Origin of the sequence: Streptomyces sp. NPDC051636, from assembly GCF_044453765.1 — a bacterium.
Lineage (GTDB): Bacteria > Actinomycetota > Actinomycetes > Streptomycetales > Streptomycetaceae > Streptomyces.
The window spans coordinates 80915-138585 of the sequence record NZ_JBITDA010000018.1 but is presented as its reverse complement, the minus strand read 5'-3'; the positions used below and the strand labels follow the sequence as shown (position 1 = coordinate 138585).

45 protein-coding genes, 2 pseudogenes and 1 riboswitch are annotated in these 57671 nt (G+C 70.8%); of the genes and pseudogenes, 15 read left to right on the top strand and 32 right to left on the bottom strand.

The window, feature by feature from the left end:
• Positions 1-201 precede the first annotated feature (201 nt).
• From ACIBBH_RS27910 to ACIBBH_RS27900, 3 genes are all read right to left on the bottom strand, one after another.
• Positions 202-954 carry a M23 family metallopeptidase gene (locus ACIBBH_RS27910; protein WP_399409188.1) on the bottom strand — a complete coding sequence of 251 codons (753 nt, stop codon included), beginning with the start codon at positions 952-954 and terminating at the stop codon, positions 202-204.
• A gap of 13 nt (positions 955-967) precedes the next feature.
• A riboswitch (cyclic di-AMP (ydaO/yuaA leader) is annotated at positions 968-1127 on the bottom strand.
• Between the two features lie 210 nt (positions 1128-1337).
• Positions 1338-2726 carry a M16 family metallopeptidase gene (locus ACIBBH_RS27905; RefSeq protein ID WP_399409186.1) on the bottom strand — a complete coding sequence of 463 codons (1389 nt, stop codon included), beginning with the start codon at positions 2724-2726 and terminating at the stop codon, positions 1338-1340.
• Complete coding sequence (locus ACIBBH_RS27900; RefSeq protein ID WP_399409184.1) at positions 2723-4126, bottom strand: M16 family metallopeptidase; 1404 nt, start codon at positions 4124-4126, stop codon at positions 2723-2725. The genes ACIBBH_RS27905 and ACIBBH_RS27900 overlap by 4 nt, the downstream gene beginning before the upstream one ends.
• 278 nt (positions 4127-4404) lie before the next feature.
• On the opposite strand from ACIBBH_RS27900, the gene ACIBBH_RS27895 reads away from it, so the two are divergent.
• Complete coding sequence (locus ACIBBH_RS27895) at positions 4405-6864, top strand: DNA topoisomerase (ATP-hydrolyzing) subunit A (RefSeq protein WP_399409182.1); 2460 nt, start codon at positions 4405-4407, stop codon at positions 6862-6864.
• A gap of 134 nt (positions 6865-6998) precedes the next feature.
• On the opposite strand, the gene ACIBBH_RS27890 is transcribed toward ACIBBH_RS27895, so the two are convergent.
• On the bottom strand, positions 6999-8072 hold the full coding sequence (locus ACIBBH_RS27890) for a CobW family GTP-binding protein (RefSeq protein ID WP_399409180.1): 1074 nt from the start codon (positions 8070-8072) through the stop codon (positions 6999-7001).
• Between the two features lie 388 nt (positions 8073-8460).
• Between ACIBBH_RS27890 and ACIBBH_RS27885 the strand changes: the two genes are divergently transcribed.
• Positions 8461-8649 carry a hypothetical protein gene (locus tag ACIBBH_RS27885; RefSeq protein WP_399409178.1) on the top strand — a complete coding sequence of 63 codons (189 nt, stop codon included), beginning with the start codon at positions 8461-8463 and terminating at the stop codon, positions 8647-8649.
• Positions 8650-8811: 162 nt separating this feature from the next.
• On the top strand, positions 8812-9339 hold the full coding sequence (locus tag ACIBBH_RS27880; RefSeq protein WP_399409176.1) for a DUF6082 family protein: 528 nt from the start codon (positions 8812-8814) through the stop codon (positions 9337-9339).
• Positions 9340-9365: 26 nt separating this feature from the next.
• On the opposite strand, the gene ACIBBH_RS27875 is transcribed toward ACIBBH_RS27880, so the two are convergent.
• Positions 9366-10532 carry a citrate synthase/methylcitrate synthase gene (locus tag ACIBBH_RS27875; protein ID WP_399409174.1) on the bottom strand — a complete coding sequence of 389 codons (1167 nt, stop codon included), beginning with the start codon at positions 10530-10532 and terminating at the stop codon, positions 9366-9368.
• A 100-nt stretch (positions 10533-10632) separates the two neighbouring features.
• On the opposite strand from ACIBBH_RS27875, the gene ACIBBH_RS27870 reads away from it, so the two are divergent.
• The 4 genes from ACIBBH_RS27870 (at position 10633) to ACIBBH_RS27855 (ending at position 15332) form a co-directional block, all read left to right on the top strand.
• Positions 10633-11889 carry a citrate/2-methylcitrate synthase gene (locus ACIBBH_RS27870; protein WP_399409172.1) on the top strand — a complete coding sequence of 419 codons (1257 nt, stop codon included), beginning with the start codon at positions 10633-10635 and terminating at the stop codon, positions 11887-11889.
• 54 nt (positions 11890-11943) lie between these two features.
• The gene (locus ACIBBH_RS27865) at positions 11944-12885 is read left to right on the top strand and encodes a sucrase ferredoxin (protein ID WP_399409170.1); all 942 of its coding nucleotides are present in this window, start codon (positions 11944-11946) and stop codon (positions 12883-12885) included.
• A 99-nt stretch (positions 12886-12984) separates the two neighbouring features.
• Positions 12985-14655, top strand: a complete 1671-nt coding sequence (locus tag ACIBBH_RS27860; protein WP_399409167.1) for an ATP-binding protein — start codon at positions 12985-12987, stop codon at positions 14653-14655.
• Entirely contained in the window at positions 14652-15332 is a 681-nt protein-coding gene (locus ACIBBH_RS27855) for a response regulator (RefSeq protein ID WP_399409166.1), read from the top strand. Before ACIBBH_RS27860 ends, ACIBBH_RS27855 begins: the two co-directional genes overlap by 4 nt.
• A gap of 18 nt (positions 15333-15350) precedes the next feature.
• Here the strand turns inward: ACIBBH_RS27855 and ACIBBH_RS27850 are convergent, their stop codons facing one another.
• From ACIBBH_RS27850 to ACIBBH_RS27840, 3 genes are all read right to left on the bottom strand, one after another.
• Positions 15351-16421: an ABC transporter substrate-binding protein gene (locus tag ACIBBH_RS27850; protein ID WP_399409164.1), complete on the bottom strand. Its 1071-nt coding sequence runs from the start codon at positions 16419-16421 to the stop codon at positions 15351-15353.
• Positions 16422-16511: 90 nt separating this feature from the next.
• On the bottom strand, positions 16512-17375 hold the full coding sequence (locus ACIBBH_RS27845; RefSeq protein WP_399409163.1) for an ABC transporter permease: 864 nt from the start codon (positions 17373-17375) through the stop codon (positions 16512-16514).
• Positions 17365-18180: an ABC transporter ATP-binding protein gene (locus tag ACIBBH_RS27840; RefSeq protein WP_399409161.1), complete on the bottom strand. Its 816-nt coding sequence runs from the start codon at positions 18178-18180 to the stop codon at positions 17365-17367. The genes ACIBBH_RS27845 and ACIBBH_RS27840 overlap by 11 nt, the downstream gene beginning before the upstream one ends.
• Before the next feature lie 158 nt (positions 18181-18338).
• Here ACIBBH_RS27840 and ACIBBH_RS27835 point away from each other — a divergent pair, with 158 nt between their 5' ends.
• Positions 18339-19031, top strand: coding sequence for a response regulator (locus tag ACIBBH_RS27835; RefSeq protein WP_399409159.1), 693 nt, complete (start codon positions 18339-18341; stop codon positions 19029-19031).
• 45 nt (positions 19032-19076) lie between these two features.
• Here ACIBBH_RS27835 and ACIBBH_RS27830 read toward each other — a convergent pair whose 3' ends face one another.
• The 6 genes from ACIBBH_RS27830 to ACIBBH_RS27805 all read right to left on the bottom strand — a co-directional run bounded on the left by ACIBBH_RS27830 (position 19077) and on the right by ACIBBH_RS27805 (position 26252).
• Positions 19077-20669: a cation acetate symporter gene (locus tag ACIBBH_RS27830; RefSeq protein WP_399409157.1), complete on the bottom strand. Its 1593-nt coding sequence runs from the start codon at positions 20667-20669 to the stop codon at positions 19077-19079.
• Entirely contained in the window at positions 20666-21217 is a 552-nt protein-coding gene (locus tag ACIBBH_RS27825) for a DUF485 domain-containing protein (RefSeq protein ID WP_399409155.1), read from the bottom strand. Before ACIBBH_RS27825 ends, ACIBBH_RS27830 begins: the two co-directional genes overlap by 4 nt.
• A gap of 69 nt (positions 21218-21286) precedes the next feature.
• Complete coding sequence (locus ACIBBH_RS27820) at positions 21287-21967, bottom strand: response regulator (protein ID WP_399409153.1); 681 nt, start codon at positions 21965-21967, stop codon at positions 21287-21289.
• Positions 21964-23115, bottom strand: a complete 1152-nt coding sequence (locus tag ACIBBH_RS27815; RefSeq protein WP_399409151.1) for a sensor histidine kinase — start codon at positions 23113-23115, stop codon at positions 21964-21966. The genes ACIBBH_RS27820 and ACIBBH_RS27815 overlap by 4 nt, the downstream gene beginning before the upstream one ends.
• Positions 23112-23648 carry a DUF1453 domain-containing protein gene (locus tag ACIBBH_RS27810; protein WP_399409148.1) on the bottom strand — a complete coding sequence of 179 codons (537 nt, stop codon included), beginning with the start codon at positions 23646-23648 and terminating at the stop codon, positions 23112-23114. Before ACIBBH_RS27810 ends, ACIBBH_RS27815 begins: the two co-directional genes overlap by 4 nt.
• A 480-nt stretch (positions 23649-24128) precedes the next feature.
• Positions 24129-26252 carry a type IIA DNA topoisomerase subunit B gene (locus ACIBBH_RS27805; RefSeq protein WP_399409146.1) on the bottom strand — a complete coding sequence of 708 codons (2124 nt, stop codon included), beginning with the start codon at positions 26250-26252 and terminating at the stop codon, positions 24129-24131.
• Positions 26253-26696: 444 nt separating this feature from the next.
• Here ACIBBH_RS27805 and ACIBBH_RS27800 point away from each other — a divergent pair, with 444 nt between their 5' ends.
• Positions 26697-26927, top strand: coding sequence for a hypothetical protein (locus ACIBBH_RS27800; RefSeq protein ID WP_399409144.1), 231 nt, complete (start codon positions 26697-26699; stop codon positions 26925-26927).
• A 132-nt stretch (positions 26928-27059) separates the two neighbouring features.
• Here the strand turns inward: ACIBBH_RS27800 and ACIBBH_RS27795 are convergent, their stop codons facing one another.
• Complete coding sequence (locus tag ACIBBH_RS27795; protein WP_399409142.1) at positions 27060-27920, bottom strand: serine protease; 861 nt, start codon at positions 27918-27920, stop codon at positions 27060-27062.
• A gap of 406 nt (positions 27921-28326) precedes the next feature.
• On the opposite strand from ACIBBH_RS27795, the pseudogene ACIBBH_RS27790 reads away from it, so the two are divergent.
• Positions 28327-28943 (top strand): annotated as a pseudogene (locus tag ACIBBH_RS27790) (IS30 family transposase); the annotation flags it as partial.
• Positions 28944-29049: 106 nt separating this feature from the next.
• On the opposite strand, the gene ACIBBH_RS27785 reads toward ACIBBH_RS27790, so the two are convergent.
• From ACIBBH_RS27785 to ACIBBH_RS27750, 8 genes and pseudogenes are all read right to left on the bottom strand, one after another.
• Complete coding sequence (locus ACIBBH_RS27785; RefSeq protein ID WP_399409140.1) at positions 29050-30591, bottom strand: RNA polymerase sigma factor; 1542 nt, start codon at positions 30589-30591, stop codon at positions 29050-29052.
• Between the two features lie 389 nt (positions 30592-30980).
• The gene (locus ACIBBH_RS27780) at positions 30981-31868 is read right to left on the bottom strand and encodes a FadR/GntR family transcriptional regulator (RefSeq protein ID WP_399409138.1); all 888 of its coding nucleotides are present in this window, start codon (positions 31866-31868) and stop codon (positions 30981-30983) included.
• A 162-nt stretch (positions 31869-32030) separates the two neighbouring features.
• Positions 32031-34325: an ATP-binding cassette domain-containing protein gene (locus tag ACIBBH_RS27775; protein ID WP_399409136.1), complete on the bottom strand. Its 2295-nt coding sequence runs from the start codon at positions 34323-34325 to the stop codon at positions 32031-32033.
• Positions 34326-34396: 71 nt separating this feature from the next.
• Complete coding sequence (locus tag ACIBBH_RS27770) at positions 34397-35155, bottom strand: NUDIX domain-containing protein (protein WP_399409134.1); 759 nt, start codon at positions 35153-35155, stop codon at positions 34397-34399.
• Between the two features lie 130 nt (positions 35156-35285).
• A pseudogene (locus tag ACIBBH_RS27765) lies at positions 35286-36492 on the bottom strand (glycogen debranching protein); the annotation flags it as partial.
• Between the two features lie 240 nt (positions 36493-36732).
• On the bottom strand, positions 36733-38226 hold the full coding sequence (locus tag ACIBBH_RS27760) for a DUF4192 domain-containing protein (protein WP_399409132.1): 1494 nt from the start codon (positions 38224-38226) through the stop codon (positions 36733-36735).
• Positions 38223-38621, bottom strand: coding sequence for a hypothetical protein (locus tag ACIBBH_RS27755; protein ID WP_399409130.1), 399 nt, complete (start codon positions 38619-38621; stop codon positions 38223-38225). The genes ACIBBH_RS27760 and ACIBBH_RS27755 overlap by 4 nt, the downstream gene beginning before the upstream one ends.
• Before the next feature lie 330 nt (positions 38622-38951).
• The gene (locus tag ACIBBH_RS27750; protein WP_399409128.1) at positions 38952-39437 is read right to left on the bottom strand and encodes a MarR family winged helix-turn-helix transcriptional regulator; all 486 of its coding nucleotides are present in this window, start codon (positions 39435-39437) and stop codon (positions 38952-38954) included.
• A gap of 97 nt (positions 39438-39534) precedes the next feature.
• Here ACIBBH_RS27750 and ACIBBH_RS27745 point away from each other — a divergent pair, with 97 nt between their 5' ends.
• Complete coding sequence (locus tag ACIBBH_RS27745) at positions 39535-40392, top strand: SDR family oxidoreductase (protein WP_399409126.1); 858 nt, start codon at positions 39535-39537, stop codon at positions 40390-40392.
• A 1244-nt stretch (positions 40393-41636) separates the two neighbouring features.
• On the opposite strand, the gene ACIBBH_RS27740 is transcribed toward ACIBBH_RS27745, so the two are convergent.
• Complete coding sequence (locus tag ACIBBH_RS27740; protein ID WP_399409124.1) at positions 41637-43796, bottom strand: DEAD/DEAH box helicase; 2160 nt, start codon at positions 43794-43796, stop codon at positions 41637-41639.
• A gap of 340 nt (positions 43797-44136) precedes the next feature.
• Here ACIBBH_RS27740 and ACIBBH_RS27735 point away from each other — a divergent pair, with 340 nt between their 5' ends.
• Entirely contained in the window at positions 44137-44757 is a 621-nt protein-coding gene (locus tag ACIBBH_RS27735; RefSeq protein WP_399409122.1) for a hypothetical protein, read from the top strand.
• A 294-nt stretch (positions 44758-45051) separates the two neighbouring features.
• Here the strand turns inward: ACIBBH_RS27735 and ACIBBH_RS27730 are convergent, their stop codons facing one another.
• The 3 genes from ACIBBH_RS27730 to ACIBBH_RS27720 all read right to left on the bottom strand — a co-directional run bounded on the left by ACIBBH_RS27730 (position 45052) and on the right by ACIBBH_RS27720 (position 47159).
• Positions 45052-45684 carry a hypothetical protein gene (locus tag ACIBBH_RS27730; RefSeq protein WP_399409121.1) on the bottom strand — a complete coding sequence of 211 codons (633 nt, stop codon included), beginning with the start codon at positions 45682-45684 and terminating at the stop codon, positions 45052-45054.
• Positions 45685-45752: 68 nt separating this feature from the next.
• Positions 45753-46454, bottom strand: a complete 702-nt coding sequence (locus ACIBBH_RS27725; protein ID WP_399409119.1) for a ribonuclease HII — start codon at positions 46452-46454, stop codon at positions 45753-45755.
• Between the two features lie 81 nt (positions 46455-46535).
• On the bottom strand, positions 46536-47159 hold the full coding sequence (locus tag ACIBBH_RS27720; RefSeq protein ID WP_399409118.1) for a TetR/AcrR family transcriptional regulator: 624 nt from the start codon (positions 47157-47159) through the stop codon (positions 46536-46538).
• A gap of 185 nt (positions 47160-47344) precedes the next feature.
• Between ACIBBH_RS27720 and ACIBBH_RS27715 the strand changes: the two genes are divergently transcribed.
• Entirely contained in the window at positions 47345-48892 is a 1548-nt protein-coding gene (locus tag ACIBBH_RS27715; protein WP_399409116.1) for an MFS transporter, read from the top strand.
• A 327-nt stretch (positions 48893-49219) separates the two neighbouring features.
• Here ACIBBH_RS27715 and ACIBBH_RS27710 read toward each other — a convergent pair whose 3' ends face one another.
• From ACIBBH_RS27710 to ACIBBH_RS27700, 3 genes are all read right to left on the bottom strand, one after another.
• Positions 49220-50125, bottom strand: coding sequence for an ADP-ribosylglycohydrolase family protein (locus tag ACIBBH_RS27710; protein WP_399409114.1), 906 nt, complete (start codon positions 50123-50125; stop codon positions 49220-49222).
• Positions 50126-50400: 275 nt separating this feature from the next.
• Entirely contained in the window at positions 50401-51060 is a 660-nt protein-coding gene (locus ACIBBH_RS27705; RefSeq protein WP_399409112.1) for a histidine phosphatase family protein, read from the bottom strand.
• 119 nt (positions 51061-51179) lie between these two features.
• Positions 51180-51785 (bottom strand): YdbC family protein, encoded by a 606-nt coding sequence (locus tag ACIBBH_RS27700; protein ID WP_399409110.1) that lies wholly within the window; start codon positions 51783-51785, stop codon positions 51180-51182.
• 118 nt (positions 51786-51903) lie between these two features.
• Here ACIBBH_RS27700 and ACIBBH_RS27695 point away from each other — a divergent pair, with 118 nt between their 5' ends.
• Positions 51904-52470: a TerD family protein gene (locus ACIBBH_RS27695; RefSeq protein ID WP_399409108.1), complete on the top strand. Its 567-nt coding sequence runs from the start codon at positions 51904-51906 to the stop codon at positions 52468-52470.
• Positions 52471-52531: 61 nt separating this feature from the next.
• On the opposite strand, the gene ACIBBH_RS27690 is transcribed toward ACIBBH_RS27695, so the two are convergent.
• Positions 52532-55426 (bottom strand): vitamin B12-dependent ribonucleotide reductase, encoded by a 2895-nt coding sequence (locus ACIBBH_RS27690; protein WP_399409106.1) that lies wholly within the window; start codon positions 55424-55426, stop codon positions 52532-52534.
• A 168-nt stretch (positions 55427-55594) separates the two neighbouring features.
• Positions 55595-56146 (bottom strand): transcriptional regulator NrdR, encoded by a 552-nt coding sequence (gene nrdR, locus ACIBBH_RS27685; protein ID WP_399409104.1) that lies wholly within the window; start codon positions 56144-56146, stop codon positions 55595-55597.
• A gap of 505 nt (positions 56147-56651) precedes the next feature.
• Between nrdR and lexA the strand changes: the two genes are divergently transcribed.
• Positions 56652-57431, top strand: coding sequence for a transcriptional repressor LexA (lexA, locus tag ACIBBH_RS27680; protein WP_399409102.1), 780 nt, complete (start codon positions 56652-56654; stop codon positions 57429-57431).
• The last annotated feature ends 240 nt before the right edge of the window (positions 57432-57671 follow it).

Sequence of the window (57671 nt, the reverse complement as noted above, 5' to 3'; positions counted from 1 at the left end):
CGTCTTAATCCCCGTGAAACGTCGCTGATTGACGTGTGTTCCGTGACTCTATTGCAATGAGCGGGAATTTCCGATGGCAGGCCGGAATCCATGGATATTTTTTGGACAGCGGGGGTCCGAAACCACGAAAGCCCCGGCTGGTGGGCCGGGGCTTCGGGTGGTTGCGTGGTGGTTCGTCAGACGTTCACACCGCCGTGTGCGTCAGACGTTCACGCCGTGCTTGCGGAGGTAGGCGACCGGGTCGACGTCGGAGCCGTACTCCGGGGTGGTGCGGGCCTCGAAGTGGAGGTGCGGCCCGGTGACGTTGCCGGTCGCGCCGGACAGGCCGATCTGCTGGCCGGGGGTGACCTTCTGCCCCACCGAGACGCCGATGGACGACAGGTGGCCGTACTGGGTGTACATGCCGTCGGCCATCTTGATCACGATCTGGTTGCCGTACGCCCCGCCCCAGCCGGTGGAGACCACGGTGCCGGAGCCGACCGCGTGGACGGCGGTGCCGCTGGCGGCGTGGAAGTCGATGCCGGTGTGGGAGCCGGAGGACCACAGGGAGCTGCTGGCCTGGTAGCCGGTGGAGACGTAGGAGTGCGCGATCGGCGCCACGAACGCGTTGAGCCGCTTGCGCTCGGCCTCGCGGGCCGCCCGCTCCTCGGCCTCCCGGGCCTTCTTCGCCTGCTCGGCGGCCTCCTTGCGCGCCGCCTCCTCGGCCGCCTTCAGCTCTGCGGCCTCCTTCTGGGCGGTGGCCTGGGCGTCGATCTGCTCGGGGACCGAGTCGCTGATGGTGATGACCGGGGTGAGGCCGGTCTGCTCGACCGCGGGCTCGGCGGCGAGCGCCGGGGCGGCGAGAGTACCGATGGCGCCGGTGGTGGCGAGGGCCGCGACGCCCGCCGCGCGGGCGGTGGTGCGGTGCATCCGGCTGGGACGACGGTGCTTCCCGGTGGCGCGGGTGAACGCCATGAAGTGGCTGGTCCTTTCCTTCCTTCTCGCCTACCGGGTTAGCTGACGGGTTCGGAGCAGGAAGGTCTCCTACGGGCCCCCTCGCTGCGCGCGGGCGTCCGATTCACCCCAAGGGACGGTGGGTCCCCGGTTCCCCTGGCTCGCGCCGTACGGGGATTCGGCGATGGCTGTCCGGTGCCGCGGGTGCGGCGCACTGCCTGACGGACAGCCCGGAAGAAGCTAAGGCGCGCGGCTTCCAATCCTCAAACGGATCAGGGTCTTTGTAGCGCATCCCACAGGGCAGACAGGCAACCTCCGTCTCAATTCGGACATGCAGCGGGCCACATGGGGAACAAAGGGGCCCCGGTGATCCCGTCGGTCACCAGGGCCCCACGCGCGTGCCGCTACTCGGCGGACACGACGGACACTTCACCGAGACCGAGTGCCTCGACCGGCTCCTTGATCTGCGCCGCGTCCCCGACCAGGACCGTCACCAGACGGTCCACCGGGAAGGCGTTCACGACCGCCGCGGTGGCCTCCACGGTGCCGGTCGCGGCCAGCTGCCGGTACAGCGTCGCCTGGAAGTCGTCGGGCAGGTGCTGCTCGACCTGGTCGGCCAGCGTGCTCGCCACTGCCGCCGCCGTCTCGTACTTCAGCGGCGCCACCCCGACGAGGTTCTGCACGGCCACGTCACGCTCGGCGTCGGTGAGCCCCTCCGCGGCGAGCGTGCGCAGGACCGTCCACAGGTCGTGCAGCGCCGGGCCGGTGTTCGGGGTGTCCACGGAGCCGCTGATGGCGAGCATCGAGGCGCCGTTGCCCTCGGGGCCGGACCTGAGGACCTGCCCGAACGCGCGGACGCCGTAGGTGTAGCCCTTCTCCTCGCGCAGGACGCGGTCCAGGCGGGAGGTGAGGGTGCCGCCGAGGCAGTACGTGCCGAGCACCTGGGCGGGCCACACGCGGTCGTGCCGGTCGGGACCGACGCGGCCGATGAGCAGCTGCGTCTGGACGGCGCCGGGGCGGTCGACGATGACGACGCGGCCGGTGTCGTCGGCGGTCACCGGCGGCACGGGACGCGGCTGGGCCGCGGAGCCGCTCCACGCGCCCAGGGTGTCGCCGAGCAGCCCGTCCAGGTCGATGCCGGTGAGGTCGCCGACCACCACGGCGGTGGCGGTGACGGGCCGCACGTGCCGCTCGTAGAAGGCCCGCACGGTTGCCGAGTCGATCTTGGCGACCGTGTCCTCGGTGCCCTGGCGCGGCCGGGACATGCGCGAGGTCGCCGGGAATAGCTGCCGGGACAGCTCCTTGGCGGCCCGGCGGGAGGGGTTGGCCAGCTCGTGCGGGATCTCGTCGAGGCGGTTGCGCACCAGCCGCTCGACCTCGCTGTCGGCGAACGCGGGCGCCCTGAGGGCGTCGGAGAGCAGGTCGAGCGCCTTGCCGAGCCGGGAGGCCGGGACCTCCAGGCTGAGGCGCACTCCGGGGTGGTCGGCGTGCGCGTCGAGGGTGGCGCCGCAGCGCTCCAGCTCGGCGGCGAACTCCTCGGCGGAGTGCTTGTCGGTGCCCTCGGAGAAGGCGCGCGCCATGATCGTGGCGACGCCGTCGAAGCCGGCCGGCTCGGCGTCCAGGGGCGCGTCCAGGAGCACCTCCACGGCGACGACCTGCTGACCCGGGCGGTGGCAGCGCAGCACGGTCAGGCCGTTGTCGAGCGCGCCGCGCTCGGGGGCCGGGAACGCCCAGGGCCTGGCCTCGCCCGCCTGGGGCTGCGGGTGGAACTCCATAGCGGCGAGCTCGCTCACTTGGCCGCCTCCTCGTTCTCGTCGCCGGCTTCCACGGTTGCCTCGGCCTCGGGGTCTTCGGGGGGATCCGCGTCCTCGGTGTGTTCGGCGGCCTCGGCGGAGACCGGCTCGTACACCAGCACCGCGCGGTTGTCGGGGCGCAGGCGGGCCTTGGCGACCTCCTGGACCTCCTCGGGGGTCACCTCCAGGACGCGCTGGACGGCGGTGAGGGCGAGCTTCGGGTCGCCGAACAGGACCGCGTACCGGCACAGTTCGTCGGCGCGGCCCGCGACCGTGCCGAGCCGGTCCAGCCACTCGCGCTCCAACTGGGCCTGGGCGCGCTCCATCTCCTCGGGCGTGGGGCCCTCCTCGGCGAACCGGGCGAGCTCCTCGTCGATCGCGGTCTCGATGACCGGCACCTCGACGTCGCCGGAGGTCTTCACGTCCAGCCACCCCAGGGAGGGCGCCCCGGCCAGCCGCAGCAGACCGAACCCGGCCGTCACCGCCGTACGGTCGCGTCGAACCAGCCGGTTGTAGAGACGGGAGGACTCACCGCCGCCGAGGACGGTCAGCGCCAGGTCGGCCGCGTCGCACGCGCGCGTGCCGTCGTGCGGGAGCCGGTAGGCGGCCATCAGGGCGCGCGCCGGGACCTCCTCGACGACGACCTCGCGCAGCTGCCCGCCGATGATCTCCGGCAGCGAGCCGTCGCGCGGCGCGGGCTTGCCGTCATGGGCGGGGATCGAGCCGAAGTACTTCTCGATCCAGGCCAGGGTCTGCCGGGGGTCGATGTCGCCGACGACGGAGAGGACCGCGTTGTTGGGCGCGTAGTACGTGCGGAAGAACGCGCGCGCGTCCTCCAGCGTGGCCGCGTCCAGGTCGGCCATGGAGCCGATCGGCGTGTGGTGGTAGGGGTGGCCGTCCGGGTAGGCGAGGGCGGTGAGCCGCTCGAAGGCCGTGCCGTACGGGACGTTGTCGTACCGCTGCCGGCGCTCGTTCTTGACGACGTCCCGCTGGTTCTCCATGGACTCGTCGTCGAGGGCGGCGAGCAGCGAGCCCATGCGGTCGGCCTCCAGCCAGAGGGCGAGTTCCAGCTGGTGGGCGGGCATGGTCTCGAAGTAGTTGGTGCGCTCGAAGCTGGTGGTGCCGTTGAGCGAGCCGCCGGCGCCCTGCACCAGCTCGAAGTGACCGTTGCCCGTCACCTGCCCCGAGCCCTGGAACATCAGGTGCTCGAAGAGGTGAGCCAGACCGGTACGCCCCTTGACTTCGTGGCGGGAGCCGACGTCGTACCAGAGGCAGACCGCCGCGACCGGGGTCAGGTGGTCCTCGGAGAGCACCACGCGCAGACCGTTGGCCAGCCGGTGCTCGGTCGCTGTCAGGCCCCCGGAGCCTGCCTCGGCTGTGGTCGTGTGACCCATGGGCATGTACGTCCCTTCGATCGCGAGGCGGTCGTGAGACCGCGGTCTTCCTGCCGGTCCTGCCACTGTATGCAAGCGTGCGGACCCTGGGCGAAGTTCCCGCAGCACGTACGCCCACAGCGGATCGCGTAGCCTGCGGGCAGCCGTGCCGCGGACGCCCGACCGCGGTGCCCCCGGTGCCGATCAGGACCGCCGGTACCGGGTGCTGGCCCGGGCTGTCAGTGCCGCGGTCCACAATGGTCCGCGTCAGATCCGTCAATCGCTTCAGCAAGGAGCCGGCAGCGATGGCCCGCCGCAGCACGAAGACCCCGCCGCCCGACGACTCGTACGAGGAGAGGATCCTCGACATCGACGTCGTGGACGAGATGCGTGGCTCCTACCTCGAGTACGCGTACTCGGTCATCTACTCGCGCGCCCTGCCGGACGCCCGCGACGGCCTCAAGCCCGTACAACGCCGCATCGTCTACCAGATGAACGAGATGGGCCTGCGCCCCGAGCGGGGATACGTGAAGTGCGCCCGCGTCGTCGGCGACGTCATGGGCAAGCTCCACCCGCACGGTGACGCGTCGATCTACGACGCGCTGGTGCGCATGGCGCAGCCCTTCACGATGCGCGTGCCCCTGGTGGACGGCCACGGCAACTTCGGCTCGCTGGGCAACGACGACCCGCCGGCGGCCATGCGGTACACCGAGTGCCGGATGGCCGAGGTGACGAGCCTGATGACCGAGTCGATCGACGAGGACACCGTCGACTTCGTCCCCAACTACGACGGCCAGGAGCGGGAGCCGGTGGCCCTGCCCGCCGCCTTCCCGAACCTGCTGGCCAACGGCGCCTCGGGGATCGCGGTCGGCATGGCCACGAACATGCCGCCGCACAACCTGCGCGAGGTGATCGCGGCCGCCCGCCACCTGATCAGGCACCCGAACGCCGACCTCGACGCCCTGATGCGGCACGTCCCGGGCCCCGACCTGCCCACCGGCGGCCGGATCGTCGGCCTGGACGGCATCCGGGACGCGTACGAGACGGGCCGCGGCACCTTCAAGATCCGCGCCACGGTGGCGGTGGAGACCGTCACGGCCCGCCGCAAGGGCCTGGTCGTCACGGAGCTGCCCTTCACCGTGGGTCCGGAGAAGGTGATCGCCAAGATCAAGGATCTGGTCGGCTCGAAGAAGCTGCAGGGCATCGCCGACGTCAAGGACCTCACCGACCGCCAGCACGGCCTGCGCCTGGTCATCGAGATCAAGAACGGCTTCGTCCCGGAGGCCGTTCTGGAGCAGCTCTACAAGCTGACGCCGATGGAGGAGTCCTTCGGCATCAACAACGTCGCCCTGGTCGACGGCCAGCCGCTCACCCTGGGCCTGAAGGAGCTCCTCGAGGTCTACCTCGACCACCGCTTCGACGTCGTCCGGCGGCGCAGCGAGTTCCGCCGCGGCAAGCGCCGCGACCGCCTGCACCTGGTCGAGGGCCTGCTCACGGCGCTGGTGGACATCGACGAGGTCATCCGCCTGATCCGCTCCAGCGAGAACTCCGCGCAGGCGAAGGAGCGCCTGATGGAACGCTTCTCCCTGAGCGACATCCAGACGCAGTACATCCTCGACACGCCGCTGCGGCGCCTCACCAAGTACGACCGCATCGAGCTGGAGGCGGAGAAGGACCGGCTGAACGCGGAGATCGAGGAGCTGACCCGGATCCTGGAGTCGGACGCCGAGCTGCGCAAGCTGGTCTCGGCCGAACTGGCGAACGTGGCCAAGAAGTTCGGCACCGACCGGCGCACGGTCCTGCTGGAGTCGGCGGCCACCACGACGGCGACCGTCCCGCTGCAGGTGGCGGACGACCCGTGCCGCGTGCTGCTGTCGTCGACGGGTCTGCTGGCCCGTACTGCGAACAGCGAGCCCTTCGCGGAGGACGCCCACGTCCGCCGGACCAAGCACGACGTGATCGTCTCGGCGGTCCCGGCGACCGCGCGCGGCGAGGTGGGCGCGGTGACGTCGGCCGGCCGGCTGCTGCGGATCAACGTGGTCGACCTGCCGCAGCTGCCCGACACGGCGACGGCGCCGAACCTCGCCGGGGGCGCGCCGCTGGCGGAGTTCGTCTCCCTGGAGGACGACGAGACGGTGATCTGCCTGACCACGCTGGACGAGTCGTCGCCGGGCCTGGCGATCGGCACGGAGCAGGGCGTGGTCAAGCGCGTGGTCCCCGACTACCCGTCCAACAAGGAGGAGCTGGAGGTCATCACGCTCAAGGAGGGCGACCGGATCGTCGGCGCGGTGGAGCTGCGCACCGGGGAGGAGGACCTGGTGTTCATCACCGACGACGCCCAGCTGCTGCGCTTCCAGGCGTCCATCGTCCGCCCGCAGGGCCGCCCCGCCGGTGGCATGGCGGGCATCAAGCTCACCGAGGGAGCGAAGGTGATCTCCTTCACCGCCGTCGACCCGGCGGCTGACGCGGTGGTCTTCACGGTGGCGGGCTCGCGCGGCACGCTGGACGACTCCGTGCAGACGACCGCCAAGCTGACCCCGTTCGACCAGTACCCGCGCAAGGGCCGGGCCACCGGCGGCGTGCGCTGCCAGCGGTTCCTGAAGGGCGAGGACTGCCTGTCCTTCGCCTGGGCGGGCCCGGCCCCCGCGCGCGCGGCGCAGAAGGACGGCACGCCCGTCGGACTCCCGGAGCCGGATCCCCGCCGGGACGGTTCGGGTACGTCGCTGCCGAAGACGGTGTGGGTGGTGGCAGGACCGGTGTTCTAGGTCCCGCCGACCACAGGGCCTGTCCGGCGGATCACAAGTCGCAGGAAATGGGCGGTGCCTCATCGACGCTGGTGAGCGGGGCGAAGGTGGTGCCCCGCGCGAGCTGGTTCGAGCGTCGGCTCCCTCCTCCGCCGCTAGACCGGCGGGTCCTCGGAGTCGTACCCCTCCGGATGGTGCTCCTCAGGGGCCTGTACGTAGCGCAGGACGCCCCACATGCCGTGCTCGTCGGCGTGTGGGGCGTCGTTCCGGCACGCCTCGAGTTCCTTGGTGAGGGTGGGGGTGTCGATGCCGGAGCCGATGAGGACGAGCTGGGTGAGGCGGGCGCCGGCGGGCCCCCAGGGCTCCGGGTAGAAGCGCAGGAAGCGGCCGACCGCGTGCACGGCGTACCGGTTGCCGGGGTCGTACGGGCCGAAGTCGACATACCCCTTGATCCGGTAGAGGCCCTCCGGCCGGCTGTCGAGGAAGGCCATCAGCCTGCGCGGTTCGAGGGGGACCTCGGAGACGTAGGAGAGGCTGTCGTACGCGGCGTGCAGGTGGTCGGCGTGCCCGTCGGCGTGCTCGTGCAGGTCGTCGAAGGACAACTGCCCGACGCGCTCCTCGCTCGGCCGGCAGTCGAAGAGGAACTCGGGGTCGATGCGGCCGTAGGTGGCGGGGACCACGGCGGCGCGGTCGGTGAGGGACCGGACCAGGCCGAGGACGCGCTCGCCGTCCGCGGCCCGGTCGAGCTTGTTGACCACGACCAGGTCGGCGAGGGTGAGATGCCGGTCGAGCTCGGGGTGCTTCGCGCGCGTGTCGTGGAACTCGGCGGCGTCGACCACCTCGACCAGACCGCCGTACACGATCCCCGGGTGCTCGCTGGCCAGGACCATGCGCACGAGTTCCTGGGGCTCGGCGAGTCCGCTGGCCTCGATGACGATGACGTCGATGCCGGTGGCGGGATGGGCGAGCCGCTCCAGGTAGAGGTCGAGTTCGTTCGCGTCGACGGCGCAGCACAGGCATCCGTTGCCGAGGGAGACGGTGGAGTCGCCGAGCGCCCCCGCGACCGCCATGGCGTCGATCTCGATGGCCCCGAAGTCGTTGACGATCGCCCCGATGCGGCTGCCTCCGCTGCGGTGGAGGAGATGGTTGAGGAGCGTGGTCTTCCCGGAGCCGAGGAAACCGGCGAGTACGACGACCGGGATCTGCTGCGGACTGCGGCTGTGCCCCAACGTGCGACCTCTCTCACGCGCAAGCGCGCACCGGCTCACGGCCCGGCGCACGGACGGGAATGGAATGCCGGCCCAGGATACGAGCGGGAAGAAACACCGCGAAGTGAACGACTGTCAGCAGGCCTTGCGGTGCAGGCGTTGGGCATGGCGCGGGGCGTGCGGCCCTTGCTTCCCTCCGTGCGTCTCCTCTCCGCCTCCCCGCCGATCAGAGCCGCTCGGCACTCTGGGAGTGCAGCAGCCGCACACAGCGCTTGCCAACCTCTGGTCGCCTTCACCAGTTTGCGGAGTCCCTCGCCCACACCTGTTTGAACACAGCACATCGTTACGGTTGGAAAACATCCGAACAATTGAGCGCCGCATTGGTGCGTCTCCGCGCGAGCGAGGAAGCATGACGGGCGATACCTGCCCAGATTTTTTCGAGCTCAGCGACGGGAACTTCGCCGTCATCGGCACCGACGCGACGGACCAGCTGGAACCGGAACTCCCGGCCGACGCCGCCCGGGCCAAGGACGAGCGCATCATCATCGTGAGCCGCGACATCCTCATCCTGGCCACATCGGATATTCCCGACGCCTGACCGGACTCCGCAAGACTGCACAGCCAACAAGTAGCGCACTCAATACCTCCGAGCGGCTCAGTGAAAGGAGAAGAGGCCCGGGCAGACAGACGCCGGGCCTCGCTCCTCTGCCCTCTGAACGACGACCAAGGACGACTCAGTCGCATCTCCGCGGAGGCACCTGTGGAAACCGATCCGGCACGAGGCCGCGCAGCCGCCCTCATCACATGGCCGGTCACCGGGACAGCGGCGATCGCTGCGGTGTGCCTGGCTTCCATCGCCATCAGTAGCCGGCTGACAGACGGCGTCGAGCGCATGAATGCAAACAGGCGCAGTGCAGTAGAACGAAGTGCTCTCGGTGAATACTTCGGGGGCGTGAGTGCGGTGTTCTCCGGACTCGCCCTCCTCTTACTCGTGGTCACGCTCTTCTGTCAACGAGAATTACGCTTCCAGCGCCAAGAGCTCGCCCACCAGCGACAGGAACTGATTGCCTCTCGCGATGAACTGCGCCGCAGTGCCACATCCGACATGCGAAGTCTTCACGTGCAATTGACCCAGATGGCCATGAACGACGAAACCCTGGCCGACGGGTGGGGCGGCTTCCCCGACGAGGCCCGTTCCGGACGCCGGCAGATGCTTTTGCGAACCTCACCTTCAGCCACTTCGTTCTCGCTCAGAGCTGGGGAAGCTTCTTGGAGAGTGAGCTGCTGACACACGCCCGGGCTCCTCGGGCCGGTTCACATCACTGCCGGCACCACCACGGGCGGCTCCGGGCCCACATACCGCGCCACCGGGCGGATGATCTTCGAGTCCTCCGCCTGTTCCAGGATGTTGGCGCTCCAGCCCACCACGCGCCCCGCCGCGAAGGTGGGCGTGAACATCTCGCGGGGCAGGCCGCACAGTTCCATGACCACGCCCGCGTAGAACTCGACGTTCGTGTGGAGTTCACGCCCGGGCTTCAGCTCGGCGAGGATCGCCTCGACCCGGCGCTCGACCTCGACGGCGAAGTCGACGCGCGGTCCGCCGAAGCCCCGGGCGATGTCGCGGAGCATCCGTGAACGGGGGTCCTCCGTGCGGTAGATCGCGTGCCCGAAGCCCATGACGCGCTCGCCGGCGAGGACGCGTTCCCGGATCCAGGAGTCGATCCGCTCCGGCGTTCCGATGGCGTCCAGGGTGTCGAGGGCACGGCTCGGCGCACCCCCGTGCAGCGGCCCGGAGAGCGCGCCGACGGCTCCCACGAGGCAGGCCGCCACGTCCGCGCCGGTCGACGCGATGACCCGGGCGGTGAAGGTTGACGCGTTGAAGCCGTGATCAATGGTTGAGATCAAGTACTGCTCGATCGCCCGGGCCCGCCGCCGGTCCGGCTCGGAACCGGTCAGCATGTAGAGGTAGTTGGCCGCGTACGAGAGGTCCTCGCGCGGCTCCACCGGATCGAGCCCCCGCCCCAGGCGGTGGAGGGCGGTGAGCAGGGTGGGTACGGCCGCACAGGCGGCGACGGTGTCCGCACGGCGCCGGTCGGCGTCGATGTCGTACACCGGCCGGAACCCCTGCGCCGCGCCCAGCAGCGACAGTGCCGTGCGCATGCCCGCCAGCGGACCGGAGGCGCGGCTCGCCGCCGCGAGGGCGGGCAGGGCGGCCCGCACCTCGTCGGGCAGCCGGCGCAGCGCCGCGGTCTCGGCGGTGAAGGCGGCGCGCCGCTCGGCGTCCGGCAGTTCGCCGTGGACCAGGAGATGCCAGACGTCCTCGAAGCCGCGGTTGCGCGCGAGGTCGACGGCGGAGTACTGGCGGTAGTGGTAGAAGCCCTCGAGTCCCCGGACGTCCCCGATCTCGGTGTCGGTGACGACGACGCCCGCGAGTCCGCGCGGCACGTCGACGAGAGTGGCCGCGGTCCTGTTGATGGACATGTTTCTTCCTCCCTGGACTTGATGTGACTGTCCATGATTGACTCATTAGCTGTCAATATTGATCCAGTCAATGTATCGGGAGGCGGATACCGTGAGCCCCATGCGCGATCAAGACCCCGCTCCCGGCCGTCCCGGGCGTCGGCTGAGCACCAAGGAGACCGCCGAGTTGCTCGGCGTGAAGCCCGAGACCGTGTACGCGTACGTCAGCCGCGGTCAGCTCAGCAGCAGGCGCGAGCCCGGCGGTCGCGGCAGTACCTTCGACGCCAAGGAGGTGACGGCCCTCGCCCGGCGCAACAGGCGGGAAGGTGGCGGCGGTCCGGGCGCCGGCGGTGAGCTGTCCGTACGGACCCGCATCACGCTCATCGACAAGGACCGGTACTTCTACCGGGGCGTCGACGCCACCGAGCTCGCCGCGCGCCACTCCTACGAGGAGGTGGCAGAGTGGCTGTGGACCGGGCGGATGTGCCCGGGCGTCGCCTTCACCGCGCCCGAACCGGCCGTCGCAGTCGCCCGCCGCGCGGTGCGGGCCCTGCCCGAGCACACCTCCCCCACCGACCGGCTGCGGGTCGCGGCCATCGCCGCCGCCGCCGAGGACCCGCTGCGCTTCGACCTGTCGGAGGAGGCCGTACTCAACACCGCGCGCGTGCTCATCCCCACCCTCGTCGCAGCCCTGCCACCGCAGCCCTTCGCCCACCTGAACGACGGCCCCCTGGCCCACCGGCTCTGGGGCCGGCTCACGGGGCACGAGGCCGACGACGCGTCCCTGCGCGTCCTGGACACGGCACTCGCCCTGCTCGCCGACCACGACCTGGCCGCATCGACGCTCGCCGTACGCGTGGCCGCCTCGGCCCGCGCGCACGCCTACGCGGCCGTCTCGGCCGGACTCGGGGTGATCGAGGGCCCGTTGCACGGCGCGGCCAGCGGCCTCGCCCACCGGCTGCTGCTCGACGTACTGGACCAGGGCACCGCCGTGCCGGTGATCGCGGACGAGCTCCGCGCCGGCCGCCGCATCCCCGGACTGGGCCACCGGCTCTACACGGGCGAGGATCCACGCGCGCGTGTCCTGTTCGGCCTTCTGGAGCAGGTCCCGAAAGCCGAACCCGCCCTCCTCGCGGCCCGCGACATCGTCGCCACCACCGCCCGCCACACACCGCTGCACGCCAACGTCGACCTGGCCCTCGCCGTGCTCACGGTCGCCACCGGCATGCCCGCCAGCGCGGGCGAGACGGTCTTCGCCGTCGCCCGGATCGCGGGCTGGATCGCCCACGCCCTGGAGGAGTACGGGGAGCGCCCGCTGCGCATGCGCCCCAGCGGCCACTACGTCGGTCCGCAGCCGCCTCAGCCCCTGCCCGAGTAGGACACAAGGGCGGCGGGAAGTCACCACGAGGCAAGTCAGGTTAGGCTCACCTGTGTGAGTAGGTGTGCGACCGTCTCCCGGAGCCTCGACGAACCCGTTTCCGGCACCGCGGCCACCGCGACAACGTGGCTGCTGCTGGAACAAACCGGCCCGTGGGGTGTCAAGGCGCTCACTTCGAGCCACCTCGACCCCGCGCTGGGCCGCGCTCTGGAGGCCGCCGCCGAGGGCACGGGCGTCCGGATCGCGCTCATCCGGCGCCCCGGCCGCCACGCCGATTCCGGGACGCCCGCCGTGCGCCACGTGTACGTGGCGCACACGGTCCCCGGGAACGTGTGGCTGCACCACGCCACCACCCGCGATCCGCGCCGTCTGCTCGACCTCGACTTCGCCGCCCTGGGTGCCGGTGACCACCGGAGCTTCGGCTCGGCACTCGGAGGCCGGCCGCACTCCGGCGGCCCGCTCGCCCTCGTCTGCACCAACGGCAAGCGCGACCGCTGCTGCGCCCTCCTGGGCCGCCCTCTCGCCGCCGAACTGGCCACCTCCGGAGTGCGGGGCATCTGGGAGGTCACTCATCTGGGTGGACATCGCTTCTCCCCGACGGTGCTCGTACTGCCGTACGGATACGCGTACGGCCGAGCCGAGGCCCACGCCGTCAAGGAGGTCCTGCACGGCGTCCAGCAGGGCCGTGTCGTCGCCGAGGGGTGCCGCGGGCGGTCCGCCTGGGAGCGGCCCGGGCAGGCGGCCGAACTGGCCGTGCGCTCGGCCACGGGCGAGTACGCGGCCGACGCGCTGAGCGTCGTACGGACGGACGGCGCGGCGCCGCGCTGGCAGGTGATCGTCGCCCACTCCGACGGCCGCCACTGGCGGGTCATCGTCGCCCAGGGCGCCTCGCTGCCGCCCCGCCCGGAGAGCTGCGGGGCCTCGGTGCTCGGCTCACCGGCCCGGATGGACGTGGTGGCGGTCCATGCGCTGACGGCGGCGGGGCTGGCGGGCTGAGCGCTCCGCGCGCGGGATCACCGTTTTCTCAAGAACTGGTCAAGAGATCCACGCCACACCCCTTCGGCAGCGCCCGCCCGTCCACGTACCGTCGTGGTCATGAGCCCCACTCCCCCCGCACGCCGTCGGCGCATCGGTCTGCCACGGCGGGTGTTCTCGCAGGTCCTGCTGATGCAGGTGGCGATCGCCGCGGGAGTCGCGGTACTCGCGACCGGGCTGTTCCTGGCACCGCTGAGCAAACAGCTCGACCAGGAGGCGATGCGCCGCGCGCTCGCGATCGCGCAGACCACCGCGCAGGACCCGAAGATCGCCCAGGAGGTCAGGAGCACCCCGCCCAGTGTCGACGGACCGGTGCAGAAGGAGGCGGAGCGCATCCGCCTGGCCACCCGCGCCGAGTACATCGTGGTGATGGACCGGCGGGGGGTGCGCTGGTCGCACACCGATCCGAAGCAGATCGGCGGCATCGTCTCCACCGACCCCAGCAAGGCCCTCGCCGGCAAGGAGGTCATGGAGATAGACAGCGGCACCCTGGGCCGCTCCGCCCGCGGCAAGGTGCCGCTGTACGACGCCGGCCACCGGATCATCGGAGCGGTCTCGGTCGGCATCGCGTACGACAGCGTGCGGGCGCGGCTGATCAACGCGATCCCGGGGCTGTTCGCGTACGCGGGCGGCGCCCTCGCGGTGGGCGCGCTGGCCGCCTGGCTGATCTCCCGCAGGGTGCAGCGGCAGACCCGGGACCTGGCCTTCTCGGACATATCGGCGCTGCTCGCGGAGCGCGAGGCGATGCTGCACGGCATCCGGGAGGGCGTCGTCGCCCTCGACCGCGCGGGCCGCATCCGCCTGCTCAACGACGAGGCGCGGCGCCTGCTCGGCCTCGGTGACGAGGCCGTCGGCCGGTCCCTGGACGAGGCGCTCGGCGCAGGTCGTACGACCGACGTGCTGGCAGGCCGGGTGACCGGCACCGACCTGCTCACCGTGCGCGGCCAGCGGGTGCTGCTCGCCAACCGCATGCCCACCGACGACGGCGGCGCGGTGGCCACCCTGCGCGACCGCACGGAGCTGGAGCAGCTCGGCCGCGAACTCGACTCCACCCGCGGCCTGATCGACGCCCTGCGCGCCCAGGACCACGAGCACGCCAACCGCATGCACACGCTGCTGGGCCTGCTCGAGCTGGAGATGTACGACGACGCCGTGGAGTTCGTCGGCGAGGTGGTCGGCGACCACCGGGTCACCGCCGAGCAGGTCACCGAGAAGGTCCAGGACCCGCTGCTGGCCGCCCTGCTGGTCGGCAAGGCGACCGTCGCGGCCGAGCGCGGGGTGGCCCTGTGGGTCTCCGACCGGACCCGGCTGCCGGACCGGCTGATCGACCCCAGGGGGCTGGTCACGGTCGTGGGCAACCTGGTGGACAACGCGCTCGACGCCGTCGCGGGCACCCCGCACGCGCGCGTGGAGGTCGAGTTGCGCGCCGAGGGGCGGACGGCCGTCCTCAGGGTGCGCGACACGGGGCCCGGGATCCCGGCGGAGCAACGGGAGCTGATCTTCACCGAGGGGTGGTCCACCAAGAAGCCGCCCGCGCACGGCAAGCGTGGTCTGGGGCTGTCCCTGGTACGCCGGTTCGCCGAGCGGCAAGGCGGGAGCGCGACGGTCGGCGAGGCGGACGGCGGCGGCGCGGAGTTCACGGTCCTACTGCCGGAGGCACTGAGCGAACCGGGTCTGGAGCCGGCCCTCACGGCGACCGCGCCGAACGCTGCCGAGGAGGAGGCGCGATGATCGAGGTCCTTGTCGTGGACGACGACGTCCGGGTCGCCCGGGTCAACGCCGCCTACGTGGAGAAGGTTCCGGGCTTCCATGTGGCCGGCGAGGCGCACAGCGCGGCCGAGGCCCTGCGCCGGCTGGAGACGCTGCCGCGGCTGGACCTGGTGCTCATGGACCACTACCTGCCCGACGAGACGGGCCTGGCGGTGGTGCGGGAGATGCGCCACCGAGGCCACCAGACCGACGTGATCATGGTGACGGCCGCCCGGGACGTGTCGACCGTACAGGCGGCGATGCGGCAGGGCGCCCTGCAGTACCTGGTGAAGCCGTTCGCTTTCGCGGGGCTGCGGGCGAAGCTCGAGGCGTACGCGCAGCTGCGCCGCACCCTCGACGGCGGCGGCGAGGCCGAACAGGCGGAGGTGGACCGCATCTTCGGGGCGCTGTCCGCGCCGTCGGAGCCCGAACTGCCCAAGGGGCACTCCCCCACCACCGCCGAGCTGGTGCGCCAGTCCCTGATGAACGCCGAGGGTCCGCTGTCGGCGCAGGAGATCGCCGAGCGGACCGGGGTGAGCCGGCAGACCGCCCAGCGCTATCTGAAGCTGCTGGAGCGCACCGGCCGGGCCAGGCTGACCCTCAAGTACGGCGACGCGGGCCGCCCGGAACACCGTTACGTGTGGGCGACCCGCGCGTGACCGGGCCCGCGCGGTCCGTCAGCCCGCGGACTTCGCGGCCGTCTCGACGAATTCGGTCGTGTACGTCTTGCTCAGGTCCACCTTGGCGTTCTTGATGTTGGGGTTGAACGCCTTGAGGACCTTCTCGACGGTCTCGGGGCCGTTCGTGGGCATCACCCCGTCGTCGGTGAACATCGGCAGGGTGCTCTTGACGGCCTGGGCGTACAGCGTCTTGTCGCCCTGGGAGTAGTCGGCGGGCATCTTGGCCGCGATCTCGGAGGCGCTGTGGGTCGACATCCACTTGAGCGTCTTGACGAATGCGTTGACCAGCTTCTGGACGGTGTCCTTGTGGCCGTTCACCCAGTCCGTCTGCATGTACAGACTGGACGACGGGTACGGGCCGCCCAGCGCCTCCTGCGAGCCCTCGGGCGTCCGCATGTCGAGGAGGACCTTTCCGGCCTTCTTGTCCAGGATCGTGGCGACGGTCGGGTCGGTCGTCATACCGGCGTCGATCGAGCCCTGCTGCAGCGCCGAGATGAACGTCGGACCCGCGCCCACGGCGACCGGGGTGAACTCGCTGACCTTCACGCCGTTCTTGACCGCGAGGTACTTGGTGAGGAAGTCGGTCGATGCACCGAGACCGGTGATGCCGAGCTTCTTGCCCTTGAAGTCCTTCGGCGAGGTGATGTCGCCCGCCTTCTTGGTGGAGACGACCTCCACCTCGCCGGGGGCGCGCGAGAACTGGACGACGGACTCCACGGCCTTGCCCTTCGTCTGGAGGTCGAGGGTGTGGTCGTAGAAGCCGACGGCGCCCTGGACCTGGCCGGAGACGAGCGCGGTCTCGGCCTGGACACCGGCGGGCTCGCTGAGCAGTTCCACGTCGAGGCCCTCGGAGTCGAAGTAGCCGAGGCGCTGGGTGAGCATCGCCGGCAGGTAGATGACCTTGTCCAGGCCACCGACCATGATCTTGACCTTCGTGCCCTTGCCGTCGCCCTTGCTGCCGGCGTCGGCGGAGGTGCTGCTCGCCGCGTCATTGGCGCAGGCGGTGAGCGAGGAGAGGGCGAGCAGGCCGGAGGCGGCGAGCGAGGCGTATCTGGCGGTCTTGCGCATGGCGGTTCACGTCCTTGTGAGAGGGCGGTGCGGGGGGAAGGGGGGTGTCTTGGAGCGCCGGGCTTCACGGCGGCCCTCGGCGGACCGGGCTCAGCGGTCGGAGTTGGCCGGCCTCCACCGGAAGATGCGGCGCTCGGCGAAGGTCAGCAGTCCCTCGGCGACGAGTGCGACGACCGCCAGGATGACCATGGCGGCGTAGACGCCGGCGGCGTTGAACGTGCCCTGGGACTGGGCGACGAGCAGGCCGATGCCCTTGGTGGCGCCGATGTACTCGCCGACGATGGCGCCGATGAGGGCGAAGCCGAAGCTGACGTGGAGGCTGGTGAAGATCCAGGAGGTTGCCGACGGGATGACCACCTGAAGCGTCACCCTGCGATCGCTCGCGCCGAGGATCCGGGCGTTGGCGACCAGGTTGCGGTCGACCTCGCGGGCGCCCTGGAAGGCGTTGAAGAACACCGGGAAGAACACCAGCACCACGGCCGACGCGATCTTGGAGGCGGGGCCCAGGCCGAACCAGATCACGAAGATGGGGGCCAGGACGATCCTGGGGATGGAGTTGAGCACCTTGATGTATGGACCAAGGACATCGGCGAGGAAGGCGATCCGTCCCAGAGCGATGCCGAAGAGCACACCGGCGACCACACCGATGACCCAGCCGAGCAGCGCCTCGTGCAGCGTGTACCAGATCTGCTCGCCCAGGGAGCCCTGAGCGGTCCCGTGCATCACCCAGGTGGTGATCTGCTCCCATATCTTCGACGGCATCGAGAAGTTGAACGGATCGATGACCTTGGCCCGGGACAGCGCCTCCCACAGACCGAGCACGGCCACCAGGAGGAGCACCCGCGCGGCGGTGACGACCGCCTTGCGTCTGCGGGCGGCCTGGGCCCGCGACTCCGCGCGGCCCGGGACCTTCGCCGTGTCGACGACCGGCGTGCTGATGACCTCAGGCGACATTCGCGGCACCCCTCTCGCGGGTGATGCGGACCTCTTCGCCGAGGGACTCCCATATCTCGCGGTAGATCTCGATGAACCGCGGCTCCAGGCGCACCTGCTCGACCTTGCGCGGGCGCGGCAGGTCGATGTCGAAGACCTGCTTGACGGTCGCGGGCCCGGCGGTCATCACGACGACCTTGTCGGCCAGCGCGATGGACTCCTCCAGGTCGTGGGTGACGAAGACGACGGAGGCACCGCTGCCCTCCCACAGCTCCAGCAGTTCGTCCGACATCAGCGCCCGGGTCTGCACGTCGAGCGCCGAGAAGGGCTCGTCCATCAGCAGGATCTCGGGGTCGTTGACGAAGGTGGCGGCGAGGGCGACGCGCTTGCGCTGGCCGCCGGAGAGCTGATGGGGGTAGCGGTCCTCGAAGGCGGCGAGCCCGACCCGGGCCAGCCACTCACGGGCCTTCTGCTTGGCCTCCGCCTTCGGTACGCCGCGGAAGCGAGGACCCGCCATGACGTTGGACAGGACCGTCCGCCAGGGGAAGGTGGCGTCCTGCTGGAAGACGAAGCCGACCTTGTCGCCGACGCCGGACACCGGGTCCCCGGCGACCAGCACATCGCCCTCCGTGGGCTCCTCCAGGCCGCTGACCAGGGTCAGCGTGGTGGACTTGCCGCAGCCGGTCGGGCCCACGACGGCCACGAACTCACCGCGCCCGACGGTCAGATCCAGGTCCCGGACGGCCGTGTGCAGACCCCCCGACGGGGTTCTGAATATCTTGCTCGCGCCCCGCAGTTCGATGGCGGGGCTGGTGTCTGCGCTCATGGTCCGGGACGGTAGGTGTGGCCCGGGCCACAGCATCAGTCTTCTGATCGCATGCTGTTCTTTTGCTCGCTGGAGCCTGTTGTGCTCATTTTGCTCGGGATACAACAACGGAGCCGAAACACGGGCTCAACGCTCGTCGGCCTTGAAGGAGAGGCCTGATGATTGACGTCCTGGTCGTGGACGACGACTTCCGTGTCGCCGAGATAAACGCCAAGTACGTGGGAAAGGTTCCCGGCTTCCGGGTGGCCGCCCGCGCGCACTCCGCCGCCCAGGCACTGGCCGCCGTGGAACGCGGACCCATCGACCTGGTCCTGCTCGACCACTATCTGCCGGACCGGACGGGCCTCGAACTGGTGCACAGCATGCGCGAACAGGGGCACGGCGCCGACGTCATCATGATCACGGCGGCCAGTGACGTGACGACGGTGCAGAGGGCGATGCGCCTGGGCGCCCTGCACTACCTGGTCAAGCCGTTCACCTTCGCGGCGCTGCGCACCCGCCTGGACTCGTATGCCGCCCTGCGCCGCACGGTCGACCGGGTCGGCGGCCGGGGTCTGACGGGCCAGGAGCAGGTCGACCGGATCTTCGGCGCGCTGCGGACCGCCCCCGCGCCGTCCTCTCCAGGGCTGCCCAGCGGCCACTCGGAGCCCACCACGGACCTCATCTGCGGGGTCCTGCACCGCGCCGAGCATCCGCTGTCGGCCCACGAGGTCGCCGCCGAGACCGGCCTGAGCCGCTCCACCGCCCAGCGCTATCTGCGCCACCTGGAACAGGCGGGCCGGCTCCGCCTCTCCCTGAAGTACGGAGACACCGGCCGGCCGGAACACCGGTACGCGTGGGTGGCGCCGTAACGGTTCACCGGCCGGACCCGCGTTCAGCCCCGTCCGCCCACCGCTCTACACGGCCCCCGCCCCGGTCAGCGACCGCACCTCGGTCTCCGCGTACCCGGCCTCGTCCGGGGCCTCGGCCGAGGTGACCGTGCCGAGCCAGCCCGCCAGGAAGCCCAGCGGAATGGAGACGATGCCCGGGTTCTGCAGCGGGAAGTACTGGAAGTCGACGTCCGGGAACAGCGAGCCCGGACTGCCCGACACCACCGGGGACAGCGCGACGAGCCCCAGTGCCGGAATCAGCCCGCCGTATACGGCCCACACCGCGCCGCGTGTGGTGAAGCCGCGCCAGAACAGCGAGTAGAGCAGCACCGGCAGGTTCGCCGACGCGGCCACAGCGAAGGCGAGACCCACCAGGAAGGCGACGTTGAGGTCGCGGGCCAGCAGGCCGAGTGCGATCGCGACCACGCCGATGCCGACCGCCGCGGCCCGCGCCACGGTCACCTCGCTGCGCGGCTCGGCGCGCCCGCGTCGCAGGGAGGCGTAGAGGTCGTGGGCCACGGACGCCGACGAGGCGAGCGTGATCCCGGCGACCACCGCGAGGATCGTGGCGAAGGCGACCGCCGCCACGACCGCGAAGAGAACCGTTCCGCCCGTGGAGTCCGCGCCACCGCCCAGGTCGAGCGCGAGCAACGGAACCGCCGTGTTCCCGGCCGCGTTCGACCTGCGGAGCGCCTCCGGCCCGACGATCGCGGCCGCACCGAGCCCGAGGACGATCGTCATCAGGTAGAAGCCGCCGATCAGACCGATCGACCAGACCGTCGAACGACGCGCGGCCCGAGCGGTCGGCACCGTGTAGAAGCGCGACAGGATGTGCGGCAGACCCGCCGTGCCCAGCACGAGTGCGAGACCCAGGCTGATGAAGTCCAGGCGCGCGGTCCAGTCCCCGCCGTACTTGAGACCAGGCGCCAGGAAGGCCTTCCCGTGGCCGCTGCGCTCGGCGGCCGTGAGCAGCATCCGGTCGATGTCGCCGTGGAACCGCACCAGGACGAGCACGGTCAGCGCGACGGTGCCGCTGAGCAGCAGGACCGCCTTCACGATCTGGATCCACGTCGTGGCCCGCATCCCTCCCAACGACACATAGATCACCATGAGGGCGCCGACACCGATAACGGTCCAGGCCTGCGCCGCCTCGCCGGTCCGCCCGAGCAGCAACGCGACCAGGCTGCCCGCACCCACCATTTGCGCCACCAGATACAGAACGGACACGGTGACCGAGGAAGTTCCCGCGGCGATCCGCACCGGCCGCTCGCTCATCCGCGCGGCGATCACGTCGGCGAGGGTGAACCGCCCGCAGTTGCGGACCAGTTCGGCGACCAGGAACAAGACCACCAGCCAGGCGACGAGGAAACCCACCGCATACAGCAGACCGTCGTAGCCGAACAGCGCGATCAGCCCGGTCACGCCCAGGAAGGATGCGGCCGATACATAGTCGCCCGCGAGGGCAAAACCATTCTCCATGGGAGAGAAGAGCCGACCGCCCGCGTAGAACTCCTCCGCTGAGCCTCGCCGGTGCCGACTCACCCACGTCGTGATCGCCAGGGTGACGACCACGAACACGCTGAACAGCCCGAACGTAAGCGTCTGATGATGACCCGTCACAACCCACCGCCCCTGTTGCCGCGCGCCAGTTCCTGAGTGTCCCAGCGAAGTTCGAGGGCTGCCCGGTCCCTGCGCAGGCGCGCGTGCCGGGAGTAGGCCCAGGTGAACAGGAAAGTGGTGAGGAACTGCCCGAGCCCTGCGAGCATCGCCACGTTCACCGCGCCCGCCACCGGCCGGGCCATGAGGCCGGGCGCGGCCGTCGCGGTCACCACGTAACCCACGTACCACCCGAGGAAGACGACCACCCCGGGCACCACGAACCCCCGGTACCGGCCCCGTACCTCCTGAAAGGCAGCACTGCGCTGGACTTCGAGATAGACGTCACGAGCGTGATCCCCCGGATCCTCCTGCCCGGCGCGCGCGACCGGTACGGCGGCCGCGGCGGACAGACCCGTGCCGTCCAACTCGCCCCAGCCGGAGGCCAGCGCGTCGTACCAAGGGTCCTCGTGCCTCATGTCGTGAGGAGCCGGACCATGGCCGTCGGGGTTCTCGACCGCACTGTCCGGACCGCCCCCGTCTGGGCGATAACGACCGTTGCTTGACTGCATGTCCAAGGATGGACAGATCGGGAAGGTCCCCGACTGTTCTTCTCCTGGCTCTTCACCCCATCAGGTGACTCAACCCGCTGGTGGGCGCACCAGGCCCTTTCCGTACGCGTAACGGACGGCTTGGGCGCGGTCCTTGAGACCCGTCTTGGCGAAGAGGTTGTTGATGTGGGTCTTCACGGTCGCGGTGGAGACATGCAGCTTGCGGGCGATCTCCTGGTTGGTGAGACCCTCGGCGATCAGCACCAGCACCTCGGTCTCCCGAGCGGTCAGCCCGTCCGGTGCCGCGGCGGGTGCCGACTGCGGCTCGGGCTCCGACAGCCGCTCCAGCAAACGCCGTTGCACGCTCGGCGACAGCCCCGCATCCCCCGACAGCACGCTCTCCACGGCCCGCACGATCTCGTCGCCACCCGCGTCCTTGGTGAGGTATCCGCGCGCCCCCGCTCTCAGCGCGGGGAACAGCGACTCGTCGTCCGCGAAGGTGGTAAGCACGACGACCTGGGTCCCGGGGTACTCCGCCCGGATCCGCCGGGTCGCCTCCACGCCGTCGCAACGGGGCATCCGCAGGTCCATCAGTGCCACGTCCGGTGCGAGTTCGGCGACCAGCCGCACCGCTTCCTCCCCGTCGCCCGCGGCCCCGACGACCTCGACGCCCGGCAGCAGCCCGAGCAGCATCACGATGCCCTCCCGGACCACGGTCTGGTCGTCCACGACGATCACCCGCGCGGGCTTCTTCTCGGCCTCCTCCGTCATACAGGCACCTTCAGCGTCACCACGAATCCCTCCTCCCGCGGCCCGGCGTCGAGCGAACCGCCCAGCAACTCGGCACGCTCCCGCATGCCCAGCAGACCGTATCCCGCGCCCGCCCCGGTCAGTTCGCCCGGCGTTCCGCCCGAGTCGCTCACGTTCAGCGTCACCTGGTGCTCGCTGTAGTCCAGCCGTATCCGGACCTTGGCTCCGCGGGCGTGCTTGCGCACGTTCGTCAGCGCCTCCTGGGCGACCCTGCGCACGGCCTGAGACACCTCGGCGGGCAGCTGCCTGCGGTCCCCCGTGACGGTGACGTCGGCGCCGTCGGCCACGCTGACGAGCTCGGCCAGGAAGTCCTCCAGCGGTGTCAGCTCGCCGCGCAGCGCGGAGAGCGCCTGCCGGGTCTCGGCGAGACCGTCACTGGCCATTGCCCGCGCCGCCACCACCCGCTCGAGGATCTGCTCCCGGTCCACGCCCCGCTCGATCAGCAGCCGGGCCGCCTCCAGGTGCACGAGCTGGGCGGAAAGGCTGTGGGCCAGGACGTCGTGGATCTCCCGCGCGATCCTGGCCCGCTCCGCAAGCGCCGCGGACTCCGCCTCGGCCGACCGGGCGGCCCGCTCCTGGGCCAGCAGCCGCTGGGCGTTGCCCCGCGCCTCGGCGTCGAGCCGGAGCACATAGCCGGCGAGGGCCATGCCTGTGACGGTGGCCGCGGTGGTCAGCCAGACGTCGTTGTTGACCGCGGAGAAGGAGGCGAGAGCCACGGAGGCCACGGGAGTAGCCGCCCCGAGGGGCATCCGCTCCAGCGAGGAGATCGCACAGCCGCACCAGACGACGAGGGCCGGCCCGCGGAACCCGGTCCACTGAGCCACGACCGCCAGGCCCAGCAGCAGCGTGACGACCGCGAGCGACGTCCACAGCCGGTGCTGGCAGGTGGACCGGTAGAAGGCCCAGGAGAGGGCTCCGGCCAGGAGGATTCCGCCCACGGCCGCGACGGTTCCCCAGCCGTGCACATGGTGGTCGTCGAAGGCACCCCACAGCAGCAGGGCGAGAACGACCAGCCGTACGGCCCAGGCGAGCATCCGTCTCGGCCGGGAGACGCCCACCCGGCCGAGCGCCTCGCGGGAGGGCCAGCGCGTCCAGGCGTTGTCCGTCACACGCGCTCCTTCCACGCGGGCCGCGGCATGACGTCACCGTACGCCGTGGCCGGGCCTCGCGGCGGGCCGGCCGCCGTCGGCAGGGACTGCGCCCGCCAGACCAGAATCCCGGAGCGGACGAGCAGGGTGCCGGCGAGCGCGAGGAGCAGGGCGGAGCTGTCCGGGTGGACGCCGAGCAGCGCACCGAGGCCGAAGAGACCGGCCCGCAGGGCGATGCCGACGGTCCAGACGGCCACGCTCGCCTTGCTGCTCTTGCCCCACACGACTCCGTCCGGTTCCCGCCACATGCGGGTGGTCCACGCCCAGCCGGCGCCGGTGGCCAGGCCTATGAGCAGCTCGGTGGAGAGCAGCAGCACGGACTCGGTGCGTTGGTGCGCGTCGACCATGCCGGGCTCCCGCAGGGCCACGACCGTCAGAACCGCGGGCGCGAGCCACCACCGCCGGCCGGTACTGATCGCTTGGGCGCGGAACTGGCGCACGATCACCAGCACGACAACGGCCACGATCACCAACGCGTCGACGAGCCCGGGCATCACAGCCTCCGTGAGCGGAAGAGAGAGCCGGCAGCGAGCGCTGCCGACGCCTTCGAAGCTACGGAAATTCGCAGGTCAGCAGATCGGAGCCCGGGTGGATCCGCGGGTGGATCCGTACCCGTCGGCTGTCTCCACCCACGGGTGGAGAAGCAGCGGCGCAGTCGGCTGGGACGGGCATACACCGGGGCGGCCGGGGCCAGGCCGGCCGGGCCGGGCGGGGCAACGCCGTTCGGGCATTGCAGGCCCCGCCCCTGGCCCCGGCGTCTTGAATCAAGGCACCAGGAATCGGCCCAGCCCGAGCCCGCGTCGCCGAGTGACACAGGCCGGGCCCGCAGCGGCTCACCGGCCACCACCGGCTCGGCCAACCGGCCGGGACGCGGACGTGAGCGCCGCCCCGCCTCAGCCGTACCGCAACGCCCGCACTCCAGGCACCGCGCCCGTCCGCACGGCACCCCGCCCGGCCAACGCCGAGCGTAGCGCCTACGCGTCGATCCGCGACCGGTCCAGCGTCGCCGCCGAGCTCGAGATGAACTCCTTGCGGGGCGCCACCTCGTTGCCCATCAGCAGATCGAAGACCTGTTCGGCGGCTTCGAGGTCGGAGAGGTTGATCCGGCGCAGGGTGCGGTGGCGCGGATCCATCGTCGTCTCGGCGAGCTGGTCGGCGTCCATCTCGCCCAGACCCTTGTAGCGCTGGATGGAGTCCTTGTACCGGACGCCCTTGCTCTGGAACTCCATGAGCTTGTCGCGCAGCTCACGGTCCGAGTACGTGTAGACGTACTTGTCCTGGCCCTTCTTCGGCTGGACGAGCTCGATGCGGTGCAGCGGCGGCACCGCCGCGAACACCCGGCCGGCCTCGACCATGGGCCGCATGTAGCGCTGGAAGAGCGTCAGCAGCAGACAGCGGATGTGGGAACCGTCCACGTCGGCGTCGGTCATCATGATGATCTTGCCGTAGCGGGCCGCGTCGAGGTCGAAGGTCCGGCCCGACCCCGCCCCTATGACCTGGATGATCGCGCCGCACTCGGCGTTCTTCAGCATGTCGGTCACGGACGACTTCTGGACGTTGAGGATCTTGCCGCGGATCGGCAGCAGCGCCTGGAACTCGGAGTTCCGGGCGAGCTTCGCCGTACCGAGCGCGGAGTCGCCCTCGACGATGAACAGCTCGCTGCGGTCCACGTCGTCGCTGCGGCAGTCGGCGAGCTTGGCGGGCAGCGAGGAGGACTCCAGGGCCGTCTTCCTGCGCTGTGCGTCCTTGTGCTGGCGGGCCGCGATGCGCGTACGGGCGGCGGCGACCGCCTTCTCCAGGACCACCCGGGCCTGGGCGGCGGCGTCGCGCTTGGAGGACGTCAGGAACGCCTTGAGCTCCTTGGTGACCACGTTGTTCACGATGCGGCGGGCCGCCGAAGTACCGAGGACCTCCTTGGTCTGACCCTCGAACTGCGGCTCGGCCAGGCGCACGGTGACGACGGCGGTGAGGCCCTCCAGGGCGTCGTCCTTGACGATGTCGTCCTCGGCGACGCGCAGCAGCTTCTTGGCGCGCAGCACCTCGTTCATCGTCTTGGTGACGGCCTGCTCGAAGCCGGCGACGTGGGTGCCGCCCTTGGGGGTGGCGATGATGTTGACGAACGACCTCACGGTCGTGTCGTAGCCGGTGCCCCAGCGCATCGCCACGTCGACGCCGAGCTCGCGGGTGACCTCGGTGGGGGTCATCTGACCGTGGTCGTCCAGGACCGGGACGGTCTCCTTGAAGCTGCCCTGACCGGTGAAGCGGAGGACGTCGCAGACCGGCTTGTCGGTGGCCAGGTACTCGCAGAACTCGCTGATGCCGCCGTCGAAGCGGAAGGACTCCTCACCCTTGCTGCCGCCCTCGCCCAGGCCGTACTCGTCGCGGACGACGATGGTCAGGCCGGGTACCAGGAAGGCGGTCTGCCGGGCGCGCTGGTGCAGCGTCTCCAGGGAGAGCTTCGCGTCCTTGAGGAAGATCTGCCGGTCGGCCCAGTACCGCACGCGCGTGCCGCTGCGGGTCCTCGGGACCTTCTTGGTCTTGCGCAGGCCGCTCTTGGCCTCGAACTTGGCGTCCGCGCCGTTCCCGGCGAAGGCCCCGGGAACACCGCGCCGGAAGCTGATGGCGTGAGTGTGGCCGCCGCGGTCGACCTCGACGTCCAGGCGGGCGGACAGCGCGTTCACCACGGAGGCGCCGACGCCGTGCAGACCACCGGAGGCGGCGTACGAGCCCCCGCCGAACTTGCCGCCGGCGTGCAGCTTGGTCATGACGACCTCGACGCCGGAGAGGCCCGTCTTGGGCTCGACGTCCACGGGGATGCCGCGGCCGTTGTCCCGGACCTCCACAGAGCCGTCGTCGTGGAGGATCACCTCGATGTGGTCGCCGTAGCCACCGAGGGCTTCGTCCACTGCGTTGTCGATGATCTCCCACAGGCAGTGCATCAGGCCACGACTGTCGGTCGAGCCGATGTACATGCCAGGGCGCTTGCGCACGGCTTCGAGGCCCTCGAGGACGAGCAGGTGCCGCGCGGTGTAGTTGGAACCGTCCCGGTCTGCTCCTGCCAGCAGCGCTGTGGACGGCACGGACGTCTCGGCGGTCACGCGGTTCGCTCCTCGCTGAATTTCAGGTGAGCCCCTTTTGGGTAAGGGGCCGGCTTCGGTCGCCGCTCAGAGGGTACCGAGGCCTGGTAGAGCCGGTGTAACGCCACCCTCGTCATGAACTCAGACTAGTCCAGACTCGCATGCATGTTCGATCCCTCGATGGAGTGAAGCACATATCACGTTCCCTTCGAGGCATGAACCATTTAGGCTCCGGGCACGTCCTCATGAACAACCGGCAAGCCAGCCGGGAGGACGGACCTACTGACACTGACAGCGCGAACCCGTACACAAGACACGCAATACGGCACATTCGCCGCCAACCGGCAGCAGACAGCCGCCCTGGGAAAGATTTTTTTTCGAGGAAAAGCCACGAGCGGGAACGTTTTCGGGCTGGTTGGATGTTGACCCTGGTACGACAGCTCGTCGAGCTAGAGAAGAGGCGACGTGACTACTGTTCTGACCCCCGCGAGCCCGTTGACGGCCGCCGATCGCTGCGACCGCTGCGGCGCCCAGGCATACCTGCGCGTCGTCCTGCTCAGCGGCGGAGAACTGCTCTTCTGCGCCCACCACGGCCGCAAGTTCGAGCCGGAACTCAAGAAGATCGCCGCTGAGATACAGGACGAGACGGAGCGGCTGACGACCGTTCCCAACACTCCGTCCGAAGAAGAGCGCTGACATCTCGCACACGACGAGCCAGCCCCGGCACAGGCCGGTGAACGGGCGGCCGCCCCTGCTCCCAGGGGCGGCCGCCCGTACTCGTGGCTCGTCCGAGCTCGCCGCCGTGTCCGCGCGGGCCCACAAGGCCCCTCAGGCGCCTTTCTGCGGCCTCCGAGGTCCGCTGCCGCTCCAGTCCGGTGTGCGCACGATGTCGGACACCCTCGTGTAGACGCCGGGGCTCCCCGGCCGCCCGCAGCCGTTCCCCCACGACACCAGCCCGATCAACCGCCCCTGAGCGACCAGCGGGCCCCCGCTGTCGCCCTGACAGGCGTCCGGCCCGCCCATGACCTCGCCCGCGCACAGCATGGAGTCGGACCGGTACGCACCGTCCGGCCCGCCGGGATAGGCCTCCGCGCAGAGGGCGTCGGGCAGCACGCGCACGCGTGCGGCATGCAACTGCCGGGTGTAGTCGCCGGCGCCGGTCGTATCACCCCACCCGGAGACCACGGCCTCCGTTCCGGGCGCGTACGCCGGGTCACCCGCGGCCGCCATGGCGACGACCGAGCTCTGCGGCAAGGGCTTGGCCAGGGTCAGCACGGCGAAGTCGCCGGCGTTGGCGACCTCGTCGTAGCCGGGATTGACCCGCGCGTCGCGAACGGCGATCTCCTCACCCCCGGCCGACAGCAGGTTCGTACGACCGGTGATGACCTTGAGGTCGGGCATCTTGTCGGGGGGTGCCCCCAGGACCTCCTCGGCCAGGCAGTGGGCCGCCGTCAGCACCGTGGTCCGGCCGACCGCCACCCCTCCGCAGAACTGCCCCGCCCGCGTACCCCCGAACCGGTCACGGCTGGAGAGCGCCACCGTCCACGGGCTTTCGGAGACCTCGACCGGATACCCCCCCACGACAACACTGTCGGCGGCCACGGGGACCGCACTGGTCAACGGTATGGCGGCCGTGACGGCCGCCAGGAACAGCGGCCGGATCAACGCCCGGGTACAGACTCGACGCATACACGCTCCTCACTCTGCGTGGTGTTGGGACACCCAGAGTGATCCAGAGCGCCACGGCCCGCAGCACGAAGGCCCGGCTCCCGCACCCTTCCGTTCTGGTGGTCGTCGCAACGCCCCAGTTCCGGGGATGCGATGGACTTCAAGATCCGGGAGCTGCGGACCGTGGCTCAGGGCCGGAAGAAGCTGCTGCGTGAGCGGGAGGCATACTTCCAGCTCAGGCAGCAGGGCTTCAGCAACGAACAGGCTGTTCGACCGATGGTGCGCCTTCTGGCGCGTCCAGATACCTGCGCGAGGACGAGCGGATCTACATCGCCGACCGGCTCTGGTGGTGCCGCCTTCTGCTTGCGGTCGGCGCTGCGGCCGTTACGCCATCGGCGGCCGCTCTTCGTGTTGGATGCCGACGATCCGGCAAGAGCTGCGCCGCGAGCTGGCCAAGGCGCTCCGGACCGGCCGTGTGATGCGCAGCCCCGCCGCCTGGCAACAGCAGCGGCGGCAGCCCCGCTTCCGCGATCCCATGGTGATGATCAGGGAACGGCCCGCCGAAGCCGAGGACAGGGCCGTGCCCGGCCACTGGGAGGGCGATCTGATCATCGGCAAGGACAGCGCCTCCGCGATCGGCACGCTCGTCGAACGTTCCACCCGCTACGTGATGCTCCTGCACCTGCCTCATGGACCCGGCACCGAGCTGGTCCGCGGCGCCCTGGTCGAGACCGTCCAGACTCCCCCGCCACCTGAAACGGTCCCTGACCCGGGACCAAGGAGCTCAGATCGGCCGCCACCGCGGGTTCACCATCGCCACGGACATCCCGGTCTGCGTTCTGCGACCCGGCCGGCCCTGGCAGCGCGGCTCCAACGAAAACACCCACGGCCTGTTGCGGAAGTACTCCCCCAAGAGCACCGAGCTGTCGGTTCCACACACGCGAGGACCTGGACGCCGTCGCTGCCGAACTCAACAGCCGCCCACGCACAACACTCGGCTGGGAAACCCCAGCCGAGCGCCTGCACAAACTGCTCGCGGCCTGATCAACACGACCACGTGTTGCAACGACCCCTGGAAAGCACCAGCCGCGGGGGCGGGGCCTTCGACGTCCTGCGAGCGTGATCCGGTCGAGGCGGCGAGCTGGGCGAGCTAGTCGAGGTAGTCGCGCAGCACCTGCGAACGCGACGGGTGGCGCAGCTTCGACATGGTCTTGGACTCGATCTGGCGGATGCGCTCACGCGTCACGCCGTACACCTTGCCGATCTCGTCGAGGGTCTTCGGCTGACCGTCGGTGAGACCGAAGCGCATGGAGACGACGCCCGCCTCGCGCTCGGACAGCGTGTCGAGCACCGAGTGCAGCTGCTCCTGCAGCAGCGTGAAGCTGACCGCGTCGGCCGGAACCACGGCCTCGGAGTCCTCGATGAGGTCACCGAACTCGCTGTCGCCGTCCTCGCCCAGCGGGGTGTGCAGCGAGATGGGCTCGCGGCCGTACTTCTGGACCTCGATGACCTTCTCCGGGGTCATGTCGAGCTCCTTGGCCAGCTCCTCCGGGGTGGGCTCGCGGCCCAGGTCCTGGAGCATCTGGCGCTGCACGCGCGCGAGCTTGTTGATGACCTCGACCATGTGCACCGGGATGCGGATGGTGCGGGCCTGGTCGGCCATGGCGCGGGTGATCGCCTGACGGATCCACCAGGTGGCGTAGGTGGAGAACTTGTAGCCCTTGGTGTAGTCGAACTTCTCGACGGCACGGATCAGACCGAGGTTGCCCTCCTGGATGAGGTCCAGGAAGAGCATGCCGCGGCCTGTGTAGCGCTTGGCCAGGGAGACCACCAGACGGAGGTTGGCCTCCAGGAGGTGGTTCTTGGCACGGCGGCCGTCCTCGGCGATGATCTCCAGCTCGCGCTTGAGCTTCGGCGCCAGCTTGTCGGAGTTGGCCAGCTTGTCCTCGGCGAACAGACCCGCCTCGATGCGCTTGGCCAGCTCGACCTCCTGCTCGGCGTTGAGCAGGGGGACCTTGCCGATCTGCTTGAGGTAGTCCTTGACCGGGTCGGCGGTGGCGCCGGCCGCGGCGACCTGCTGCGCGGGGGCGTCGTCCTCGTCCTCGTCGGACAGCACGAAGCCCGCGCTCTCGGCGCCCTCGGGCTCCTCGGCGACCTTGGTGTCCTCGAGCACCTCGTCCTCGAGAATCTCCGCGTCGTCCTTCTTGGCGGTGGTCTTCTTGGCCGCCGTCTTCTTGGCGACGGTCTTCTTCGCGACCGCCTTCTTGGCGGTCGTCTTCTTGGCTGCGGCCTTCTTGGCGGGTGCGGCTTCCTCGGCGGGATCGGCGACGGCAGGGTCGGCGGGCATGGCCGGAGCGGCCGTGGTGGCGGTGGCCTTCCTAGTGGCCACCGTCTTCGCCGCGACCGTCTTGGTGGCGGTGCGCTTGGCCGGACTCTTCGCTGCGACGCTCTTCCGGGTCCGCTTGGGTTCCGCGGCACTGACCATCAGCGTCACACCCTCTTCCTCGAGGATCTGGTTGAGGCTGCGCAGTACGTTCTTCCACTGAGTGGCCGGGATCTGGTCAGCTTCGAAGGCCCGACGCACATCGTCGCCGGCGATCTGCCCCTCAGCCTTTCCCCGCTCAATGAGCGCCATGACAGAGACGGACTCGGCGATCTCCGGCGGGAGCGTACGGGATGTGCTGGCCGACACGAACAACCTCTCGGAACGTTGGAAAACGGCTTCCGGCCCCGTCCAAGACGGACAGGAGCCGACCGCCGGCTTGGAGATGGGCCGACGGCGCGGGCGGGGGCCGGGAAGATGCACAGCGCCTTGCATGGCGTCCGTATTCCCTCCGCGGCAGTCACCTCTTAGGTCATCGCGTTGTTCCCACGAGCGTTACGCCCAATCTGCGTGGCCCGAGTCACACCCCGTAAGCGCTTAAAACGGTCAGATATGGACAGATGAGGTCGCTGGTGATCACACCGCCGGACCGCGCCGGGTTCCAAGAGGACCCGGCACGGCCCGGCGGCAGACGGTTCCCGGGCCCGGCGACGCCACGAGAACGCGGCACACCACGACCCCACCGCCCGAGGTGCGGGTCAGTGCTCGCGCGGGGCGGGCACCACGCGCTCGACCTCGGGATGCACGGTGAGCAGTTGACGCATGGCCGCCTCGGCCGCCGCGCCGTCCCCGGTGCCGAGCGCGTCGACGATCCGCGCGTGCTGGGCGAGGGAGGTCTCGTTCGGCCGCTCGCAGCCGGTGACCGGGCCGCCGGAGACCTGGAGGGCGGCCGACACGATGCCGGAGAGGTGCTCCAGCATGCGGTTGCCCGCCATCTGGATCAGCAGCGCGTGGAACTCGGCGTCGGCGCGGGAGAAGGTGAGCGCGTCGCCCTGAGCCATCGCGTGGCTCATGATCTCGACCATGTCGGAGAGGCGCTGCTGGACGTCCTCACGCCCGTGTCCCGCGGCGAGGCGCGCGGCGAGCGGCTCGATCGTCCACCGCAGCTCGCTCAGCTCGCGCCGCTGGTCGTCCCGCTGTGGCCCGAAGGCGCGCCATTCGATGATGTCCGGGTCGAGGAGGTTCCAGTCGCTGACGGGACGCACGCGCGTGCCGACGTTCGGGCGGGCGCTGACGAGCCCCTTGGCCTCCAGGACGCGGAGGGACTCGCGGACGACGGTGCGGGAGACCTCGAAGCGCTGGCCGATCTCCTCGGGCACCAGCGGGCGGTCCGCGCCCAGGTCCCCCGAGACGATCATCTGGCCCAGCTGCTGGACGAGCTGGCCGTGCAGTCCGCGGCCGCGGCTGCCCGCGGCTCGTCGGCCCACACGGCCCAGTTCGGGGTCCGCGCCCTCCCAGACGGGCGTTCCCACGCGGTCGGCGCCGGGGGCCTCGGCGTAGGGGTAGCGGTCGAGTTCGCCCGGGCCGGTCAGACCTGAGTCGGCGGAGCGGGCGGCGGTCATCATGGTGTGCGCAAGGGTACTCACGGATCCTTTGTCGGCGCCGTCTCCAACTCCCTTGAGGTCTTTGGTGAAAAGCACACGAAAGGGTGATCGCTCACGCCGTCGCAATTGACGCCTTATCGGAAAGAAATGAGCTTTCGGCGGGGAGTTGTGCGCACGGTGGGGTCGGAAGCGTACCGAGGGTAGTCATCTGAGCCTGCTCCGCAGGCTCGTCAGCACGTACGCGCAGAGCAGGGCGGTCAGCGACAACGTCAGCGCGCCGCCCACGGGTTGGGCGATCAACCGGGCCGCGGCGGCCAGGTAGCGCTCGCCCCCGAAGGGCCACTGCAGCAGGAAGATCTCGTGCATCCGCACCGGAAAGTCCGCCGCCATCCGCACGGCAGGCCCCTCGAGCGCCTTCTGCACCAGGGGTACGACCACGACCGGTACGGCGACCACCGCGGCGAGCCCGGCCGTGGTGGACCGGAAGACTCCCGCGGCCAGCACGCCGGCCCAGGCGCACCCCACGACGAGCCCGAACCAACTCGCCCCGAGCGGCAGCCAGTCGGCGGGAACCTTCGTGAGCTCCCGGCCGTAGACGACATAGAGCACTTCGGCGTCGCAGCCCACGGTGAGGAAGGCGAGCATCACCGCCGTGGCGCCGGAGACGAGGAGTTTCGCGGTGAGCAGCCCCAGCCTGCGGGGTACCGTGCCGCGGTCCGCCGCCAGGGCGGGGTGGCGGAACTCGTCGCCGAAGGCCAGCGCGCCGAGCAGTCCCGCGCCGAGCGCCGCGGGCGGCAGGGGCAGCTCCAGGGGCCATGCCGCGAACAGGCGCGTCTGCGGGGTGTGACCGACGCGGGCGAGCAGGACGGCGGCGAGCGCGGACACCACGAGCACGGCGCCACAGGTGAGGAACCCCGTGCCGATGCCGGCGGCACGGCGGAGTTCGTAGCGGAGGGGGCGGAGAGGGCCGGGGGCGGAGCGGACCGAGATGGGGGGTGGCAGGGGGGACCCGGCATCGAGAGCGGGGTTTGCGTCACAGCGCCCGGGGCCGCTCGCGACGGGCCGATGACCAGCTGCGGCATGCTGGTCGTGCCGCTCGTCCGCGTCGGCGAGTGGCGTGCGGCTGGACCGCGCCGCGGTGGAGGTGCCTGTCGGTGTCTGGATGACCTGGGCCGCGTCGGCGACCTGAGAGGAGTGCGGGGCGGTGGCGGCCGTGGTGGTCGTCGCGGCCGTGGGGGCGGGGATCGACGGTGCCGTGTCGGCGTCGGCCGAGTCGCCGTCGCGCTGTGACTGACCTCGCGTCCACAGTGCGCCGGCGGTCTGGGCCCGGTCCCCCGCGGAGCGTTCGTGAGCGGCGTGGGCTCGATCCATCGCCGACAGCCCACCCGTGGTCTGCGCTCGATCTCCTGCCGAGGACTCACGAGCGGCCTGCGACCGCCCCGCGGCGGACGCCTCGTCCGCACCGGGGTGACCGCCCTTGCGCGGTTGCCCGACCACGGGCTGCCCCTCAGCGGTTGGCCGTCGGCTCGCCGCCTGCGCCTCACCCGCGTCGCGGGGCCCGCCGTCTGCAGACGGCCGGTCGGTGGCGCCGTCCCGCCCGTCCGACGGATGCGCTCCGGCACCGGGTCCCATGTCGCCGACCTCGTCGGCGAGTTGGTGGACGAGGATCCCGTGGCGGAACGCGGTCTCGCCGACCTCGGCCGTCGTACTGCCGTACACAGAGAGGCGGTTGCCGCCCTCCGGCACGACCTCGACGGAGCGCCGGGCGTGGCGGGCCTCCTTGGCCAGGAGGACGGCAAGACGGGCGGCGTGCGGGCTGCGGACGGCGACACGGGGGCGCAGCCGGGTGCGGGCGAACTCCGCGCCCTTCTGGTCGGCGACGAGCCGACCCTGCTCCAGGGTGACGACCCGGTCGGCGGTGCGGGCGGCCTCCTTGGGGTCGGCCGTGGTGAACAGAACCGTGCCGCCCTGCGCCGCGTGCGCGCGCAGCATGCCGTGCAGCCAGCGGCCTTCCCGGTCGGACAGCCCGTCCGTGGGATCGTCCAGCACGAGCGTGTGCGGGCCGGGCAGCAGGGCGCAGGCCAGGCCGAGCCGGCGGTCCATGCCTCCCGAGAGCGTGCTCAGGCGTTCCTCGCCCAGGCTGACGAGACCGACCGCTTCGAGCACCTCGTCGGCGCGCCGGACGGACACTCCCGCCGCGGCGCACAGCATGCGCAGATGGCCGCGGACCGAGCGTGCCGGGTGCCCGGGTACGTCACCCAGGACCACGCCCACCTCGCGCGACGGGTGAGCGATGCGATGCAGGGGCCGCCCTTTGAAGTAGGTGATCCCGCGGCCCTGTTGCAGTTCGAGCATCAGTCGGAGCGTCGTCGTCTTGCCCGCGCCCGACGCGCCCAGGAGCGCCGTGACACAGCCCGGCCGCGCCTCGAAGGAGACGTCGTCGACGGCAGGCGGATACCCCTCGCGGGCATTGCTGGTCAATCCGAAGGCCTGGATCACCCGATGCAAGATAGCGCGATATATCCGAATTTTCGGTCATCGATCCGGCGTCGCCGTTCACAGCCGGAGTGTCAGACCTCGGGGCGCAGCATCGGAGGGTTGAGCAGTGTGGCGCCTCCGGCGCGGAAGAGCTGGGCCGGGCGGCCTCCCTGGCGGGTGGTCGTACCGCCGGTGGGGACGAGGAAGCCCGGGGTGCCGGTGACCTTGCGATGGAAGTTGCGGGGGTCGAGTGCGACGCCCCACACCGCCTCGTAGACCCGGCGCAGTTCTCCGACGGTGAACTCGGGCGGGCAGAACGCAGTGGCCAGCGACGAGTACTCGATCTTGGACCGGGCCCGTTCCACGCCGTCGGCCAGGATCTGGGCATGGTCGAAGGCCAGCGGTGCCACCGGCTCACCGTCGCGGCCGTACCCGCCCTGCTGCAGCAACTCCTCAACGGGCGCCCAGCGTGCGTTGCTGGCGTCGCCGCCCGCGCGGGGCGCGGGCAGGTCGGGGGCGAGCGCGAGGTGCGCGACGCTGACCACGCGCATCCGCGGGTCGCGCTTGGGGTCACCGTAGGTCGCCAGCTGCTCCAGGTGTGCACCGTGGGCCTCGGCGGGCGCGGCGGGGTCGTGGGCGTGCAGCCCGGTCTCCTCGGCGAGTTCGCGCGCCGCGGCCTGTGCCAGATCCTCGTCGCCCCGTACGAAGCCACCGGGCAGCGCCCAGCGCCCCTGGAACGGCGGCTCGCCCCTGCGTACCGCCAGCGCGCACAGGGCATGGCGGCGCACGGTCAGCACGACCAGGTCCACAGTGACGGCGAAGGGCGGAAACGCTGACGGGTCGTAGGGCATGCCGCGATCATAGTCGTCTTCCTGACGATAAACACGCCCTTCGCGGGTCGCATCGGCGGCTGATCCACTCCGGCCCGTCGTGCGGCCCGCGGCCCGCTCCCGTTCGTCCTGCCCTGTGCGTCGTACGAGGTCACGCTCCCAGTTGCGGGCCGTCCGCCGCCTCCTCGACCATGGCCAGACCGAGTCTGCTGATCACGACCGAGAAGGGCGCGTCGGCCACCCGCAGTCCGGTCAGGCCGCTCTCGCCCAGGGGTGCGCTGTGGGGGCGCAGGGTGACCGTCCGGGCCGGCGCGTCGGGGCGGATGCCGGCGAGTGCGGTGAGGAGCAGTACCGCGGACGCCGCCACCGTGGCCGCCGGGCGGCAGGCCGCCGGATGCGGTACGCGAGCGCTCCCGTCGCGACGCTGTTCCCCGGCGGACATCTCGGGCAGCCGGTGACCGAAGTGCTCGGCCGCCGCCGCAGCCCCGCAGCAGTCCGCCGGTCTCCTTCTCGTAGCCCGCGGCGGCCAGGCCGGCGACGGCGAGGGCCGTCTCGTGGAGGCGGACGGCCCCCGTCCGGTGGCCGAAGGAGTTGTGGCCCGCCTCTTTGGCGCCCCGCCCGCGCAGGCCCGAGCCGGAGTCCATGGCCGGGCTGCCGAGCAGCCGGGCGAGCTGCTCGTCTGCACCTTGTCGAGCAGGCCGGGTGCGAGTTTCTCCCCCGCCCGGCAGGCCGGTGTCCAGGAGGTGCACGGCGGCGGCGCCCAGGTGCGGCAGGGCACGGCCGTCCGGGCCGCGGGCCGCGACCGGGCGGCCACCACCCAGGTCCTCGGCCCAGAAGTCCTTCCGGAACGCCGTCCGCAGCTCCCGCGCCCACTGCCGCAGCCCGCCGCCGCCCGGTCTGCCGTACGCGTCGAGGAGATCGGCGCCGAGCCCGGCGGCACGGTGCGCATGCGCCTGCGTCTCTCATCGGACGGGCCCTCCCGGCTGCGGGTCGCACAGGTATGTGCTCTTGCCCGCGGTTGTCCGCAGCCACGTCAGGCAGCGCTCCGCTGTGGGAAGCAGTTCCTCCGTCTCCTGCTCCGGCAGCCCCCAGCGCCGGGCTTCCGCGAGCAGGGCCGGGAACAGCAGCGTGGCCTCAGTGCCCGTGCAGCCCGGCGGCAGGTGGGCGCCCGCGTCGCGGCGCGGGCCCGGGATCATGCCGGCCTGTGGTACCGGACCCGTGAGCTGGGTGGGGGCGAGGGCGCGCAGGGTGCCCGCGGCGAGCCGGGTGCCGAGGGGCAGCGTCATCCGCACGGCGGCGGGCGCCTCGGCCGGGGCCGGGCCGCAGCGCCCGGGCGCTCCCACCGCGAGGTAGATGTCCCGAACGGCGAGGTGGCGGGAACGTGGGCGTCCACTTCGGGCCACCGCGCCGGCACGGGCGGAAAGAAAGTGCCAGGCAGCCGGAGCCGGCCCGGTCCTTCCGGGCCGGACGACGCCCGCACCGTCCGGACGGCGGCAGCCCCTCGGAGTCGCCGCAGTCCTGCCCCGCCGAGCGGCGCCTGCGCCTGCGCCAGGCGAAGATGAGCAGGCGTCCCGCTGACGGCCGGCCTCCTGCGTTGCTCACGTGTCCCCCTCGGTGCCGTTGCCCGCGGTTCGTGCGCCTTCCGGTGCGGTACCGCCGCGTCGGGCTCCGCCCTTCCCCGCCGCACGCGTGCGCGTGCTGCCCGGCTTCGAGGCGCCGGGGCGGTTGCGGCCGGAGATCGGGGGGCGGGGCCGCTTGCGCTCCGCCGCTCGTGCCCGGTGCGGGTGGGTGTCGGAGCCCTCGCCGGGGCGGGCGCGGTGCCCTCGGTGGCCGCCGGTCTCCGAGGCGCCTTGGTCGGGCGAAGCGGTGTTGACCTCCGTCACGTCCCCGGCCTCGGTGTCCGGCCGTGCGCGTCCCGCGCGTTCCGCGCGCAGGCAGCGGCGGATCGACTCCGGGTCCAGACCCTCGTTGCAGGCCTGGTGCAGGAGGCGGGCGAAGAGGTAGTCGGGGTCGGCGCCCAGTGCCATGGCCAGGGCCTCACGGGCTTCCAGGTCGTCGCCGGTGGACCAGGCGACCCAGCCGGCCAGGGTGAGGGGTGCCGCGGCGTGTTCGCCGTAGGGTCCGACGCAGCGGCGGGCCAGGGCGCGCCAGAGGCGCAGGGCCGGGCCGGCCTCCTCCCCTTCCATCCATGCGGCGGCGCGGTCGCGGGTCGTGCGGTCCTGCAGGCCGAGGATCAGCGCCGCCGCTTCGTCGTGGCCGAGCAGTTCGTCGTCGCGGAGGTCCGCCTGAGGCGTGCCGGGCACGGGAGGTGCCGCAGCGAACCGGTTCATGATCCGTTCGGCCAGGTCGAGGGTTTCCTCCGCCACGTCCGCCCGGGTCGCGTCATCGAGGATCCGGGGCACCAGGTCGATGCCTGCGGCGTCCAGGACGATCTCCTGCTCGAACGCGGCGGCGGTCTCCCAGGGCAGCAGCCTGGCGTGCAACTCGCTCAGGCTGCCTCGTACTTGGATCCCGGCGTAGGTGGCCGCAGCCGCCAGCACGGAGGTGCCGGGCAGGCCCATCGGCGCTCCCTCGGCCGGGCAGCATTCGTCGTTCGGGCAGCAGTAGGACCAGAAGCGGCCGCCCGAGATGCACAGCGCCTCGATCACCGGTACGTCGAGGCTGCCGCACTCGGTGCGCAGCAGTTGGGCGAGCGGACGCAGGCGCTGCATGACCTCGCGGCCCGACTCGCCCTTCGCGGGCTCCTGGCAGACGTAGGCCACCATCTGCTCCGGGCGGGCGCCCCGGCGCTCGCTGCCGGTCACCAGGCCGTGAGCCAACTGCCGGGCTGCCGCCGCCCAGTCGTCGGGGCTCGCGGGGATGCCGAGCCGGGCCCGGCCGCCGAACCGGCCACGACCGGCGCGGTCGTGGAGGGCGACCAGGACGATGCTGTCCTCGGGGCGGTACCCGAGCAGATACGGCAGGGCGTCGGCCAGCTCGGCCGGGGTGCGCAGGGTGACCTGGCCGTCGTGTGCGATGCGCGCGTTCAGGGCCTGGCCTTCGGTGATGTCGCCGTTTTCGGCGGGTCCAGTCGTTTCGCCGTGATTCGTCATGCGCAGACGATCTCGCGGATCACGAAATTCCGGTTGAGCCTGTGGATAAGTCCGAGCAGGGACACGCCAAGTTGGCTTCGAGGCGCACGTGCGCGGCTGTCGAGGAACCATCGACCCCACGTCCAGTCGCTCTGCGGCGTCGCGCTCAGCGCGCGGAGGCCGGGCCGGGGCCGCCCGCCGGCGCCGGCCCGGCCGAGCCGACCAGTTCCCTCACGGTCGGCGGGCACCGGAATCCCCGGCGCCTGGAAGAACCAACGCCCGCGCTCCTCGATGCTGCTCAGCCCTGCGGGCCGCTCCCCCAAGTAGGGCGGGACGTGAACAGGCGTGTTGGGCCCGATGCGCCGACTGCCGGCGAGGGTGCCGACGTCAACCGCGTCGCAGCCGATCACGTCCAAGAACCGGACCACCTCGGCCTTGCCCCCGCCTCGTCGCCGGCGACGCCCCAGGCGCTGCGGTCAGCGACCCCGGCCGGCCCGGCTTGAGCAGCCGACGGAAGTCGAGGTCGCTGAACGCCCAGGGACAGCAGCAGCCCTGAGTTCGTCCGTCACCCATCGCCCGGGGTCAACGACATGGAGCGGCTGACGCCGGCCACCGCACGGTTACCCCGGCGTCCAGGCCGCTGGCGTCCGCGTCGTCAAGGAGCGCGCCGGCCGCACGTCCAACTGCCCGGACGGCGGGGTGCCATGGAGTGCAGTGGCGGAACATCGTGGACGAACGCAGCCGTCCTACTTCCCGAGGGCCTTTCGGCCCTCCTGGGAAGACGTGCGCTTGAGTTTGGCCCAGACGGTGTTGAGGGCGTCGATGTCCGCGTCGTCCAGGAGGCCGTCGAAGACCTCGGCCAGTGCCCGGCGGCGCGTGGCGTCGGCCTCGGCGAAGGCCCGTCGGCCGTCGGACGTGAGGGCGATGCGCACGGAGCGGGCGTCGGTGGGCGACGGGACGCGCTCGATCAGACCGCGAGCCTGGAGCGCATCGACCACCCGGGACACCTGGCTTCGGCTGAGCAGCGTCTTCGCTCCGAGCGCGGAGGGCGCGACGGGCTCCCGCTGTGCGTGCAGCCAGAGCATGACCTCGAACCAGGACAACGGCAGGTCATGCGCGCGCACCAGCGCATGGTCCACCCGGGTGGTCAGGGTGGTGCCGGCCCACACGAGGCCGTAGAACGCGTGGTCCCGGTCGGAGAGTTCCCCCAGGGTGATGTCGTCGCCGCTCATGCCCGCAGCCTACCTTATTTGCGTGCGCACGCACACGAAGATATGGTGTGTGTGCACGCACGCAACGCGCCGCTGGTACCCGAGAGAAGAGAAACCGATGACCGCTCCCGCAGCCTCCGACAAGATCGTCCTGATCACCGGTGCCTCCTCCGGCATCGGACTGGCCGCCGCCGTGGCCTGCGCACAGGCAGGTTGGACGACGGTCGCCACCATGCGCGACCCCCGTAAGGCCGACGCCCTGCGGGAAGCCGCCGCCGAGGCGGGCATCAGCGACCGGGTCCACGTCAAACGCCTCGACGTGGTCGATCCCGAGACGGTGGCGGCCTGCATCCACGAGGTCATCGCCGAGTTCGGCCGCCTCGACGCGCTGGTCAACAACGCTGGGGTCGGACAGGTCGGCACCATCGAGCAGGGCACCGTCGAGGAGGTCCGGGCCGCCATGGAGGTGAACTTCTTCGGTGTCGTCAACGTCACCCGCGCGGCCCTGCCACACCTGCGTGCCGCACGTGGCCGCCTCATCACCGTGACCAGCGTCGGCGGAGTGGTCGGACAGCCCTTCAACGAGGCCTACTGTGCCGCCAAATTCGCGGTCGAAGGCTTCATGGAGTCCCTCGCCCCGGTCGCCGCGACGGTCGGTGTCGACGTCGCGGTGGTCGAACCCGGCGCCGTGGCCAGTGAGTTCGTCGCCAATGTCGGCCTTGACGTGCCCGCGTTGCTGAACGCCGCCGGTCCCTACGCCCCGGCGCTCCAGGCCTACATCAACCGCACCCTGAAGTCCTTCGGCAGCGCCCAGACCCCCGCAGAGGCCGCCGCCCCGATCCTCGAGGCGCTGTCCGCCGAGAGGCCTGCCTTCCGGATCCAGACCTCCGGCTGGGCGCGGGAGTTCGTCGGCGCCAAGCTCGCCGACCTCGACGGCTCCGCCGTCGTCGGCATGACCAACGACTGGGTCAACTGACCTCGCCGGCGAGCCGGCAGCTCCCCAGGAGGACGGACGGCCGCGAACACGGACAAGCAGGTCCCCTCTGTGACCCGTACCTGATGGTCTACAAGGGCAAGCTCGTCTGCTACTACTCCGACGAGAACGACTACACCGGCTTCGATCCGAACACCGGCGTCCCGACCCAGACCCCGCGAACGAAACCGCCCCCGACTCGCACGGCCAGATCCTCGCCCACAAAACCTGGGACGGCCGCAGCGCGACGTGGAGCGGCCGTCGTCGACATCGCCGGACCGGCCCGGGACATGGGCGGCGGCAAGACGGAGATCGGAGGCGGCCGGCCGGCCGGGCATGGCGAACGTCCTCCGGACCACGGACGCCAGTGGCTCCTGTCCTACGAGTACTGGCGCGACGGAGCCAACACCAGGTACCGGATCGCCGACGACCCGTTGAAGTGCTTTGCCGGCTCCCCCACCGACGACGGCGTCACCTCACTGCCGGTCGCCGCCGGTTCCGACCGTCTCGCGGCAGGCGGCAGTCCGGTCGTCATCAGGCTTCCCGGGGGCAGCTCGTGTACAACGCCACCGGCAGCGGCGACGTCCGGGTCAACGAGAGCGGACGCAGCGACGGCACGGAAGGAGTACCAGACGACCTCGCGGGCCGGCTACAGCCGCGACCTGCAGTACGTCGAGGGCACCCGCGGCATCGCGATCCTCAACAACCAGGGCACCTCGACGCTCGCGTACGCCGAGGTCGGTCTCGGCCCTCGGACGGCGCCTACCACCAGCTCGTCAACCGCAAGACCGACCAGGTCATCGGCACCGGAAACAAGACCGGCGACGCGAAAATCGGCAACGGAGACGTTCCCGGCGTGGTCCTGGAGGAGCCCGGCTCGGCGGCGAACCCGGACACCCAGTACGGGCACGTGGTGACCGAGCCGAACGGCGGCGTGACGCTGCTGAACAAGTCCGGCGGGCGCGCGGCAGCCCTCTGGACGGGGAACGCCACGGCCGGCCAGAAGATCGGCCAGTGGGTCGACAACAGCACTTCCGGCAGCTGGAGGCAGCTGGAACCTCGTCAGGACAAGCGACGGGCTCTACAAACTGCAGGCGGTCAAGAACACGGACCCGTACCTGGCCGGTGCCTCCGACGGAGCGCCACTGACCTCGTAGAACGCGGCCACGGACGGCTCGCAGGACTGGGAGCTCGTCCAGTAGGGCCCCAGCTCCCGGAGCCCGACGCGGGACGAACGGCCGGGAAACTCAGCCTGCCGCGGCGAGGACCAACGGAAGGACTCCTTCGCTGCCTGCCTGGCGGAGCAGGCGGGCCGCGACTGCGAGCGTCCAGCCGGAGTCGGTGTAGTCGTCCACGAGCAGGACGGGTCCCGGACAGCGCGCCAGTGCCCCGGCCAGCTCCTCGGAGACGGTGAAGGCGCCGGACAGCGCCCTGAGGCGTTGGGCGGAGTTGCTGCGGCGTGCCGCATGCGCGCCACTCGGCCCGGTGTACGTCAGGGTGCCCAGGAAGGGGAGGCGGCCGACGGTGGCGATTCCCTGGGCGAGGGAACCGACCAGTTGCGGGCGGGTCTGGGACGGCACGGCGACGACTCCCACCGGCCGGGCCGAGGAGTCCGGGACATTCGGCGCCCAGCCCCCCGGGGAGCGCGCCCAGTCGGCGAGGACCGCCACCGCGGCCCGCAGGACATCGTCGGGGACCGGCCCGTCGGGCGCGTTCTCCGCCAGCAGCGGGCGCAGCCGGTTCCCCCAGCCGATGTCCGAGAGCCGCCCCAGGGCACGCCCGGTGGAGCACTGCTCCTTGGCCGGGATACGCCCCTTGAGGTCGATGCCCAGCGCGGGCATCCCCGTCGGCCACATCCGGCGCGGCTCGACCTCCACCCCCGGGCGGTCCAGTTCCTTCGCCGCTCCCGTCAGCGTCTCCGCCGAGACGGAGGAATCGGCCCAGGCTCCCGCGCAGTTGTCGCAACGGCCGCACGGGGTCGCCCCCTCGTCGTCCAGCTGCCGGCGCAGGAACTCCATCCGGCACCCGGAGGTGCTCACGTAGTCGCGCATGGCCTGCTGCTCGGCCGCCCGCTGCCGAGCGACCCAGGCGTACCGCTCGGAGTCGTAGACCCACCGCTCGCCGGTGGAGATCCAACCGCCCTTCACCCGTTTGACCGCCCCGTCCACGTCGAGCACCTTGAGCATGGTCTCCAGCCGGGTCCGCCGGAGGTCGACCAGGGCTTCCAGAGCCGGCACGGACAGCGGCCGTCCCGCTTCGGCGAGGGCCGAGAGGGTCTGGCGGACCTGCGCCTCGGGCGGGAACGCGGTGTCGGCGAAGTAGCGCCAGATCGCCTCGTCCTCCTTGCCCGGCAGCAGCAGTACGTCGGCATGGGCCACACCACGGCCCGCGCGCCCCACCTGCTGGTAGTAGGCGATCGGTGAGGACGGTGAACCCAGGTGCACCACGAAGCCCAGGTCCGGCTTGTCGAAGCCCATGCCCAGCGCCGACGTCGCGACCAGCGCCTTGACCCGGTTCTCCAGCAGGTCGGACTCGGCCTGCAGCCGGTCGGCGTTCTCCGTGCGCCCGCTGTAGGAGGCCACCGGAAAGCCGCGCTGCCGCAGGAAGGCGGTGGCCTCCTCGGCCGCGGCCACCGTCAGTGTGTAGATGATCCCGGAGCCCGGCAGCTCGTCCAGGTGCTCGGCGAGCCAGGCCAGGCGGTGCGCGGCGTCCGGCAGCCGGACCACACCCAGCCGCAGGCTCTCCCTCTCAAGCGGGCCACGCAGCACCAGTGCCTCGCCGGCACCGGTACCCAGCTGCTCGGCCACATCGGCCGTCACCCGGGCGTTGGCGGTCGCCGTGGTGGCCAGCACCGGCACCCCGGCGGGCAGCTCGGCCAGCATCGCCCGCAGCCGGCGGTAGTCGGGGCGGAAGTCGTGTCCCCAGTCGGAGATGCAGTGCGCCTCGTCGACCACCAGCAGACCGGTCGTGGCCGCGAGCCTGGGCAGCACCTGATCGCGAAAATCCACAGAATTGAGGCGTTCCGGACTTACGAGGAGAACGTCGGTCTCGCCGCGCTCGACCTCCCCGTAGACGGCGTCCCACTCCTCCGGATTGGCCGAGTTGATCGTGCGTGCCCGGATACCGGCCCGCGCCGCCGACTCGACCTGGTTGCGCATCAGCGCCAGCAGCGGCGAGACGATCACCGTGGGGCCGGAGCCGCGTCGACGCAGCAGAGCGGTGGCGACGAAGTACACCGCCGACTTGCCCCAGCCGGTGCGCTGTACCACCAGGGCACGCCGGCGCTCCTCCACAAGAGCCGCCACCGCCTGCCACTGGTCCTCCCGCAGCCGCGCCGAACCCCCGGGGTCACCGACGAGCTCGGCGAGTATGGCGTCGGCTTCGGTGCGGAGCTCCAGGTTGTCCATGCCCCCATGCAACCCGATGACCCGGACAATCGGCCACTCACCCCAAGTGACACGCAGCTCACCTCGACGATCAGGGGTGTGGCCGCTCGTCCTCGCCGTTCGCGGCTGACCGGCCGCCCCGCGCGTCGCCGGGCGAACCACCGGGTAGGGATATAAGCCACGCACCACCAGATAACAGTCGGTGGCCCCAATTGCTCGTTGCCGCATCCAAGTTCGACAGGAAGAATTGAAGTCCGCTCCCGCACGGCTCGTCCATGACCCGGTTGGGCTTCGTTGCGGTGCGCGCTCCCCCGAAATCCGACCCCGCCCGCTGTGTGGGCGCGTAGCCGAAGGGAGGAACGTGACCTTCGGATTCGCTCCGGCCTCGGCGGTATCGCTGTCGACGTCCGCGTCCGCCGCTTCCGCCAGTCGCCTGCTCGAGCCCGCGGAATGGGCCGCCGCCGGCATCCCGTTGCTGCGCAATCCGCGCGAGGTCGTCAGCGGCCTGCACGCCCGGCACCTTCCCAAGCCGGCCACGGCGATCGTGGCCGTCCTGGACCCGGACGAGCGGCTACGGGCCAGCGCCTCGTTCACCCGCCGCCCGGCGCCTGCCGACGGCTGGATGTTCCGCAACGCGCTGCTGGCGCAGCTCCGCCGGGTCATTCCGCACGACCTGCGTCGCCGCACCCCGGTGCGCACCGCCGTGCTGCTCTACTGCCGCGAGGGGGACGCGCGTTGGACGGAGGAGGACGGCGCGTGGATGTGGGGGCTGCGTGACGCCTGCACCCTGCACGGGCTGCGTTGCGGGGCGTACATCACGCTGACCCGGGACGGCTGGCAGGTGCTCGGCGAAGGCCGCGGCGGTCGCCGCCCGAACATGGACTCGCCGCCGGAACCCTTCGCCACCTCGGAATCCCCGCCCCCGCCGCCCCGCACCGGCGGCGCCGCCTCGGAGGTCCTGCGCCGGGCGGCGGCCCGCTGAGACAGGGCCGTACGCGCGCAGGAGTGGTTACGGCACCCGCCGCGTGGCGCACGACCGCGGCCCGTTCGTTCACCGGCCGCTGATCGAGTACGGCGCCAGGGAGGGTCGTACGACGGCCACGGGGAGGCCGCACCGCGCACAGACACCCGCACGCGAGACCGCGCACCGTCGGACCGGCTCGGCGCGCGCCGCCCGGCGCCCGGTACGCGGGCACGCCGAATGCCGCACCGGTGCAGGTACCGCCGCAGCGGCACCATCGTCACCTACGGCGCCCCCGGACGGGCCGGACGCGGATCAGACGCCCGCGCCCAGCACCGAGTTGATCTGCTGCGGGTCGCCGCAGACGATCAGCAGGGCACCGGCCCGCGCGTGGGCCAGCGGGAGAGCCGTGGCGGCAGCGGCGTCCGAACCGCCGTTGACGGCGACGACGACCACGGGGCGCGACGCGGCACGGGAGGCCACGGCGGCGCCGGCGTAGAACACGTCGTCGCCCGCGTCGTGCTGCGCCCAGTAGGAGGCGTCACCGAAGGACAGTTCGTGGGCGGCCCACGGGTGCGGTTCACCGGTGGTGATCACCAGCACGTCACCGGGGGCACGACCCGATTCCAGGAGCAGGTCCACTGCTTCCTCGGCGGCGTCGAGGGCGCCCTCGGCGGAGGCGGGGATCAGCTGGATCTGCGGGGTCGCCGCGGTGGCGGCGGCAGGGGCCGGGCCCGACGGGCCCGGCTTGACGGTGGCCGTGTCACGCGGCGTGCGTTGCACCGGCGGCGCGGGCCGGAGAGGGCCGGGACGACCGGGACGCGACGGAGCCGCGGGACGGGGGCCGGGTACGGGGCGGGGGGTCGGCGCGGTGCGGCCGCTGGCCGGAGTGGCGCGGGGACCCTGGGCACTCTCGTGAATCTGAGGCTCCTCGGGAATGAGAGGCATGAGCTGATATTTATCAAACGTTGGTGCGGCTCGCGCGACCGGGTGGCACATCAGTGCGAGCGGAATCGTCAGAAATCGAAGCCGAGCTGACCCTCGATTTGCGGAACGCTTCCATCCGCCCAGCTGCGGACCTTCTTGAGGTGCCGCCACTGGGGCAGCGCATCAAGATACGCCCACGACAACCGGTGGTACGGGGTGGGGCCCCGCTCCTCCAGTGCGGCCTTGTGCACGGGCGACGGATACCCGGCGTTGTCCGCAAAACCGAAGTCTGCATGGTCGATGCCCAGTTCGGCCATCATTTTGTCGCGCTGAACCTTGGCTATCACCGACGCCGCCGCGACGGCCACGCACGACCGGTCCCCCTTGATCACCGTGCGCACCCTCCAAGGGGCGCCGAGGTAGTCGTGCTTGCCGTCGAGGATGACGGCTTCGGGACGGACGGGGAGGGCTTCGAGAGCCCGGCCCGCGGCGAGCCGCAGCGCGGCCGTCATCCCCAGATCGTCGATCTCCTCCGGGGAGGCGTGTCCCAGGGAGTAGGCCGTCACCCACGTCCGCAGCGTCTCGGCGAGCTGTGTGCGCCGCTTGATGGTGAGCAGCTTGGAGTCGGTGAGGCCCTCGGGCGGGCGGCGAAGGCCGGTGATCGCCGCGCAGACGGTCACGGGCCCGGCCCACGCGCCGCGCCCCACCTCGTCGACACCGGCAATGACCTTCGCTCCGGTCGTGGCGCGGAGGGAGCGCTCGACGGTGTGAGTAGGTGGTTCGTACGGCATGGCGCCCTTAGCGTACGCCGCCGGGATCGGCGCGCGACACCCCGGCTGCCCAAGCGGCGGGGAGGCCGTCCCGGCGCGGGATCAGGTGCCGTTCGGCCGCAGCAGCGGGAGCATCAGCTGGTCGATCATCTCCTCCAGATCCCGGTCGGCCCATTCGCTACCGCCAACCTTCGAGCGGTACATCATCATCGCCGGAATAGCATCGAAGACATAGCTGTTCGCCGCGTCTGGACGCACCTCGCCTCGCTTTATCCCGCGGGTGATGACCTCACGCAGCAGCCTGACAGTCGGCTCCACGACACCGTCGAAGATCACGCCATGGAAGCGCTCGGCCTGTGCGGGATCGCATTCGTGAATCACCGCGCGCAGTGCGAAACCCGAGCGGGAGAACATGGTCCGGCGGGCCTGACGGCACAGCGTGAGCAGGTCCTCGCGCACGCTGCCGAGGTCGGGTGCCTCTTCGAGGCGCGGCAGTCCGGCCCGCAGCGCGTTCACGACGAGATCCTCCTTGGAGGGCCAACGCCGGTAGACCGCCGCCTTGCCGGTCTGCGCGCCGGCGGCGACGCCTTCCATCGTGAGGCCGTTCCAGCCGACCGTACTGAGCTGTTCCAGCGCGGCGTCCAGGATCGCCCGTTCGAGTACGGCGCCGCGCCGCCGGGGGGAGGCCGTCTGAGCGGGAGCGGCCGTCCAGCGCGAGGTGACCATGTGTGTTTCTCCAGTGAGCAGGGGAGCGGGGACGTGAGCAACAGGGGGAGGCGCCGCACGGCAGCAAGGGGGGACGCGGTGCGGCGACAAGTTAAGTGAACGCTTGCGTTCTCTATCAGGGACTCACTACCGTTGACGCGACAGTGAACGCGATCGTTCACTAACGGCTTTGTGGGGGACCCAAGGTGACAACCTCTCAACTGATCCAGGACGACAAGCCAAAAGCAGCCCGCCGGGAGGGGCATCCCGGCATCGCGCTCACCGTCATCGCGGCCTGCCAGCTCATGGTGGTACTCGACGCGACGATTGTGAACATCGCTCTTCCGCACATTCAAGACGCGCTCAAGTTCAGCACCACGGACCTCACCTGGGTGGTCAGCGCCTACACGCTCACCTTCGGCGGCCTGCTGCTGCTCGGTGCGCGCGCCGGTGACATCCTCGGCCGGCGCCGGGTGTTCATGACCGGCATCCTGCTGTTCACCTTCGCCTCGCTGCTCGGCGGTCTCGCCCAGGAACCCTGGCAACTGCTGGCCGCGCGGGCCCTGCAGGGCATGGGTGGCGCGATCGCGTCGCCGACCTCGCTGGCGCTCATCACCACCACGTTCCCCGAAGGCCCCGAGCGGAACCGGGCGTTCGGCGTCTTCGCCGCGGTCTCGGCGGGTGGCGGTGCGATCGGCCTGCTCGCGGGCGGCATGCTCACCGAGTGGCTCGACTGGCGCTGGGTGCTCTTCGTCAACGTGCCGATCGGCGTGCTGATCGCCTCGCTCACGCCCCTCTACATCAACGAGTCCGAGCGGCATCCCGGGCGCTTCGACATCGCGGGCGCGCTGACCTCCACGGCCGGCATGGCATCGCTCGTGTACGGCTTCATCCGGGCCTCGGAGGAGGGCTGGCGCGACCGTCTGACCATCGGGTCCTTCGGCGCCGCGGTGGTCCTGCTGCTGGCCTTCGGCTTCACCGAGAGGCGTGCCAAGGAGCCGATCACTCCGCTGAGGATGTTCACCGACCGCAACCGGTCGGGGACGTACGTGATCATGCTGAGCCTGGCCGCTGCGATGTTCGGCATGTTCTTCTACATCGTCCTGTTCGTGCAGAACGTGCTGGGCTACAGCCCGATCAAGGCCGGTGTGGCCTTCCTCCCCGTGACGGTCGCGATCGCCTTCGGCGCCGGGCTGTCGCAGCGGTTCCTGCCCTCCCTCGGCCCCAAGCCGTTCATGACGGTGGGCTCGACACTCGTGGTGGCCGGGCTCGTCTGGCAGACCTTCATCAGCCCCGACAGCTCGTACCTCGGCGGAGTGCTGGGACCGATGCTGGTCTTCGGCTTCGGCATGGGCCTGAACTTCGTCACGGCGACGGTCACGGCGGTCTCCGGTGTCGACCAGCATGAGGCGGGCGCGGCGTCCGGACTGCTCAATGTCACGCAGCAGGTGGGTGGTTCGCTGGGGCTGTCGATCCTGACCACGGTGTTCGGTTCGGCCAGCAAGGACGAGGCGAAGAAGCAGCTGCCGCAGTTCCTTGCCGACGGCACGCCGGGCGAGAAGGCGGAGTTCGCCAGGACGCACCAGCTGCCCGCCTCCTGGGGGCACGAGGTGCTGGCCCACGGCATCTCGGCCGCGTTCGTGCCCGCTGCCGCGATGGCCGTGCTCGCGCTGGCCACCGCCGCGCTGGTGATCAGGGTCCGCAAGAGCGACCTGGATGCCCTCGCCGGCACGGCGGGCCCGGGCATCGGCTGACCCTGACGAGTCCGCGCGGGCACAGACCTCAGGCCGCGGACGGCCGGACCGAGCCCGGGAGACAGACGGCAAGGGCGCCGGGCCGGCCATCCGCACTCCGGTCCCCAGGGCGGGCAGAAGGGCCCGCGCGAAGACCACGAGAAGGCCCACGCCAAGCACGTACGACACATCCCACCCCCTGCGGCCGGACCGATCCGATGGCCGTGCGCACCTCTCGCTCGCACGGCGACTGTCCGGACAACGCTCGATGGTCACGCACAGTTCCCGTCGAGCACGCAGAGTTTCCAAGCGTCACCGGTCGAGCCGGGTAGCGGACCGTTGGACGCGTCACGCGGTCGTGGGCACCCAGTCCGGCAGCGTCTCCGTACGCTCCACCCACTCGGCGGGCGGATTCCCCGCCTTACCGGCCGCGAGCACACCGCCGACGATGGCGCAGTTCGTGTCCACGTCGCCGCCGACCTGGGCAGTCGTCCAGAACGCCGTCTCGTAGTCCCCGAGGGACCGTGCGGCCGACCAGAGGGCGAAGGGGACGGTGTCATGGGCGCTCGTACGCCGCCCGCAGCCCAGGACGGCGGCGACGGTGGCCGCGTCGCCGTAGTCCAGCATGTCCCGGGCGCGCCGCAGGCCCGCGCCGACGGCGCTCTTCGGGACGAGGGCGACGACTCCGTCGAGGAGCGCCTCGGGGCTGGGCGGGCCGCCAGGGGCCGCCGCCAGTGCGGCCGCCGCGGCCACGGCCATGGCGCCGACGACGGCCTCGCGGTGCTGGTGCGTGGGGTACGCGGAGATCTCGGCCTGGTGAGTGGCCTGCTCCGGGTCGTCCGCGTACCAGGCGCCCAGGGGCGCGATCCGCATCGCAGCCCCGTTGCCCCAGGAACCCTGCCCCTTGAAGAGCCCGGCGGCCAGCTCGCGCCAGTCCTCGCCCTCCCGGACGAGACGCAGCAAACGGTTGACCGCCGGCCCGTAGCCCCGGTCGAAGTCGTGGTGGTGGGCGAAGGAGTGGGCCAGTGCGTCCTGGTCGATGCGGTGGTGGGCGGCCAGCACCGCCACCACCGAGCAGGCCATTTCCGTGTCGTCGGTCCACTGCCACGGGCCGGCGGGCAGCTCGCGGCGCTGCAGCAGCGGGTAGTTCGCCGGTACGAAGAACTGAGAGCCCAGCGCGTCCGCCACCGCGAGTCCGCGCAGGCTGGTCAGGGCGCGGCACAGGCGCGCGGGGGAAGAGGAGTCAGCGGTCATCGCCCTGCCACTCTAGGCCAGGTGCTAGGTGTAGCGGTCATGACTTTGGTGACAGTCGGCTGATCGGGAGCCGGCCTGCGAGCGCGGTGTGCCGGCGTCGAGTGTGGTAGGAGGTCGGCCACGGCGCCAGCACCTGTGCGCGTTCGGCGTTGCCGGCGTACACCTGGCGGTATGCCAAGACCTCCGGGTTGTGGTGAAGACAGGCAACTCCACGCCCGGAGGTCTTCTCTTGATCAACTACCGACGCGCGTTGCCAACCTCTTGGCCGAGCACGCCTAGCCGCTGACCCAGTGCGGCACCGGGTCCCGCCAGCGCTCGAAGGGCCGGTCGAGGGTGTACTTGCCGTCGTCCCCGAGAACGAGCATGCGCATCTCGGCGTTCCCGGGGTTCGAGAGCGACTCGAACTCCGCGACCGTCCAGTGGAACCAGCGCATGCAGAACAGCCGCATGGCCAGTCCGTGGGTCACCAGGAGCACGTTCGGCGGGTGGTCGGGGGCCTCGAAGCTGCGGTACAGGCTCTCCAGGAAGCCGCCGACCCGGTCGTACACGTCGGCGCCGGACTCCCCCTGGGGGAAACGGAAGAAGAAGTGCCCGTACGCGTCCCGGTACGCCTTCTGAAGGCGTACGTCGTCGCGGTCCTGCCAGTTCCCCCAGTCCTGCTCGCGCAGCCGGGGCTCCTCGCGCACGCGTATGAGGTCCGGGGCGAGGTGGAAGGCGCGGAGCGTCTCGTGTGTACGCCGGTAGGGGGACACGTACACGCTCACGCGTTCGCGTCCGAACAGCTCGCGGAGCGTCCTGCCGGTCTCCTCCGCCTGCCGCCGGCCCCGCTCGGTCAGCGCGAGAGCGTGGTCGGGCTCCCGCTCGTACACGGAGTCATCAACATTGCCGGTTGACTCGCCGTGCCGGACAAGGACGATGCGCCGTGGTCGTGCCATGCCGAAACCCTAGATCGAGTGAGGGCCGGTCGAGGACTCGTACGGGCTCCATACGGCGTAGGTCACACGAATCCTGCACGACAGGCCACAGGAGAACACAGGATTCGCGGGTCGGGATGTCAAACCGTCCAGCTCGGTTCGAGTTCCACGATGTCGCCGGTGAGGGCCGCGACGTCCGCCTCGGTCTGCGCGCGCAGGGCGAGGCGTTCCACCCGTTCGGTGCGGTACTTGCCGTGCTCGGCGGCCGACCGCCACATGGACAACACGAGAAACTCGTGTCCGGGGGCCTCGGCGAACATGCCGCGGATCATGCCGGGTGAGCCGGCCATCGCCGGGTTCCAGACCTTCTCCTGCATGAGCGTGAAGTGCTCGACGCGCTCCTCGTGGATGCGGCACAGGGCCACGCGGATCAGGTCGGTGTCCGTGAACCGCGGCTCGAAGCCGGTCTTCACATCGAAGCGGTACTCGAACAGCTTGGCATGGATGTCCTTGAAGGTGCCGGACTGGGAGGCCGCCAGCCGGTCGTGGGAGCGGGCCATGAAGGAGTCGTAGAAAGCACGGCTCTCCCAGAAGGCGAAGATGTGCGCCACTCCGGGCCTCTGTCGGCTCCATCCTCCGCCCTGTCCCCGAAAACCCGGCTCCCCCAGAAGCCCCGCCCACTTTCGCTGCCCCCGCTCGAAGCCGCGGCGGTCCACCACGGTGCAGCGAATCCACTTGACCAGCACCGCGCCATCGTAAGGCCACGGGACGTGGCGCCGGTCACGCTCCGGCGGAGACCGCCCCGCACACGCCCCCATGCGCATGGCACGATGGACAACGAACCGTCACTACCCGGGAGTTGGGATGGTGAGGGCCTCCAGGGGGAAGGGGACGCTGGTGAACGGTTTCAGCAAGGGGATCCGCAAAGTGGAGGTCGCACTGAAGTGGGACCCGAGTCCGGCGGGACATCCGCCCACCGATCTCGACATCGTCGCCGCGACGTTCGTCGCCGGTGACCCCTACGGTGCTCCGGCCTACCTGGTGCACTTCGACAGCCGGTCTCCCGACGGCACCATCTTTCTCGACCGGGACAGCCCGGACGGCAAGGGCTTCGGCTGGGACGAGGTCATGACCCTCGAACTCGACCGGCTCGACAGCCGGTACACGCGCGTGGTGGTCGGTGTGGTCATCCAGCAGCGCCCCGCGCAGCGGACCTTCGTCGGCGTCCTGAACCCGGCCGTGCGCATCCGGGAGGGCTACGACGTCCTGGCCGAGGACGACTTCGGTTCGGTGCTCGGGGCGACGGCGGCGGCGGTCGCGGAGTTCGTGCGCGACGAGTCCGGCGGCTGGAACTTCCACCCCGGCGTCCGCGGCTTCGAGGACGACCCCGCGACCTTCACCAGGTCCATGGGCAGGATGCACCAGCCCTGACGACAACGGTAAGGGGCGCCGGCCCATGGCCGGCGCCCCTTGCTTCAGGAACTTCCCGTCATCAGCTGCAGCCGCTGGTCGAGCCGCAGCCCTCGCAGATGTAGCAGGAGCCGGCCCGCTGCATCTTCGTGCCGCAGGAGAAGCACAGCGGGGCGTCCGCCTGGATACCCAGCTGCATCTCCACCAGTTCGGCGCTGGTGTGGGCCTGCTTCGGGGCGGGCTTGGCCGCCTCGGACTCGGCCTTCGGGGTGGCGACGGCCTTCAGGTCGGTTGGGCGGGGCGCCGACTGGGCCAGGCCCTCGACGTCGACCTCCTCCTCGGTGGGCTCGTAGGAACCCGTCTCGAGGTGACGCTGGCGCTCCTCGGCGGAGTGGATGCCGAGCGCGGAGCGCGTCTCGAAGGGCAGGAAGTCCAGCGCCAGGCGGCGGAAGATGTAGTCGACGATCGACTGGGCCATCCGCACGTCCGGGTCGTCCGTCATGCCGGCCGGCTCGAAGCGCATGTTGGTGAACTTCGAGACGTACGTCTCCAGGGGCACGCCGTACTGCAGGCCGACGGAGACCGCGATGGAGAAGGCGTCCATCATGCCCGCGAGGGTCGAGCCCTGCTTGGACATCTTCAGGAAGACCTCGCCGAGACCGTCGTCCGGGTAGGAGTTGGCGGTCATGTAGCCCTCGGCGCCACCGACGGTGAAGGAGGTGGTGATGCCGGGACGGCCCTTCGGGAGGCGCTTGCGGACCGGGCGGTACTCGACGACCTTCTCGACCGCCTCACGGATGGTGGCCTCGGCCTTCTCCGTGACCTCGGCCTTCTCCTTCTCCTTGGTCTTCGCGGAGAGCGGCTGGCCGACCTTGCAGTTGTCACGGTAGATGGCGAGGGCCTTGATGCCCATCTTCCAGGCCTCGAAGTAGATCTCCTCGACCTCCTCGACGGTCGCCGACTCCGGCATGTTGACCGTCTTGGACAGGGCGCCGGAGATCCACGGCTGGATCGCGGCCATCATGCGGACATGGCCCATCGGGGAGATGGCGCGCTCGCCCATGGCACAGTCGAACACCTCGTAGTGCTCGGGCTTGAGACCCGGGGCGTTGATCACGTTGCCGTGATCGGCGATGTGGGCGACGATCGCCTCGATCTGCTCCTCCTGGTAGCCCAGGCGGCGCAGGGCCTGCGGGACGGTGCCGTTGACGATCTGCATCGAGCCGCCGCCGACCAGCTTCTTGAACTTGACCAGGGCGAGGTCGGGCTCGAGGCCGGTGGTGTCGCAGGACATCGCCAGACCGATGGTGCCGGTCGGGGCGATGACGGACGCCTGGGAGTTACGGAAACCGTTCTGCTCACCGAGGCGCAGGACGTCCTGCCAGGCCTCCGTGGCGGCGGCCCAGACCGGGGTGTCCAGGTCGTCCATGCGGACGGCCACGGCGTTGGCGTCGGCGTGCTGCTTCATGACGCGCTTGTGGGCGTCGGCGTTGCGGGCGTAGCCGTCGTACGCGCCGACGACCGCGGCGAGCTCGGCGGAGCGCCTGTACGCGGTACCGGTCATGAGGGAGGTGACCGCACCGGCCAGCGCCCGGCCGCCGTCGGAGTCGTAGGCGTGACCGGTCGCCATCAGCAGGGCGCCGAGGTTGGCGTAGCCGATGCCGAGCTGGCGGAACGCGCGCGTGTTCTCGCCGATCTTCTGGGTCGGGAAGTCCGCGAAGCAGATGGAGATGTCCATCGCGGTGATGACGAGCTCGACGACCTTGGCGAAGCGCTCGGCCTCGAAGGACTGGTGGCCCTTGCCGTCGTCCTTGAGGAACTTCATCAGGTTCAGCGAGGCGAGGTTGCAGGACGTGTTGTCCAGGTGCATGTACTCGCTGCAGGGGTTCGAGCCGTTGATGCGGCCGGACTCCGGGCAGGTGTGCCAGTGGTTGATGGTGTCGTCGTACTGGATGCCCGGGTCGGCGCAGGCCCAGGCCGCCTCGGCCATCTTGCGGAAGAGGGACTTGGCGTCGACCTCCTCGATGACCTCGCCGGTCATCCGCGCGCGCAGGCCGAACGTGCCGCCGGCCTCGACCGCCTTCATGAACTCGTCGTTCACGCGGACCGAGTTGTTGGCGTTCTGGTACTGGACGGAGGTGATGTCCTCGCCGCCGAGGTCCATGTCGAAGCCCGCGTCACGCAGGGCTCGGATCTTCTCCTCCTCCTTGACCTTGGTCTCGATGAAGTCCTCGATGTCGGGGTGGTCGACATCCAGGATGACCATCTTGGCGGCGCGGCGGGTAGCGCCACCGGACTTGATCGTTCCGGCGGAGGCGTCGGCGCCGCGCATGAAGGAGACGGGGCCGGAGGCGTTGCCGCCGGAGGACAGCAGCTCCTTGGAGGAGCGGATGCGGGAGAGGTTCAGGCCGGCACCGGAGCCGCCCTTGAAGATCATGCCCTCTTCCTTGTACCAGTCGAGGATCGACTCCATGGAGTCGTCGACGGACAGGATGAAGCAGGCGGACACCTGCTGGGGCTGCGGGGTGCCCACGTTGAACCAGACGGGGCTGTTGAAGCTGAAGATCTGGTGCAGGAGGGCGTACGCCAGCTCGTGCTCGAAGATCTCGGCGTCGGCGGGCGACGCGAAGTACTTGTAGTCCTCGCCGGCCTTCCGGTACGTCTTCACGATGCGGTCGATCAGCTGCTTGAGGCTGGTCTCGCGCTGCGGGGTGCCGACGGCACCACGGAAGTACTTGCTGGTGACGATGTTGACCGCGTTCACGGACCAGAAGTCCGGGAACTCGACGCCACGCTGCTCGAAATTGACCGAGCCGTCGCGCCAGTTGGTCATGACGACGTCACGGCGCTCCCAGCTCACCTCGTCGTACGGGTGCACGCCGGGGGTGGTGTGGATGCGCTCGATGCGCAGTCCCTTGGTGGCCTTGGCGCCCTTGGATCGGGAACCTCGTGCCGGACCGCTCGCCGTCTCTGTCATGCCGCCTCCCTGGTACGGGCGAAAACGCCCTGAAGTGCCCCGATGTTCCCGTGGCACGGTGTTCTGTCTTGTGTCGCGGGCACCCTCACGCTGCCGCCCGCAACAGGTCTTCGGTCGCCGCCGTCCCTGCCGGAACCGGTGTCTGAAGCCCGGTTCCGGGCCCGCCGGTCAGTCGGCGGCGTGGGCGGGCACGGGGACGTGGGACGTCCCTCCGGGCCCGCGGTCGTCTTCCTTGCTCCCCGCTCCCGCGTCGCCATCGGCCGCGGCGGTGCCTCGCGTCGCTTCCCTGAGTTCCGCGATGGCGGCCTCGAAGTCCTCGAGCGAGTCGAACGCCCGGTAGACGGAGGCGAAGCGCAGATAGGCGACGAGGTCGAGCTCCTGCAACGGGCCGAGTATGGCCAGCCCCACGTCATGGGTGGTCAGCTCGGCGCTTCCGGTGGCCCGCACCGCCTCCTCGACCCGCTGGCCGAGCAGGGCGAGTGCGTCCTCGGTGACAGGCCGTCCCTGGCATGCCTTGCGCACGCCGTTGATGACCTTCGTACGGCTGAAAGGCTCGGTGACTCCGGACCGCTTGACCACCATGAGCGAGCACGTCTCCACGGTCGTGAAACGACGGGAGCAGTCAGGACACTGGCGGCGCCTGCGGATCGACGTGCCGTCGTCGGTCGTACGACTGTCGACCACGCGGCTGTCGGGATGCCTGCAGAAGGGGCAGTGCATGATCTTCAACCCTCCTCACAGCAGACTGAACAGCCCCAGGAGAACTCTCGGGCCCCTCGGAGCAGCCACAAGCATAGGGGATCACAGAAGCACCACTGACCCCGGGGACCACAACTTGTGGGCAGCTGTAGCCATACAACCACTAGATGTAGGGATTGGCTCATACATCAACACGCACGCGTGTCGCAGAAGTATCGCGGGGGTGGATACGGGGATAGCGTGGGCGCCGCACGGAGGCCCCGTAGGACTCCGGCGCAGAAGGGGCCCGGGTACCCGGTTGACGGGATTCCGGATGGCAGACTGGGACGCAACCCACAAGGTCATCATCCCGGCGGCGAAGAGTACAACAATGAGCCCTTTTGTCCGCCAGGTGGCACGTTAGCCATACACCCAGACACATGATCACGCCAGGCGAATCGCAGTTTTTCACTCGAACGTGTGTTTGGCGCAACCTTTCGAAAGCAACTACCGTTGGGCAGCAGGGAGACCATCGAGAGGGGCCGACGTGACCACCACCGCAGACAGTGCCGCCATCACCGCCCAGGACCGCTCCCAGGGCCGACTCGAGCCGGTGCACGCGATGAACGAAGCCACGAATCCCGAGGGACACAAGCGTTCCCTGCCGGGCCGACCTCCAGGCATCCGGGCGGACAGCTCCGGACTCACCGACCGGCAGCGCCGGGTAATCGAGGTCATCAGGGACTCGGTACAGCGGCGGGGGTACCCGCCGTCGATGCGGGAGATCGGCCAGGCCGTCGGGCTCTCCAGCACGTCCTCCGTAGCGCACCAGCTGATGGCCCTGGAGCGCAAGGGCTTCCTGCGCCGCGACCCGCACCGACCGCGCGCGTACGAAGTGCGCGGCTCCGACCAGGCGGTGACGGTGCAGCCCACCGACACCGCGGGCAAGCCGGCCGCGTCGTACGTCCCGCTGGTCGGCCGCATCGCCGCCGGTGGCCCGATCCTCGCCGAGGAGTCGGTGGAGGACGTCTTCCCGCTCCCCCGGCAGCTGGTCGGTGACGGCGAGCTCTTCGTCCTCAAGGTCGTCGGCGACTCCATGATCGAGGCCGCGATCTGCGACGGCGACTGGGTCACCGTCCGCCGCCAGCCGGTCGCCGAGAACGGCGACATCGTGGCCGCCATGCTCGACGGTGAGGCCACCGTCAAGCGCTTCAAGCGGGAGGACGGCCACGTATGGCTCCTCCCCCACAACTCGGCCTACGAGCCGATTCCCGGCGACGACGCGACCATCCTGGGCAAGGTCGTCGCGGTGCTGCGGCGCGTCTGACGGCTGCGGCGGACGGCCGGAGGGCTCGTCCAATGACCGGGCCCCGGAACCCCTGCGCCGGTTCCGGGGCCCTGCGCTGTATGGGGCCCGCACCTGGGGGTCGCCTGAAGCGACGTGAGTCGGGGGGGGGGGGGGGGGGGGGGCGCCGCCCCCCCCCCCCCACCCCCCGGCCGCCAGGTCGCCCCCGGGCCGCGGCCCCCGCGCCGTTGGGGCCCGGGTTGGGGGGCGGGTGTTAAGATA

Coding starts and splice junctions, on each gene's coding strand:
- ACIBBH_RS27725 (WP_399409119.1), bottom strand. CDS start 46,454: ATGCCGTACGAACCACCTACTCACACCGTCGAGCGCTCCCTCCGCGCC.
- nrdR (WP_399409104.1), bottom strand. CDS start 56,146: ATGCACTGCCCCTTCTGCAGGCATCCCGACAGCCGCGTGGTCGACAGT.
- ACIBBH_RS27870 (WP_399409172.1), top strand. CDS start 10,633: ATGCGCGATCAAGACCCCGCTCCCGGCCGTCCCGGGCGTCGGCTGAGC.
- ACIBBH_RS27850 (WP_399409164.1), bottom strand. CDS start 16,421: ATGCGCAAGACCGCCAGATACGCCTCGCTCGCCGCCTCCGGCCTGCTC.
- ACIBBH_RS27760 (WP_399409132.1), bottom strand. CDS start 38,226: ATGACGAATCACGGCGAAACGACTGGACCCGCCGAAAACGGCGACATC.
- ACIBBH_RS27745 (WP_399409126.1), top strand. CDS start 39,535: ATGACCGCTCCCGCAGCCTCCGACAAGATCGTCCTGATCACCGGTGCC.
- ACIBBH_RS27720 (WP_399409118.1), bottom strand. CDS start 47,159: ATGGTCACCTCGCGCTGGACGGCCGCTCCCGCTCAGACGGCCTCCCCC.
- ACIBBH_RS27740 (WP_399409124.1), bottom strand. CDS start 43,796: ATGGACAACCTGGAGCTCCGCACCGAAGCCGACGCCATACTCGCCGAG.
- ACIBBH_RS27835 (WP_399409159.1), top strand. CDS start 18,339: ATGATTGACGTCCTGGTCGTGGACGACGACTTCCGTGTCGCCGAGATA.
- ACIBBH_RS27810 (WP_399409148.1), bottom strand. CDS start 23,648: ATGCCCGGGCTCGTCGACGCGTTGGTGATCGTGGCCGTTGTCGTGCTG.
- ACIBBH_RS27875 (WP_399409174.1), bottom strand. CDS start 10,532: ATGTCCATCAACAGGACCGCGGCCACTCTCGTCGACGTGCCGCGCGGA.
- ACIBBH_RS27910 (WP_399409188.1), bottom strand. CDS start 954: ATGGCGTTCACCCGCGCCACCGGGAAGCACCGTCGTCCCAGCCGGATG.
- ACIBBH_RS27820 (WP_399409153.1), bottom strand. CDS start 21,967: ATGACGGAGGAGGCCGAGAAGAAGCCCGCGCGGGTGATCGTCGTGGAC.
- ACIBBH_RS27695 (WP_399409108.1), top strand. CDS start 51,904: ATGGTGAGGGCCTCCAGGGGGAAGGGGACGCTGGTGAACGGTTTCAGC.
- ACIBBH_RS27825 (WP_399409155.1), bottom strand. CDS start 21,217: ATGCAGTCAAGCAACGGTCGTTATCGCCCAGACGGGGGCGGTCCGGAC.
- ACIBBH_RS27690 (WP_399409106.1), bottom strand. CDS start 55,426: ATGACAGAGACGGCGAGCGGTCCGGCACGAGGTTCCCGATCCAAGGGC.
- ACIBBH_RS27840 (WP_399409161.1), bottom strand. CDS start 18,180: ATGAGCGCAGACACCAGCCCCGCCATCGAACTGCGGGGCGCGAGCAAG.
- ACIBBH_RS27900 (WP_399409184.1), bottom strand. CDS start 4,126: ATGCCCATGGGTCACACGACCACAGCCGAGGCAGGCTCCGGGGGCCTG.
- ACIBBH_RS27845 (WP_399409163.1), bottom strand. CDS start 17,375: ATGTCGCCTGAGGTCATCAGCACGCCGGTCGTCGACACGGCGAAGGTC.
- ACIBBH_RS27855 (WP_399409166.1), top strand. CDS start 14,652: ATGATCGAGGTCCTTGTCGTGGACGACGACGTCCGGGTCGCCCGGGTC.
- ACIBBH_RS27730 (WP_399409121.1), bottom strand. CDS start 45,684: ATGCCTCTCATTCCCGAGGAGCCTCAGATTCACGAGAGTGCCCAGGGT.
- ACIBBH_RS27860 (WP_399409167.1), top strand. CDS start 12,985: ATGAGCCCCACTCCCCCCGCACGCCGTCGGCGCATCGGTCTGCCACGG.
- ACIBBH_RS27795 (WP_399409142.1), bottom strand. CDS start 27,920: ATGCGTCGAGTCTGTACCCGGGCGTTGATCCGGCCGCTGTTCCTGGCG.
- ACIBBH_RS27705 (WP_399409112.1), bottom strand. CDS start 51,060: ATGGCACGACCACGGCGCATCGTCCTTGTCCGGCACGGCGAGTCAACC.
- ACIBBH_RS27750 (WP_399409128.1), bottom strand. CDS start 39,437: ATGAGCGGCGACGACATCACCCTGGGGGAACTCTCCGACCGGGACCAC.
- ACIBBH_RS27885 (WP_399409178.1), top strand. CDS start 8,461: ATGACGGGCGATACCTGCCCAGATTTTTTCGAGCTCAGCGACGGGAAC.
- ACIBBH_RS27770 (WP_399409134.1), bottom strand. CDS start 35,155: ATGCCCTACGACCCGTCAGCGTTTCCGCCCTTCGCCGTCACTGTGGAC.
- ACIBBH_RS27895 (WP_399409182.1), top strand. CDS start 4,405: ATGGCCCGCCGCAGCACGAAGACCCCGCCGCCCGACGACTCGTACGAG.
- ACIBBH_RS27710 (WP_399409114.1), bottom strand. CDS start 50,125: ATGACCGCTGACTCCTCTTCCCCCGCGCGCCTGTGCCGCGCCCTGACC.